Annotated in this window: 54 protein-coding genes (2 of these 54 only partly in view); 33 read left to right on the forward strand and 21 right to left on the reverse strand. The window is 63.7% G+C overall.

Translation table 11 applies throughout. The features are described from left to right. The 5 genes from PQ627_RS07075 to PQ627_RS07095 all read left to right on the forward strand — a co-directional run. Positions 1–759, forward strand: partial view of an ABC transporter ATP-binding protein gene (locus PQ627_RS07075; RefSeq protein ID WP_274259530.1) — the 3' portion only. Its footprint begins 129 nt before the window's first position; the window shows 759 of its 888 coding nt (coding positions 130–888); its start codon lies beyond the left edge, outside the window; its stop codon occupies positions 757–759. Then, on the forward strand, positions 741–2312 hold the full coding sequence (locus PQ627_RS07080; protein WP_274259531.1) for a transporter: 1572 nt from the start codon (positions 741–743) through the stop codon (positions 2310–2312). Before PQ627_RS07075 ends, PQ627_RS07080 begins: the two co-directional genes overlap by 19 nt. A 93-nt stretch (positions 2313–2405) precedes the next feature. Then, positions 2406–3188 (forward strand): glucosamine-6-phosphate deaminase, encoded by a 783-nt coding sequence (gene nagB, locus PQ627_RS07085; protein WP_144660017.1) that lies wholly within the window; start codon positions 2406–2408, stop codon positions 3186–3188. An 8-nt stretch (positions 3189–3196) separates the two neighbouring features. Continuing rightward, entirely contained in the window at positions 3197–3535 is a 339-nt protein-coding gene (locus PQ627_RS07090) for a DUF3039 domain-containing protein (protein WP_144659886.1), read from the forward strand. Between the two features lie 112 nt (positions 3536–3647). Beyond that, on the forward strand, positions 3648–5423 hold the full coding sequence (locus PQ627_RS07095; RefSeq protein ID WP_144659887.1) for a DEAD/DEAH box helicase: 1776 nt from the start codon (positions 3648–3650) through the stop codon (positions 5421–5423). 74 nt (positions 5424–5497) lie between these two features. Here the strand turns inward: PQ627_RS07095 and PQ627_RS07100 are convergent, their stop codons facing one another. Next, a complete protein-coding gene (locus PQ627_RS07100) occupies positions 5498–6124 on the reverse strand; it encodes an isochorismatase family protein (protein WP_144659888.1) in 627 nt (208 codons plus the stop codon). Continuing rightward, entirely contained in the window at positions 6124–7452 is a 1329-nt protein-coding gene (locus PQ627_RS07105) for a nicotinate phosphoribosyltransferase (protein ID WP_274259535.1), read from the reverse strand. Before PQ627_RS07105 ends, PQ627_RS07100 begins: the two co-directional genes overlap by 1 nt. Positions 7453–7489: 37 nt before the next feature. Between PQ627_RS07105 and clpS the strand changes: the two genes are divergently transcribed. From clpS to PQ627_RS07140, 7 genes are all read left to right on the forward strand, one after another. Then, a complete protein-coding gene (gene clpS, locus PQ627_RS07110) occupies positions 7490–7852 on the forward strand; it encodes an ATP-dependent Clp protease adapter ClpS (protein ID WP_018776321.1) in 363 nt (120 codons plus the stop codon). Beyond that, positions 7845–8411, forward strand: a complete 567-nt coding sequence (locus PQ627_RS07115) for a DUF2017 domain-containing protein (protein ID WP_274259537.1) — start codon at positions 7845–7847, stop codon at positions 8409–8411. Before clpS ends, PQ627_RS07115 begins: the two co-directional genes overlap by 8 nt. Positions 8412–8514: 103 nt before the next feature. Further along, the gene (murI, locus tag PQ627_RS07120; protein ID WP_373458760.1) at positions 8515–9525 is read left to right on the forward strand and encodes a glutamate racemase; all 1011 of its coding nucleotides are present in this window, start codon (positions 8515–8517) and stop codon (positions 9523–9525) included. Then, the gene (locus PQ627_RS07125) at positions 9522–10319 is read left to right on the forward strand and encodes an MBL fold metallo-hydrolase (RefSeq protein WP_144659892.1); all 798 of its coding nucleotides are present in this window, start codon (positions 9522–9524) and stop codon (positions 10317–10319) included. Before murI ends, PQ627_RS07125 begins: the two co-directional genes overlap by 4 nt. 46 nt (positions 10320–10365) lie before the next feature. Continuing rightward, the gene (gene rph, locus PQ627_RS07130; protein ID WP_144659893.1) at positions 10366–11124 is read left to right on the forward strand and encodes a ribonuclease PH; all 759 of its coding nucleotides are present in this window, start codon (positions 10366–10368) and stop codon (positions 11122–11124) included. Continuing rightward, positions 11121–11789, forward strand: a complete 669-nt coding sequence (rdgB, locus tag PQ627_RS07135) for an RdgB/HAM1 family non-canonical purine NTP pyrophosphatase (protein WP_274259542.1) — start codon at positions 11121–11123, stop codon at positions 11787–11789. The genes rph and rdgB overlap by 4 nt, the downstream gene beginning before the upstream one ends. A 127-nt stretch (positions 11790–11916) precedes the next feature. Further along, positions 11917–12909 (forward strand): IS481 family transposase, encoded by a 993-nt coding sequence (locus PQ627_RS07140; RefSeq protein ID WP_274259544.1) that lies wholly within the window; start codon positions 11917–11919, stop codon positions 12907–12909. 68 nt (positions 12910–12977) lie between these two features. On the opposite strand, the gene PQ627_RS07145 is transcribed toward PQ627_RS07140, so the two are convergent. Beyond that, positions 12978–13739: a DedA family protein gene (locus PQ627_RS07145; protein ID WP_186313538.1), complete on the reverse strand. Its 762-nt coding sequence runs from the start codon at positions 13737–13739 to the stop codon at positions 12978–12980. Positions 13740–13906: 167 nt separating this feature from the next. On the opposite strand from PQ627_RS07145, the gene PQ627_RS07150 reads away from it, so the two are divergent. Together PQ627_RS07150 and PQ627_RS07155 are read left to right on the forward strand one after the other, a co-directional pair. Then, on the forward strand, positions 13907–14914 hold the full coding sequence (locus PQ627_RS07150; protein ID WP_144659895.1) for an exonuclease domain-containing protein: 1008 nt from the start codon (positions 13907–13909) through the stop codon (positions 14912–14914). Between the two features lie 264 nt (positions 14915–15178). Further along, positions 15179–15727 carry a DUF4395 domain-containing protein gene (locus PQ627_RS07155; protein ID WP_274259547.1) on the forward strand — a complete coding sequence of 183 codons (549 nt, stop codon included), beginning with the start codon at positions 15179–15181 and terminating at the stop codon, positions 15725–15727. Positions 15728–15732: 5 nt separating this feature from the next. On the opposite strand, the gene PQ627_RS07160 is transcribed toward PQ627_RS07155, so the two are convergent. Beyond that, positions 15733–16803 (reverse strand): ADP-ribosylglycohydrolase family protein, encoded by a 1071-nt coding sequence (locus PQ627_RS07160; RefSeq protein ID WP_274259549.1) that lies wholly within the window; start codon positions 16801–16803, stop codon positions 15733–15735. A gap of 81 nt (positions 16804–16884) precedes the next feature. Between PQ627_RS07160 and PQ627_RS07165 the strand changes: the two genes are divergently transcribed. The 6 genes from PQ627_RS07165 (at position 16885) to PQ627_RS07190 (ending at position 24426) form a co-directional block, all read left to right on the forward strand. Further along, a complete protein-coding gene (locus tag PQ627_RS07165; RefSeq protein WP_186313527.1) occupies positions 16885–17241 on the forward strand; it encodes a YidH family protein in 357 nt (118 codons plus the stop codon). A 30-nt stretch (positions 17242–17271) separates the two neighbouring features. Then, positions 17272–17634, forward strand: coding sequence for a DUF202 domain-containing protein (locus PQ627_RS07170; protein ID WP_274259551.1), 363 nt, complete (start codon positions 17272–17274; stop codon positions 17632–17634). Between the two features lie 183 nt (positions 17635–17817). Further along, positions 17818–18723, forward strand: a complete 906-nt coding sequence (locus tag PQ627_RS07175) for an MIP/aquaporin family protein (protein ID WP_274259553.1) — start codon at positions 17818–17820, stop codon at positions 18721–18723. Between the two features lie 71 nt (positions 18724–18794). Then, complete coding sequence (locus PQ627_RS07180; protein ID WP_274259554.1) at positions 18795–19970, forward strand: exonuclease SbcCD subunit D; 1176 nt, start codon at positions 18795–18797, stop codon at positions 19968–19970. Beyond that, the gene (locus tag PQ627_RS07185; protein ID WP_274259556.1) at positions 19967–22987 is read left to right on the forward strand and encodes an AAA family ATPase; all 3021 of its coding nucleotides are present in this window, start codon (positions 19967–19969) and stop codon (positions 22985–22987) included. Before PQ627_RS07180 ends, PQ627_RS07185 begins: the two co-directional genes overlap by 4 nt. 86 nt (positions 22988–23073) lie before the next feature. After that, entirely contained in the window at positions 23074–24426 is a 1353-nt protein-coding gene (locus PQ627_RS07190) for an MFS transporter (protein ID WP_274259558.1), read from the forward strand. Between the two features lie 40 nt (positions 24427–24466). Here PQ627_RS07190 and PQ627_RS07195 read toward each other — a convergent pair whose 3' ends face one another. Then, a complete protein-coding gene (locus tag PQ627_RS07195) occupies positions 24467–25426 on the reverse strand; it encodes a helix-turn-helix domain-containing protein (RefSeq protein ID WP_274259560.1) in 960 nt (319 codons plus the stop codon). 186 nt (positions 25427–25612) lie between these two features. Between PQ627_RS07195 and PQ627_RS07200 the strand changes: the two genes are divergently transcribed. Beyond that, positions 25613–27088 carry an APC family permease gene (locus PQ627_RS07200; RefSeq protein WP_274259562.1) on the forward strand — a complete coding sequence of 492 codons (1476 nt, stop codon included), beginning with the start codon at positions 25613–25615 and terminating at the stop codon, positions 27086–27088. A 63-nt stretch (positions 27089–27151) separates the two neighbouring features. On the opposite strand, the gene PQ627_RS07205 is transcribed toward PQ627_RS07200, so the two are convergent. Further along, positions 27152–27946: a MoaF C-terminal domain-containing protein gene (locus PQ627_RS07205; RefSeq protein ID WP_274259564.1), complete on the reverse strand. Its 795-nt coding sequence runs from the start codon at positions 27944–27946 to the stop codon at positions 27152–27154. Between the two features lie 124 nt (positions 27947–28070). Then, positions 28071–28817, reverse strand: a complete 747-nt coding sequence (locus PQ627_RS07210) for an IclR family transcriptional regulator (RefSeq protein WP_373458767.1) — start codon at positions 28815–28817, stop codon at positions 28071–28073. Between the two features lie 123 nt (positions 28818–28940). Here PQ627_RS07210 and PQ627_RS07215 point away from each other — a divergent pair, with 123 nt between their 5' ends. Together PQ627_RS07215 and PQ627_RS07220 are read left to right on the forward strand one after the other, a co-directional pair. Next, positions 28941–30275 (forward strand): MFS transporter, encoded by a 1335-nt coding sequence (locus tag PQ627_RS07215; protein ID WP_274259568.1) that lies wholly within the window; start codon positions 28941–28943, stop codon positions 30273–30275. A 166-nt stretch (positions 30276–30441) separates the two neighbouring features. Beyond that, positions 30442–30672: a hypothetical protein gene (locus PQ627_RS07220; protein ID WP_144659908.1), complete on the forward strand. Its 231-nt coding sequence runs from the start codon at positions 30442–30444 to the stop codon at positions 30670–30672. 58 nt (positions 30673–30730) lie between these two features. On the opposite strand, the gene PQ627_RS07225 is transcribed toward PQ627_RS07220, so the two are convergent. Then, entirely contained in the window at positions 30731–31402 is a 672-nt protein-coding gene (locus PQ627_RS07225; protein ID WP_274259762.1) for a phosphoribosyltransferase, read from the reverse strand. 86 nt (positions 31403–31488) lie between these two features. Here PQ627_RS07225 and PQ627_RS07230 point away from each other — a divergent pair, with 86 nt between their 5' ends. Further along, positions 31489–31902, forward strand: a complete 414-nt coding sequence (locus PQ627_RS07230) for a MarR family transcriptional regulator (RefSeq protein ID WP_274259570.1) — start codon at positions 31489–31491, stop codon at positions 31900–31902. A gap of 43 nt (positions 31903–31945) precedes the next feature. Here PQ627_RS07230 and PQ627_RS07235 read toward each other — a convergent pair whose 3' ends face one another. The 5 genes from PQ627_RS07235 to PQ627_RS07255 form a co-directional block, all read right to left on the reverse strand. After that, positions 31946–32776: an alpha/beta fold hydrolase gene (locus PQ627_RS07235; RefSeq protein WP_274259571.1), complete on the reverse strand. Its 831-nt coding sequence runs from the start codon at positions 32774–32776 to the stop codon at positions 31946–31948. A 1-nt stretch (position 32777) separates the two neighbouring features. Beyond that, on the reverse strand, positions 32778–33107 hold the full coding sequence (locus tag PQ627_RS07240) for a biotin/lipoyl-containing protein (protein WP_064721759.1): 330 nt from the start codon (positions 33105–33107) through the stop codon (positions 32778–32780). Next, on the reverse strand, positions 33100–34134 hold the full coding sequence (locus PQ627_RS07245; RefSeq protein ID WP_274259572.1) for an alpha-ketoacid dehydrogenase subunit beta: 1035 nt from the start codon (positions 34132–34134) through the stop codon (positions 33100–33102). Before PQ627_RS07245 ends, PQ627_RS07240 begins: the two co-directional genes overlap by 8 nt. After that, positions 34127–35176: a thiamine pyrophosphate-dependent enzyme gene (locus tag PQ627_RS07250; protein ID WP_274259574.1), complete on the reverse strand. Its 1050-nt coding sequence runs from the start codon at positions 35174–35176 to the stop codon at positions 34127–34129. The genes PQ627_RS07245 and PQ627_RS07250 overlap by 8 nt, the downstream gene beginning before the upstream one ends. A 138-nt stretch (positions 35177–35314) precedes the next feature. Beyond that, positions 35315–36700, reverse strand: coding sequence for an amino acid permease (locus tag PQ627_RS07255; RefSeq protein ID WP_274259576.1), 1386 nt, complete (start codon positions 36698–36700; stop codon positions 35315–35317). 173 nt (positions 36701–36873) lie between these two features. Between PQ627_RS07255 and PQ627_RS07260 the strand changes: the two genes are divergently transcribed. The 6 genes from PQ627_RS07260 (at position 36874) to PQ627_RS07285 (ending at position 43367) form a co-directional block, all read left to right on the forward strand. Then, entirely contained in the window at positions 36874–37347 is a 474-nt protein-coding gene (locus PQ627_RS07260) for an Lrp/AsnC family transcriptional regulator (protein ID WP_141282652.1), read from the forward strand. Between the two features lie 112 nt (positions 37348–37459). Beyond that, positions 37460–38179 (forward strand): NUDIX hydrolase, encoded by a 720-nt coding sequence (locus PQ627_RS07265; RefSeq protein ID WP_144659915.1) that lies wholly within the window; start codon positions 37460–37462, stop codon positions 38177–38179. Beyond that, positions 38176–39483: a quinolinate synthase NadA gene (nadA, locus tag PQ627_RS07270; RefSeq protein WP_274259578.1), complete on the forward strand. Its 1308-nt coding sequence runs from the start codon at positions 38176–38178 to the stop codon at positions 39481–39483. The genes PQ627_RS07265 and nadA overlap by 4 nt, the downstream gene beginning before the upstream one ends. A 38-nt stretch (positions 39484–39521) precedes the next feature. Further along, positions 39522–41315 (forward strand): L-aspartate oxidase, encoded by a 1794-nt coding sequence (gene nadB / locus PQ627_RS07275; protein WP_274259580.1) that lies wholly within the window; start codon positions 39522–39524, stop codon positions 41313–41315. Beyond that, positions 41308–42186, forward strand: a complete 879-nt coding sequence (gene nadC, locus PQ627_RS07280) for a carboxylating nicotinate-nucleotide diphosphorylase (protein ID WP_274259583.1) — start codon at positions 41308–41310, stop codon at positions 42184–42186. Before nadB ends, nadC begins: the two co-directional genes overlap by 8 nt. A gap of 14 nt (positions 42187–42200) precedes the next feature. Further along, the gene (locus PQ627_RS07285) at positions 42201–43367 is read left to right on the forward strand and encodes a cysteine desulfurase family protein (RefSeq protein WP_274259585.1); all 1167 of its coding nucleotides are present in this window, start codon (positions 42201–42203) and stop codon (positions 43365–43367) included. A gap of 9 nt (positions 43368–43376) precedes the next feature. Here PQ627_RS07285 and PQ627_RS07290 read toward each other — a convergent pair whose 3' ends face one another. After that, entirely contained in the window at positions 43377–43862 is a 486-nt protein-coding gene (locus PQ627_RS07290; protein ID WP_144659920.1) for a GtrA family protein, read from the reverse strand. 18 nt (positions 43863–43880) lie between these two features. Then, complete coding sequence (locus PQ627_RS07295) at positions 43881–44729, reverse strand: fumarylacetoacetate hydrolase family protein (protein ID WP_274259586.1); 849 nt, start codon at positions 44727–44729, stop codon at positions 43881–43883. A gap of 171 nt (positions 44730–44900) precedes the next feature. Here PQ627_RS07295 and PQ627_RS07300 point away from each other — a divergent pair, with 171 nt between their 5' ends. Then, a complete protein-coding gene (locus PQ627_RS07300; RefSeq protein ID WP_274259587.1) occupies positions 44901–46094 on the forward strand; it encodes an SLC13 family permease in 1194 nt (397 codons plus the stop codon). Here the strand turns inward: PQ627_RS07300 and PQ627_RS07305 are convergent. Further along, entirely contained in the window at positions 46091–46759 is a 669-nt protein-coding gene (locus PQ627_RS07305; RefSeq protein WP_274259589.1) for a DUF1684 domain-containing protein, read from the reverse strand. The genes PQ627_RS07300 and PQ627_RS07305 overlap by 4 nt on opposite strands. A gap of 54 nt (positions 46760–46813) precedes the next feature. On the opposite strand from PQ627_RS07305, the gene PQ627_RS07310 reads away from it, so the two are divergent. Beyond that, the gene (locus tag PQ627_RS07310; protein ID WP_274259591.1) at positions 46814–47680 is read left to right on the forward strand and encodes a hypothetical protein; all 867 of its coding nucleotides are present in this window, start codon (positions 46814–46816) and stop codon (positions 47678–47680) included. A 72-nt stretch (positions 47681–47752) separates the two neighbouring features. Next, positions 47753–48559, forward strand: coding sequence for a transglutaminase-like domain-containing protein (locus PQ627_RS07315; RefSeq protein ID WP_274259593.1), 807 nt, complete (start codon positions 47753–47755; stop codon positions 48557–48559). Here PQ627_RS07315 and PQ627_RS07320 read toward each other — a convergent pair. From PQ627_RS07320 to PQ627_RS07340, 5 genes are all read right to left on the reverse strand, one after another. Then, entirely contained in the window at positions 48556–49017 is a 462-nt protein-coding gene (locus PQ627_RS07320) for a MarR family winged helix-turn-helix transcriptional regulator (protein WP_144659927.1), read from the reverse strand. The two genes, PQ627_RS07315 and PQ627_RS07320, sit on opposite strands and share 4 nt — an antisense overlap. Next, on the reverse strand, positions 49017–50141 hold the full coding sequence (locus PQ627_RS07325) for an LLM class flavin-dependent oxidoreductase (RefSeq protein ID WP_144659928.1): 1125 nt from the start codon (positions 50139–50141) through the stop codon (positions 49017–49019). Before PQ627_RS07325 ends, PQ627_RS07320 begins: the two co-directional genes overlap by 1 nt. Positions 50142–50280: 139 nt before the next feature. Continuing rightward, complete coding sequence (locus PQ627_RS07330; protein ID WP_274259597.1) at positions 50281–53499, reverse strand: efflux RND transporter permease subunit; 3219 nt, start codon at positions 53497–53499, stop codon at positions 50281–50283. Between the two features lie 67 nt (positions 53500–53566). Continuing rightward, positions 53567–55072 (reverse strand): malate:quinone oxidoreductase, encoded by a 1506-nt coding sequence (locus tag PQ627_RS07335; RefSeq protein ID WP_144659930.1) that lies wholly within the window; start codon positions 55070–55072, stop codon positions 53567–53569. Between the two features lie 79 nt (positions 55073–55151). Then, a protein-coding gene (locus PQ627_RS07340) for an ABC transporter substrate-binding protein (RefSeq protein ID WP_274259764.1) crosses the window boundary here: on the reverse strand, positions 55152–56740 show its 3' portion. It continues 73 nt past the right edge of the window; the window shows 1589 of its 1662 coding nt (coding positions 74–1662); the start codon falls outside the window, past its right edge; its stop codon occupies positions 55152–55154.

The raw sequence follows: 56740 nt of genomic DNA on the forward strand, positions 1-56740 counted from the left end.
GCCCCCTTGTCTGCGCTGTCCATCCGGGGCCTGGCCAAGCGTTTTGGCGACAAGATCGCTGTCGACGGAATCAACCTGGAAGTACCCGCCGGCTCCTTTTACGGGATGGTGGGACCCAACGGTGCCGGCAAGACTACAACGCTCTCCATGGCGACCGGCCTGCTGCGTCCTGATTTCGGAACCGCTGTGGTCCATGGAGTCGACGTCTGGGCACAGCCGCTGGCGGCCAAGAAACTCATGGGCGTGCTGCCCGACGGCGTCCGCCTGTTCGACCGGCTGACGGGCGAGCAACTGGTCACCTACTCCGGCCTGCTGCGCGGCATGGACAGGGACGTTGTCGGTACGCGGGTGTCGGAGCTGCTGGCTGCCCTTGACCTCGAAGGTGATGCCGGATCCCTGGTGGTCGACTATTCGGCCGGCATGACCAAGAAAATAGCCTTGGCATCTGCCCTGATCCATGCGCCCAGGCTCCTTGTCCTGGATGAGCCTTTTGAGTCGGTGGACCCGGTATCGGCAGCAAATATCCGGGGCATCCTGGAGAGCTATGTAGCATCCGGAGGAACGGTTATTGTTTCCAGCCACGTCATGGACCTCGTACAGCGCATGTGCAGCCACGTAGCTGTCGTTGCCGGCGGCCGGGTCCTGGCAGCGGGCTCTGTGGACGAGGTACGCAACGGTTCCACCCTCGAAGAGCGCTTCGTGCAGTTGGTGGGCGGCGGACACCGGACGGAGGGGCTGGAATGGTTGCGCACCTTCTAGGCCTGAAGTGGCAGCTGCTTCTTAACGGCTTCAAGCGCAGTCCGTGGCAATTGGTTGGCATGGCGTTGGGATTGCTCTACGCCCTGGGAATGCTGGTCCTCCTTGTTGGAGGCCTCATAGCACTGCGGTGGGCTGATCCCGGGATCGCCCACACCGTGGTGGTATTGGGTGGAGTGGCCACTGTTCTGGGGTGGGCGGTCATCCCCTTGGTAGCGTCGGCGGCGGACATGACGCTGGATCCTGCGCGTTTCACCACGTTCGCGATCCCGCCGAAGCAACTCCTCGCGGGTCTGGCGCTTGCCGGGCTGATCGGAATTCCCGGCCTTGCGACGCTGATTGCGGCTTTGGGAACCGTAGGCACTTGGTGGCGGAGTGTTCCGTCGGCCCTTGGCGCATTGCTCGGTGCCGTCCTGGGGACGCTGACCTGCGTCGTGTTGTCCAAGGTTGTCACGACGGCGACTGCCGGACTCGCCGCCTCGAGGCGGTTCAAGGACATCAGCAGCATCGTTGTCTTCATCCCGCTGGTCCTGCTGGGGCCCATCATGATGGGCATCGTGGAGGGGGTCCGCAACAGCGCCGACTACCTTCCCGGGCTGGCACGTACTTTGTCCTGGACGCCCCTCGGAGCAGCGTGGTCGCTGGGTGGGGACCTCGAATCAGGCCAGGCAGCCGCCGCCGGTCTGAAGTTCCTGATTGCCGCAGCTACGATTGGCGCGCTGCTGTTGTGCTGGCACCTGCTCCTGCGGCGCGCCTTGGTGACGCCCACGTATTCCGGCGCCTCGGCGAGGAAGGGCGGAAAGCTTGGCCTTTTTGGCCGCCTTCCCGGGACGCCGGCCGGAGCCGTCATGGCTCGGGCGCTGGTCTACTGGATGAAGGATCCGCGCTACGCGGCGTCCTTGGTCATCGTCCCGCTGTTCCCTGTGCTCTTCTTCTTCGGCAGTTCACAAAGTGGCAGCTACGGGCTCTTCATGATCCTGGGGCCGCTCACCGCATTCGTTATGGCGTGGTCCATCTGTGCCGATGTTTCCTACGACAACACAGCCTTTGCGCTCCACCTGGCCGCCGGTGTCCGGGGTGTGGATGACCGCTTGGGGCGCGCCTTGGCCTGCCTGGCGATATCGCTTCCCGTGGTTCTGGTCTTCACTGTTGCGCCGTTGTTCCTCACCGGGGAATGGCAGTGGCTTCCCAATCTTTTGGGCTTGTCTCTCGGAACTCTCTTCACCGGACTGGGCCTGTCCTCGGTGATCTCGGCCCGGTATAACATTGCCGTACCGCTGCCCGGCGACAGCCCGTTCAAGAAGCCACCGGGAAACGTAGCCCAAACGCTCGCCGTGCAGGGAATCGGAATGGTGGTGCTGGCTCTGCTGTTGGTTCCGGAACTTGCCTTGATGGTTGTCCAGGCCGTCAGCGGCGGTCCGGAAGCAGGATGGATCAACCTGGTTGTTGGCCCGGTCCTGGGTGGGATCCTCTTTATCGTCGGCGTTCGACTCGGGGGTAAGTGGCTGGACGCGCGTGGCCCCGAGATGTTCGCCCAGCTCAGTGTCAACCGCTGACTCCGTAACAAGTGTGATTATCGTGGCCCTATAGGTGGGACATGGGATAACCTCTGTGACAGTAGATGATCCTCAGAAAGAAAGGCCGTGACGATGGAAGTTGTCATTCTCCCTGGCACCAAGCAGATTGGTGCGCTGGCTGCCGATGCCATCGAGGCATTGGTGCGGCGCAAGCCGAATGCTGTGCTGGGCCTCGCCACGGGCTCTTCACCCCTGCCCATCTACGATGAATTGGCGAGCCGTTACGAAGCCGGGGGCCTGGACTTCAGCCAGGCCCACGGCTTCGCCCTGGATGAGTACGTTGGCTTGGAGGCCGGGCACCCGGAGTCCTACCGCGAAGTCATCCGACGGGAATTCACCAACCGGGTCAACATCAAGCCCGAAAATGTCCATGGTCCCGATGGCGCTGCCGACGACCTCGAAGCAGCGTGCCAGGCCTACGAGGACGCCATCAAGGCCGTGGGCGGCGTGGACCTCCAGATCCTGGGCGTGGGAACGGATGGACACATCGGCTTCAATGAGCCGGGCTCCTCCCTGGCTTCCCGGACCCGGATCAAAACCCTGATTGAGCAGACACGCAAGGACAACGCCCGCTTCTTTGACAGCATCGACGACGTTCCGCACCACGTAGTGACCCAGGGGCTGGGCACCATCATGGATGCAAAGCATGTGGTGCTTGTGGCCACGGGCGCGCAGAAGGCCCAGGCGGTCCGGGATTTCGTGGAAGGGCCAGTGGCCGCCATCTGTGCCGCATCCATCCTCCAGATGCACCCCCACGCCACCATCCTGGTGGACGAAGCTGCCGCGTCATCACTGAAGCTGGCCGACTACTACCGGCACACCTACGACAACAAGCCGAAGTGGCAGGGCCTGTAGACGGTAAGATGTTTGGCATGACTACGCTTCCTCCGGATCCATTCGAAAACGACCCCATGCGCGAACTTTCCGGAGCCGGAACGTCCACCTCCACCATCGAGCGTGAAGAAACACGCCAGGAAGTGGAACCCGGCGACCGTGAGCGGTTTGCGCACTACGTCCGCAAGGAAAAGATCATGGAATCGGCAATGACAGGCGAGCCCGTCATTGCTTTGTGTGGAAAAGTCTGGACCCCGGGCCGGGATCCCCAGAAGTTCCCGGTTTGCCCGGAGTGCAAGGAGATCTATGAGGGTCTCCGCCCAGGCAATGACGGTGGAAACGGCGACGGTCCGGGCAACTCCAAGTAGTGGGTGGGAAGAGAACACAGGCCCCTTCTGAACGACACCGCTGTGCGGTCCGCTTCGGCGTGCCCGCAGAAAGTGCCGTAACTGCAACTGCCGTCAGGCCGGGGGAGTCAGCATGACAGAAACACTTTTCGGTGGTCCCTCCCTGCCTCCCGCATACCCGGAACGCGCTGCCTGGGGCACGGCCCCCAAGCTGCGTGCCTGGCAGCAGGAGGCACTTGACCTCTACATGACCCGCAACCCGAAGGACTTCCTCGCTGTGGCAACGCCCGGCGCCGGTAAGACCACCTTCGCCCTGCGTATTGCCACCACGCTGCTGGACAGCGGGGTGGTCAACCGCGTCACGATCGTGGCACCAACCGACCACCTCAAAAGGCAGTGGGCTGACGCCGCGGCCAGGGTAGGCATCGCCATCGATCCCAACTTCAAGAACTCCGACGGCCAGCACGGCAGGGGCTTCGTCGGCGTCGCTGTCACCTACGCCCAGGTGGCCAGCAAGCCGATGCTGCACCGGGCCAAGACCGAAGCGGCCCGGACCCTGGTGATCCTTGACGAGATCCACCACGGCGGTGAAGCGCTGTCCTGGGGTGATGGGCTCCGCGAGGCTTTTGATCCTGCTGCGCGCCGCCTTTCCCTGACGGGAACGCCGTTCCGCTCGGACACTTCGCCCATCCCGTTTGTTGAATACGCTGAGGACCGGGACGGGATCCGCAGGTCCAAAGCCGACTACACCTACGGCTACGGCAACGCGCTGCGGGACCACGTAGTCCGGCCCGTGCTGTTCATGGCGTACTCCGGCCAGATGCGGTGGCGCACCAGTGCAGGGGATGAAATGGCAGCGTCCCTGGGCGAGGCCGCCGTGACCAAGGACATCACGTCCCAGGCATGGCGGACGGCGCTCAATCCCACCGGCGAGTGGATCCCGGCGGTTCTGGCAGCTGCGGACAAGCGCCTCAGCGAGGTGCGTCGGACGGTTCCCGATGCCGGTGGCCTGGTGATCGCTACGGACCATGAGGACGCCCGTGCCTATGCCGGCCAATTGAAGAAAATCACGGGCCAGTCGCCCACGGTGATTCTCTCCGACGACTCAAAGGCCTCCAGCAAAATCGAGGAGTTCTCCGCAGGGGACAAGCGCTGGATGGTGGCCGTGCGCATGGTGTCCGAAGGTGTCGACGTGCCCCGCTTGTCGGTGGGTGTCTATGCCACGTCGACCTCGACCCCCCTGTTCTTCGCGCAGGCCGTTGGCCGTTTTGTGCGTGCGCGCAAAAGGGGAGAAACGGCGTCGGTCTTCCTGCCGTCGGTCCCGCCGTTGATGATCCTCGCCAACACCATGGAAGCCGAGCGCGACCACGCGCTGGACCGCCCGGAAAAGGACGACGACGGGCTGTTCAGCCCGGAGGAAAACCTGATGGCCGAGGCCAACCGGGAAGACAAGGCCTCAGAGGAACTCACCAAGGGCAAGTTCGAGGCACTGGACTCCCAAGCTTCCTTCGACCGTGTCCTGTTCGACGGCGGTGAGTTCGGTACCGGGGCGGACATCGGCTCTGACGAGGAACTGGACTTCCTCGGCATTCCGGGACTTCTGGATGCCGAGCAGGTGGGCACACTGCTCCGGCAGCGGCAACACGAGCAGCAGTCACGCAAGAAGCGCCAATCGCCCTTGGCCGCCGCGGCGTCGCCTGCGGTTCCGGACCACCGCATGCTCATGGACCTGCGCAACGAGCTCGCCAAGAACGTTGCCGCGTGGGCGGCCCGTACAGGAACTCCGCACGGGGTGGTCCACACCAAGCTCCGCGAGGTCTGCGGCGGTCCCGCCGTAGCCCAGGCCAATGAGGAGCAACTGCAGGCACGCCTCCGGAAGCTCCAGGATTGGTTCATCGGCCGGAAGTAGCCGGCCCGGATGTCAGCTCATACGCCACAGGGCGCCGCAGATGCGGCGCCCTGTGGCGTTGTGTGCCTTGTGGCTCAGCCGTGGTCGACCTCGACGCCGGCGGCTTCCAGGTCGTCGAAGACGTCGCTGAGGTCCTCCGAGATTCCGGCCGTGAGGTCGGCAATCACGGTGGTGTTGTAGCCGGCCTGGACGGCATCCAATGCGGTGGCCTTGACGCAGTAGTCGGTGGCAATGCCTACGATCACCACATCTTCGACATCGTGGCTCTGGAGCCAGTCGTCGAGTCCAATAGCGTCCTCATCGATCACTTCGGCTACCGTTGCGCCGGCCTTCAGGTCTCCTGAAGGGACATCGTCTTCCGGTGCGAGGACGCCTTCGAAACCCGAGTAGGCTGCCGTGTACTGTCCCTTGCGGAAGTAGGCCTGGATGTACTCGGGGTCAAGGTCCTCATGAAGCTCGGCACCTTTGGTGCGGGCCCGGCAGTGCGGCGGCCATGAATCCACCATGTCCGGGTTGTCGGAGAAATGGTCGCCAGGCTCAATGTGCCAATCCTGTGTTGCCACGATGTGATCGAAGTGCTGTTGGTTGGCATCAACGTATTCGGTGATGGCGCCGGCAACATCGGCACCTCCCTGGACCGCCAAGGTGCCGCCCTCGCAGAAATCGTTCTGGACATCAACGATGATCAAGGCCCTGGACATCAGTTCTCCTCGTAGACGGTGGGGATGGCGGCCTCGCCGCGCTGCAGGCGGTTCACAACAGGGGGCAGCTCGGCCATGGTTGCCGCGTGGCGCTCTTTAGCCCGGACAACACCTTCAGGGCCGGTCCACCCCGGTAGGACCTCGCCGTTCTTGACGAACTGGTGGAGCAGGGGACGGTCGTTGCCGTCGTCTTCGGGGCGGTGTCCGATGCCGACCACTTCGTGGGTGGCCCGGCCGCGCTCATTGAGCTTGCGCAGGGCGTACTTGCGGCCACCAACGCTTGCCTTGTTCTTGGCCGCCTTGGCGACGGAAATGAATTCGCCGGCGTCGTTGGTGCGGCTGACGAGCTTGTAGACCATGCTCGCCGTCGGAGCGCCCGAGCCTGTGACCAGCGACGTCCCCACGCCGTAGGAGTCCACGGGCGCGGACTGCAGGGCTGCGATGGCGAACTCGTCAAGGTCGGAGGTCACCACGATGCGGGTGTTGACGTTCCCGAGGTCATCGAGCAGCTGGCGGACCCATTGGGCCTGCGCCACGAGGTCGCCGGAGTCCAGGCGCACGGCGCCGAGTTTGTCTCCGGCGAGTTCGACGGCGGTCCGCACCGCCGTTTCGACGTCGTAGGTGTCCACCAACAGGGAAGTCCCGGGGCCAAAGGCCGCAATCTGGGCTTCGAAGGCTTCACGTTCGGTGTCATGCAGAAGGGTGAAGGAGTGTGCCGCCGTGCCGACGGTCTTGATCCCGTAGCGCCGGCCGGCCTCGAGGTTGGAGGTGCTGGCGAAGCCGGCGATAACAGCGGCGCGGGCTGCCGCCGTCGCCGATTCCTCCTGGGTGCGCCGGGAGCCCATCTCGATGCAAGGACGGCTTCCGGCCGCCGACGTCATGCGGGACGCGGCCGAAGCTATGGCGCTGTCGTGGTTGAGGACCGAGAGGATGAATGTCTCAAGGATGCAGGCCTCAGCGAACGTCGACTCAACAATCAGGATGGGGGAGTTGGGGAAGTAGGCATCGCCTTCGGCGTAGCCCCAGATGTCGCCGCTGAACTTGTAATCGGCCAGGTAGTCCAGGGTTTCCGTGTTGACCACCTTGTTCTGTTCCAGGAAGGCGAGTTCGGCATCGCCGAACCTGAAGTCCGCGATGCCTTCGAGCAGGCGTCCCGTCCCGCCCACCACTCCGTACCGGCGGCCGTCCGGAAGCCTGCGGGCGAAGGCCTCAAACACTGAACGCCGGTGCGCGGCACCCGAGTGCAGGGCGGCCTGCAGCATGGTCAGCTCGTAGTGGTCTGTGTACAAGGAAGTTGCGGGATGGTCCCACGACGCGGCTCTACTCACGAATTCACTCTAGTGCGAGCCGCCATAGAATGGACAGATGAGCCCTAGCGTTGCGTTTGGCACGGACATCGACGAGCGGACCGAAGCTGCAGAGCAAACGTCCACCGATGTCCTGACAGCCCCCGATGTCCCTTGGAACCTGGTGATCTGGAACGATCCCGTCAACTTGATGAGCTATGTGAGCTACGTTTTCCAGAGCTACTTCGGCTACTCGGAGTCCAAGGCGCACAAGTTGATGATGGAGGTCCACAAGAAGGGCCGTTCCATCGTGGCGTTCGGAAGCAAGGAACAGGTAGAGCAGCACGCTGTCGCCATGCACGGTTTCGGCCTGTGGGCCACTGTGGAGAAGGCCGCAAGCGGCAACGAAACACCCGGAAAGGGCGGCCGCCAGCGTGGCTAAGGCATTCAAATACGGACTCAAAGGCATCACGGGGTACCTTGAGCCAGCTGAGCGCGACCTCCTGCGGGGGTTGCTGGACGACGTCATCTCGATGCTGGACCCCGAAGTCCGGGAAAACGAAGATCCCCTGGCGGCCCTCATCGGTTTGGATATGGACGTCAAGCAGCCAAGCGACCGCGCCCTGCTGCGGTTGTTGCCGAACGTCCTAAAGGACGACGACGCCGGCTCGCTGGAGTTCCGGCAGCTCACCGAACGCTCCGTCCGGGAGAACAAGATCGGCGCGCTGCGGGCCACTGCATTGGGCTTGGACCGGCAGGACCTGGTCCTGACGCCCGAAGAAGCAGCCCGCTGGTCCATGGCGCTCAATGACGTCAGATTGGTTCTCGCCGAACGCCTGGACATCCGGGATGAAGCGGATGCCGAGCACATTCACAGCATGCAGGACTGGAGCCAGGCCGAAGACGTGGAGAGCTACCTGGCGTTGGTCTACAACTTCACCACCTGGCTCCAGGAGTCACTGGTTCAGGCAATGATCTCCGCCCGGCAGGCGAAATCCTGATCGTGGGGGCCCTGTGCCGCCCCGCCCGTGTGACACATAAGACACGAGGCGGAGGACACACCTGATGGCCGCACCCCACGGGAAGCCTTATTCTCGAATAATCATGACATCAGCATCGGGTTCACCAAGCGCCGCTCCGGGCAGTGGCGCCCCCATCAGCACGGGGGAGATCGTGGGAACGCGTCCGATCGGTATCTTCGACTCCGGCGTGGGCGGACTGACAGTGGCGCGGGCCATCATCGACCAACTGCCCAACGAGTCAATCCTCTATGTAGGCGACACCGCCAACGGACCCTACGGCCCACTTCCCATCGCCGAGGTGCGCGCCAATGCCCTCGGCGTCATGGACGAACTGGTGGACTCCGGAGTCAAGCTCCTGACCATAGCCTGCAACTCGGCGTCGGCCGCTGTGCTCCGGGACGCCCGGGAAAGGTACACAGCCCGGTACGGGATACCGGTGATCGAGGTCATTCAACCGGCTGTCCGCCGTGCCGTTTCCGCGACACGGACAGGCAGGATCGGGGTCATTGGAACCTCTGCCACGGTGGGTTCGCGGGCCTACGAAGACACTTTTGCCGCAGCCCCGGACCTCACCATCACGTCCGTGGCCTGCCCTGCGTTCGTCAGTTTCGTCGAAGCAGGCGTTACCACCGGCCCTGAACTTTTGGCAGCCGCCAACGAGTACTTGGCCCCGCTGAAAGAGGCCGGTGTGGACACCGTGGTCCTCGGATGCACGCACTATCCACTGCTGACCGGCGTCATCTCCTTCGTCATGGGTGAAGATGTCACCCTGGTCTCCAGCGCCGAAGAAACAGCCAAGGACGTCTACCGGGCGCTGGCCACCCACGGCATCCAGCGGACCGGCTCAGCTGCTCCCAGTCACGAGTTCATCGCCACAGGTGACGCCGCCCAGTTCGAAACGCTCGCGCGCCGGTTCCTGGGACCTGAAGTGCTGTCCGTGAAGCACGTGGACCATGTGGCAGCGCAGTATCCGACCGGAAGCCTCGCACGGATCACGCCCGAAATGCTCGAAGCAGCAAAATCAGGGGCAGGCCTGGCGCGTCGCTCCTACTTCGTCAACCCCGCCGACGCCGCCTTGGGGCGTGGCTTGTGAAGCTGACCATCGTGGGGTGTACGGGTTCATTCCCGGGGCCGGGTTCGCCGGCGTCGTGCTATCTGGTCACGGCACATGACGGCGAACGCGAGTGGAAGATCGTCATGGACCTCGGAAGCGGTGCCCTGGGCGCTATCCAGCGGTATACGGATCTTGAGGACATCGATGCGATTTTCCTCACCCACCTGCATCCGGACCACTGCATGGATCTCTGCGGCCTCCATGTAGCTGTGCGGTGGAAGCCCGGCGGCTGGGGACGCGACCGCATTCCGGTGTGGGGTCCGGCAGCTACTGCGGACCGCATGGCCACCGCCTACGGGCTGGATCTGGACCCAGGGATGCATGAGGAGTTCGACTTCACCAACTGGGCGGAACAGAAGCCCGTGACAGTGGGACCGTTCACCGTGACCCCCTACGGCGTCAACCATCCGGTGGAGGAGTGCTACGCCTTGCGCGTCACCGCAACAGAGCCGGGCAAGGACGGCACGCCGGTGACCCGGGTCCTGACATACTCCGGGGACACCGACTCCTGCCAGGGCCTGGAAGATGCTGCAGAGGGCGCAGACCTTTTCCTCTGCGAAGCGGCCTTCGAGGAAGGCCGCGATGACGCCATCAAGGACGTCCACCTCACCGGCAAGCGCGCCGCGGAGGCAGCAGTGAACGCCGGCGCCAAGCGGCTGCTGCTGACCCACATCCCCGTCTGGACTTCCCAGACGAAAGTGATGTCCGAGGCGAAACCCGTTTTCGCCGGGGACGTAGCTGTTGCCGTAGCCGGGGTTCACTACACCATCTAACGGACTCCGGCGCGGGCTTGGTGGCCATCGTCGCTAAGCTTGGAGCATGACTTCTGAAGCTACAGCAACACCCGTCATCCGCGCCGACGGCCGGACCCCCGAGCAACTGCGACCCATCAGCATCACCCGTGGCTGGTCCAAGCAGGCAGAGGGCTCGGCTTTGATCGAGTTCGGAAACACCCGGGTTCTGTGCACCGCTTCCCTGACCGAGGGTGTGCCCCGCTGGCTCAAGGGCGAGGGCCGCGGCTGGGTAACTGCCGAGTACGCCATGCTTCCCCGCGCGACGAACACCCGCTCGGACCGCGAGTCCGTGAAGGGCAAGATCGGCGGACGCACCCACGAAATTTCGCGCCTCATCGGCCGTTCCCTGCGTTCGATCATCGACACCAAGGCGCTCGGCGAGAACACTATCGTCCTGGACTGTGACGTCCTCCAGGCCGACGGCGGCACGCGCACCGCTGCCATTACCGGCGCCTACGTGGCCCTGGCCGAGGCCATTCGCTTTGCCCGCGAGAACAAGCTCATTGCCCGCAACGCCGAGCCGCTGGTGGATACCATTGCGGCGGTCTCCGTGGGCATCATCGACGGCGTTCCCATGCTTGACCTGCCCTATGTCGAGGACGTTCGGGCGGAGACGGACATGAACGTGGTGGTGACGGGCTCGGGCAAGTTCGTGGAGGTGCAGGGCACAGCTGAAGGCGCACCCTTCGACCGTGATGAACTGAACGCCCTGCTGGACCTGGCCCTCCTGGGCACCACCCAGCTCGCTGCCATCCAGCGCGAGACGCTGGCGGAAGCCCCGTGAGCGCCGAAGCCGTAGCTGGCGCGCCACTGCTGGTTCTCGCTACCCACAACAAGGGCAAATTGAAGGAACTCCGCGAACTGCTGCGGGGGCAGGTGCCAGGCCTCGACGTCGATACCCAGGTGGTTGACGCCGCTGCGGCGGGTGCGCCGGACGTGGCGGAAACCGGGGTCACGTTTGCGGAGAACTCACTGCTCAAAGCCCGCGCAGTAGCAGAGGCGACCGGCTTGGTGGCCATCGCCGATGATTCCGGGCTGGCGGTGGATGTTCTGGGCGGTGCGCCCGGAATCTTCTCAGCCCGCTGGTCGGGCCGGCATGGTGACGACGAAGCAAACCTGAACCTGTTGTTGGCCCAGCTTTCCGATGTACCGGATGAATTCCGCGGAGCAGCCTTCGTGTGTGCCGCGGCCTTGGCTGTGCCAGGGCCTGATGGCGTTGCCCACGAGACCGTGGAGTACGGCCAACTTGAAGGAACGCTTCTGCGTCAGCCCAAGGGCGAAGGCGGCTTCGGTTACGACCCCGTGCTGCAGCCGGCCGGGATGGACCGCAGCTGTGCGGAGTTGAGTTCCGAGGAGAAGAACGCCATCAGCCACCGCGGGCAGGCGTTCCGTGCATTGCTTCCAGCCATAGTCTCAGCGCTCTCCGGTAACGGTTCAGAGCGGTCCTAGTTGTACTGCCCAGGGACGTTGGTTCGGTGAATGTGATGACTCGCTGGAGTCGTTGACGCAAAGGTGAGGACCTCCGGTTGCACAGTGGAGTTGCTTAGACAACCGCTGCAGCGACCAGGAGGTCCTCATGTCCCACGCTAATGCCGCTTTGACTCCTCGCCAACGTCTACGCGTCGCGCGTCTGGTCGTGGACCACGGCTGGCCGGTGTCCCGGGCTGCCGAACAGTTCAACTGTTCCTGGCCGACAGCCAAACGGTGGGCGGCCCGCTACGCCGCGATGGGTGAGGTTGGTATGACCGACAGATCTTCCCGCCCGCACCGGGTGGCGAACCGCACCCCGCAGCAGTTGGTGCGCAAGGTCGTGCATCTTCGCTGGAAGCAACGGCTGGGGCCGGTCGCGATCGGCGCGAAGCTGGCAATGCCGGCCTCGACCGTGCACGCGGTTCTGGTGCGGTGCCGGCTGAACCGCCTGCATCACGTGGACAAGCGCACCGGGGAAGTGATCCGTCGCTACGAGCATGAGGCTCCCGGGGCGATGATCCACGTCGACGTGAAGAAACTCGGCAATATCCCCGACGGCGGCGGCTGGCGCTACGTCGGCCGACAGCAAGGCAAACAGAACCGTGCTGCTACTCCGTCAAAACCGCGGAGCAGCCATCGTAATCCGCTGATCGGCACCGCTTACATCCACACGGTCATCGACGACCACTCCCGGGTCGCCTACGCCGAAATCCACAGCGACGAAACCGCAGCCACCGCAGTTGGAGTGCTCAAGCGAGCCGTGTCCTGGTTCGCCGCCCACGGCGTCACCGTCGAGCGGGTCCTCTCCGATAACGGGTCCGCCTACAAATCCCACCTCTGGCGGGACACCTGCCGGGAACTGGACATCAAGGCAAAGAAGACCCGCCCCTACCGGCCACAGACAAACGGCAAAATCGAACGGTTCCACCGCACCCTCGCCGACGGATGGGCATTCAAACGCTTCTACGCCACGGAATCAGCCCGCAGAAACGCCCTCCCGGCATGGCTGCACCATTACAATCACCACAGGCCCCACACCGCAATCGGAGGCCACCCGCCCATCAGCCGCTTAACCAACCTGCCTGGGCAGTACACCTAGTCCGGCAGGCAACGACAAAGGAAAAGGCACCCCCGCACAGCGGGGGTGCCTTTTGGCTTCGGTAATTCCTAGCGTTCTCCGTGCTTTCCTGTTTCGTGTTCGTCGATGAATTCCTCCACAGGGTCGGTGCCTTCGGCTGCAGCCTTCCGTTTGGCCACAAAACCACGGCCGACCTCGACCAGGATCGGAATGACGGAGATCAGGACGATCACGATGAAGATGATGTCGATGTTCTTGCCAACCCACTCGAACTGGCCAAGCCACGCGCCAAGGAGCGTGACGCCGCCGCCCCACAGGACAGCGCCGATGACGTTGTAGAGGAAGAACTTGCGCTTGTCCATCTGTGCAACGCCGACAATCACCGGTACGAACGTACGGATGATGGGAACAAACCGTGCAAGGATCAGTGCCTTGCCGCCGTGCTTCTCAAAGAACGCGTGGGCGCTTTCAACGTTCTCCCGCTTGAAGAGGCGGGAGTCGGGCTTGTTGAAGATCGCCGGCCCGGCCTTGGAACCGATGAGATAGCCGGTCTGGTTACCCAGGATGGCCGAGACGATGATCAGGCCGCACATGGCCCACAAGTTGAACTCAATGGCCCCCGTGGAGACCAGCAGCCCGGCCGTGAAGAGCATCGAGTCGCCAGGCAGGAAGAAGCCCACCAGCAACCCGGTCTCTGCGAAGACGATGGCGCACACCAGGAGAACCACCCACGGTCCCAGCGGTGAGTCGCGGAGGAAGACATCGGGGTTCAGCCAGTCCGGCAGGAACGACGCCATTGCCGGGTGCACGGGGCCTGCGCCCCCGAAAGTGGATACGGCAAGGTCGCTCATCGCAGAAAAGATCACCCAACAAGCCTACTGGACCGCCGCCGTCGTTAATTATCTGCGGCCGGGCCGAAGCCAACGCGCGTGTAGCGTTGCCCACAATAGGGGCCGGACCGGCCGCCCCGCCGTCGAAATCGGCCAGGAGGGGCACCTTACGCCTGTAATCTTGTCCAGTGGCATTGGACTTTACGGCGATCGACTTCGAAACAGCCAACGGTTTCAGGGGGTCCCCGTGTTCGGTGGGACTGAGCAAGGTCCGTGGGGGCGTCGTGGTGGAGGAAGCCTCGTGGCTCATGCGCCCGCCGGAGAACCACGATCACTTCGAGTTCCACAACACCCGCATTCACGGGATCCGGGCTGAGGACGTCGCAGGACAGCCCAGGTTCGGGGAGCTTTTCCCGGAAATCGGCGCCTTCATTGGCGGTGACATCCTCGCAGCACACAACGCCGCCTTCGACCTCGGCGTGATCAGATCCGGCCTGGAAGTTTCAGGGCTTCCCGGTCCCGCCTACGACTACGTCTGTACCGTGATGCTTTCCCGGCGTTGCTACTCACTGGTGTCCAACTCGCTGCCCTATGCGGCCGAGGAAGCCGGTGTCCCGCTGGTGAACCATCACGACGCCGCGGAGGACGCCCGTGCCTGCGCCGGAATCCTGGTCGATATTGCCCGGCGTAACAACGCCAACAGCATCGCCGAGCTCTACCTTTCCCTGGGCCTGAACCTGCCTCAACAGCCGGCATTTGATCCCGCCCACGGGTTGTCGAAGGCCACCATGTCCGCCCTCGCTGCCCGGACTGGCGCCACCTTGCCAGGGGCCCCGGCACGGACGGCGGCAGCTCCCGCTTGGTCGGCCTGGCCCGAAGAGGGCCCGAATCCCTTGCCGAACCCTGCAGCCGAGCCCGGACATCCGCTCTTTGGACAGACGGTGGTATTCACGGGCGATCTCGCCATCACCCGGCCCGAAGCGAAGTCGCGGGCCGCTGACGTGGGAGCCCGGCCCGAGAGCCGCGTTACCGCGCGGACCACGGTTTTGATTGTTGGCGACGGGTTCGTGGCAGGCGACCTTCGCGCCGGACGGCTCACAGGCAAGGCAAAACGTGTTCTGGAGCTGCACGCCAAGGGCCAGCAGATCGAAGTGGTCTCCGAGGGCGAGTTCCTGCAAATGGTGGGCGGCGCGTAGGGCCGACACGCTCTCTCACATCCCACGGGTTTCCTGTGGACGCTCTCTCACATCCCACGGGTTTCGGCGGGCCGTCAGGAGGCAGCGCGATAGCGGATCGGAGTACTGGCAGATCTGCCACCGGCGGTCTGAGCGAGGGCTTGGATCAAGTGGGTGGCATGTGATTGAGGGTTGGGGGAATGGTGGTGGGATGTGAGAGAGGGTTGGGGTCATAGTCCGCAACAATGCTTTCTGCAGCCGGGCCGGCGCTCCTAGCCTAGGGTCATGACAAAGCCAACCCTTCCTGTAACGCCAGTGCGCCAGACCGGGGCCCGCGTGAACCGTGGGGTTGATTGGCGGGCTGTCTTTGCGTTCCCCAATCCCGTCAACGAGTACGCCGCCAGAATCACCGCCGGATTGGTGGTGCTGCTGGCTGTCGTGACACTTTTGACGGCGTGGGGCTGGGGCCTGGTGGTCCTGGCAGTTGGATTCTGGCTCCGCGTGCTGTTTGGTCCGCGCATTTCGCCGCTTGCCCTGCTGTCGGTCAAGGTCCTGGCGCCCCGCATTGGACACGCCAAGCTCGTTGCCGGTCCTCCCAAGCGTTTCGCCCAAGGGATGGGGGCCGCCATGACGAGCGCCGCCGTCGTGCTGTATTTCACCGGCTTCCAGCCGGCTGCCTGGGTCGTCCTCGGCTTGCTGATCGTTGCCGCGTCGCTGGAATCGTTCGTTGGCTACTGCCTTGGCTGCGCGATTTTTGGCCTGCTGCAACGACGCGGACTGATTCCCGACGATATCTGCGAAGCCTGCAACAACATCACGCTGCGCAGCTCGTAGGGACCTCAGCCAGTAGTGACGGCAATCAGCCGGTCCGCCATGCCGCGGATCACGTCGGGTGCTTCCAGCGCGGCGAGCCAGTCCGTGGGAAGGCACTGTTCGCCGTAGTAGGCTCCCAGGATGTTTCCGGCGATGGATCCTGTCGAGTCGCTGTCGCCGCTGTGGTTGATGGCCACTGCAATCGCCTTGCGGAAATGCTCTGCAGGGTCACCGTCCGTGGTGGACAGGACCGCGTAAAGGGCGACGGCGAGGGCCTCCTCGGCTACCCACCCTTCACCCAGCGTCGTGATGAGTTCCCCGGGGTCCAGCCGGGCGGGCTGAAGTGACAACTGCAAAGCTGCCTGCAACCGCTGACGAAGTTCGGGCGCCTGCGTGGAGGCATCTTCGATGTAGCCCAGCGCCTCCTGCGCTGCCTCGCGGATGCTCCTTCCCGCGACGATGTTGTGGATCAGCAGGCTGAACGCCGCGGCGCTCAGCCGGGCCGAGGGATGACCGTGCGTCAGTGAAGCGGCATCCGAGCTGAGCTTGTAGACCGCCTCCGGTGAAATGTGGGGGATCAGTCCGAACGGCGCCGAGCGCATGACCGTGCCGCACCCTTTGGAGTCGGGGTTGACCGGACGCGCCACTGTTCCCATCTCGCCCGAAGCGAGCCCGCTCAAGCAGGCATTGCCCGGCGCCCGCCGGTGCCGGAGCACGTCCTGGGCATCGATCCACCGGGGCTGCGGGACGGGCGCAGAGGAGGAAACTTCCACGTCCTGCGTAGCAAGCCACCGCAGATAGGCGAGCCAGAGGCAGGCGGTTTCATCGGCGGCGACTCCGTCGTTTGCCCATTCAAGTGCCTCTACCAGGCCATCCACCGTATAAAGCGTCATCTGGGTATCGTCCGAAAAGTGGCTGTCGCCGTCGAGCTGTCCAAAGGAGGTCAGGCCCTCTGGTCCGTAGTGCGCGCGGATTGCGGCAATGGAGTCGAACTCCACGGCATAACCCAGGGAATCGCCCAGGGCCCCACCCAGAAGGGAGCCGTAGACGCGGGAGGTGAAGGAAGGCGCGGCAGGGGAGGTAGCTTCAGCACTCATGCCAGTAACTTACCGTGCCAAGGACGCCCCCGCTGATATGGTGGGGAAGCTGTCCGCCGCTGAGAAACCTGGAGAGACATCGTGCGTGAACCTGCTTGGCGACAAACGGGCAAGACTCCCGACTACCGGTTTTCGCTGGCCAACGAACGCACCTTCCTGGCCTGGATCCGCACCTCGCTTGCATTGCTGGCCGGCGCAGTCGCCGTCGATCAGCTGGCGCCTAACATCGCTCCGACGCCGGTCCGCTTGGTTTTGTGCGTGTTGCTCGCCCTGGTTGGGGCCGGCCTTGCGGCCCTGTCCTACCGCAGATGGGGCCGGATGGAAGCAGCCATGCGCAACGACGAGGCCCTGCCGTTCTCCCGCGTGATGTTGTTCATGACCATCGTTGTGGCTGTGGCGGCTTTCGCGTTCGCGGTGTTGATCTTGGTGGCCCGTTGAGCGGCTCGCAGCAGTGAGCGGAGCGGGGCGGTGAGCGGCGCCATTCCGGAAGCCACCCGGGATCCCGGGCTGCAGCCGGAACGAACCACTCTGGCGTGGCGCAGGACCTTGATCTCACTGGTGGTGGTGGATCTGTTCATTTGGCGCAGCTGGCTGACATCCGAGCCGTCGTCGATCAGTATCATCAACGGCCTGCCGGGGCTGGACTATCAAGGAATCTGCGCCCTGGCGGCTGCAGCAGCCACGGTTGTTCTCGCTTCCGTTGTCTGGGTCCGGTCGAGGCAGCTGCAGGCCGGGATCGCAGCGTCCTCGGCGGGGCTGATTCTGGCAAGCACGCTGGCCGTCCTGGGACTGGGTGCCGCAGCGATCGCGGCCATTGCGTTGGGCGGATAAGCTCGAGGGTAGGTTCGCGTCCTTAGCCCTGTCCCAGCACCTTCAGCTTTAACCCAGCAACTGTCCAGATTCGGCTGGCAAAATGCTCAAGGATCCCTGTCGCTTGCAAGAGCGCCCCCGGGCCATCCCCATGTGCGTGGGCACCTGTACATCTACCACCCCGATCGTAAGGACCCGTTCCCCATGACCTCTTCTGTTCAGGCCGCAACCGATCCCCAGCCAGGACTGCTGGCCAGGTTGTCGGCCGAAGCCCTGGGATCGCTGTTCGTTGTGCTTGTGGCGGTGGGCGTTTCGATTTTCTCGAACCCTTCCGGTGCGCCGCTGCCTGCAGCTTTGGCGACCGGTCTGGCAGTTACCGCGTCCATGGTGGCCTTTGGCTACATCTCCGGTGGCCACTTCAACCCGGTGATCACTTTGGGCAACCTCATTGCCGGTCGCATCCGGGCTGTGGCCGCGGTAGCGTACATCGCAGCACAGATCATTGGCAGCGTCATTGGCGCCGCCCTGGTGTACATCGTGGTCACCATGGTGCCCGTACTCACGGATGCGCGGGCCGCCTTCGGATCCACCGCGGCGGGATACGGTGAGCACGCAGCAGCACAAACCCAGTTGGCCGGCGTGTTGCTGGTGGAAGTTGTTGGTTCTGCGCTTCTTGTGGCCGTGTTCCTCGGTGCCACGGCCGGACGCCGGGCTCTGCCGACCTTGGCCCCGTTCGCCGTAGGACTAACCGTGGCCGTTCTGCTGCAGCTTGGCCAGGTTCTTGGCAACCTCCCGTTCAACCCGGCACGCGCAACCGCCCAGGCATTCTTCAGCCCCTCGTGGGCCCTGGACGGACTGTGGCTGTTCTGGGTGGCTCCGCTCATGGGCGCGGCTTTGGCGGGGCTGGCTTTCCGTGGATTCCAGGGCTTGTCCGCTGGCCCTGACGCGGCTGCCGAACCCCAGTCCGGTTCCGACGCCATCAATGACGACTTCGACGCCGGCACCGCTGAGAAGGCGTCGGACTCCGAAACGGACGCCGCTCCGCAGCCGCTTCCGGGCAAGCCGGCACACGATGACGCCCGCGACTTTTTCGACGGCAAGAAGGGCTAGCGAACCGTAAGGGACGACGGCGGACGGCTTGTCTGCGCTTTTTTGTCGGTGCCCGCGGTTAGCTTGGAAATATGCGGTTACTCCATACATCGGATTGGCATTTAGGCCGGTCATTCCACGGCGTGGGCATGCTGGAAGCCCAGCGCGGCTTCGTGGACCAGCTCGTGGCTTTTGTCCAGGCCCAATCGGTGGACGTGGTGTTGATTGCCGGAGACGTCTACGACCGCGCGCTGCCCGGCCTGGATGTGGTGAAGCTGCTCGATGACGCCTTGGTCCGTCTGACCCAGGCTGGCGCGGCCGTTGTGGTGACCAGCGGCAATCACGATTCCGCCATCAGGTTGGGCTTTGCGTCCCGGCTCCTGGAACGCGGCGGAGTCCATGTCCGGACACGCGTGGAGGAATTGGACCTCCCGGTCCTGATGCCGCTGGAACCGGGAGGGGATACATCCGCAGAGGTCGCCATATACGGAATTCCCTACCTTGAGCCCCGACTGGTGGCCGAACGCCTGGGCGTCGATAACGCCAACCACTTCGATGTCACCAAGGAGGCGACGGACCGGATCCGGCGCGACGTTGAGCGCCGCCGCGAATCCGGCCCCGTCCACCCGGTTGTCCTGGCGCATACGTTCGCCAGCGGAGGCATCACCTCCGAAAGCGAGCGGGATATCAGCATTGGCGGACTGGGGGCAGTTCCGCTGGACCTGTTTGAAGGCTTCACGTATACGGCACTGGGCCACCTTCATGGGCGCCAGGAGCTGGCACCCAACGTCCGATACTCAGGTTCTCCGTTGGCCTACTCCTTCTCCGAGGCCAAGCACCACAAGGGCGCATGGTTGCTGGACATTGGAACCGACGGGGCAGCCAGTGTTCAGGAAGTCCACTGGGAGCCTCCCAAAGCGCTCGCAGTCCTGCGGGGCAAGCTGGATGATTTGCTGGCCTCCCAGGAGTACGCCTGGGCAGAGAGCGCCTACGTCCAGGTCACCCTGACGGATGCGGAACGTCCGCCACAGGCCATGGAGAAGCTGCGCACGCGCTTTCCCGAAACACTGGTTCTTGCCTTTGACCCGGAAGGCTCCGAATCCAAGCCGCAGACGACTTACAGCAACCGGCTCTCAGAGGCCGAAAACGATCTTGATGTTTGTTGCGGTTTCCTCGAACATGTCCGTGGCCGGGGCGCCGCTGAGTCCGAGGTAGTTGCCCTTCGCGAAGCCCTGGAGGCTGTCCGTCTGGAGGACGCGGAACTATGAGGATCCATCGGCTGGACATTGAAGCGTTCGGGCCCTTTGCCACGCCACAACACATCGATTTTGACCTGTTGAGTGCCCAGGGGCTGTTCCTTCTCAACGGCGCGACCGGTGCAGGCAAAACGAGCATCCTGGACGCGATCTGCTTCGCCCTGTATGGCTCGGTGCCCGGGGCCAGGCAGGAAGGCAAACGGCTGCGCAGCGATCATGCCCTTCCTGGCGCCGAACCTCGCGTGGTCTGCGAATTTTCCGCGCGCGGCAGGCGTTTTGAGGTGACTCGGTCCCCGGCGTGGGATCGCCCCAGCGCACGTGGCCGCAAGGGCTTCACCACGCAGCAAGCCAAGACGCTCTTGCGGGAGAAAGTGGCTGGGCATTGGGAAGAAAAGTCGTCCAGGAACGATGAAGTCGGCGCTGAGCTTTCCGACGTCCTTGGCATGGACAGGGACCAATTCACCCGGGTAGTCATGCTGCCGCAGGGCGATTTCGCCGCTTTCCTCAGATCCAAGGCGGGTGACCGCTTGGACCTCCTTCAGAAACTCTTCGGCACCCAGCGCTTCGAGGCGATCGAACAGGAACTCGCCCGTCAGGCCGCAGACGCTGCCAAGGCCGTGGAGGAGAATGCCTCTGAGCTCAAAATGCTCCTGGACAAGGCAGCTTCCGAGCGCGATCAGCTTGGGTTGGAGCAAGCCGGGGTTGACGGCGAAGACACTCCCGCGAGTGCCGCTCCCGATCCCGGCCTGTGGCTCGCTGAGGTCCAGGCGCAGGTGGACGACGAAGTGAAACGGCGGCAGGACGAAGCCACAGTGGCTGAATCCCTGTGGACCCGTTTGAGTGGCGAACTCCGCGAGGAGCAGGAGAAAACGCAGCGGCACGAACGGCTGCGCTCAGCGACCCAAAGAAAAGTTCTCCTTGAACTGGCCGCCCCACGTGCCCTGGAGAACAAGGAACTACTCGGAAAGCACCGCCGCGCTGCTGTCCTGAACGGACAACTGGACGCCGTCGATGCTGCCGAACGCAAATTCACGTCTGCGGAGACCCGGATGCAACAGCTCCGGGAGAAGTTGTCAGCATCGGGCCTGGATTCGGAGAACCCTGCTGCCGCACTGGAGAGTGTCAAGGCCTCCATGGCCGTCATCGAGGCGAGGCTCCCTGACGAGCAACGCCTCGAGGACGTTGCCCTGCGGCTCGACGCAGAGCGCAAGGAAGTCGCCCGTCAGCAGGCTGCGGCCGGGTCCGTCGCTGCTACCCTGACGCAACTGCGCGAGGAAGCCGCACAGCTTGAAAACCGCATGGAACCCTTGGTGTCCGTTGCCGCCGACGTAGCTGCGGCGGAACGCGAGGCGACGGCAGCGGCCGAACTGGTGGGCGTCGTCTCCCGCCACACAGTGGCCGCGGCTGAGCTGGAGGACCTCACTGAAAAGCACCTCCAGGCCCGGGTCGCCGCCCAGGATTTCAAAGAGCAGTGGCTTGACGTGCGGGAACAGCGGCTTGCCAATGCGGCCGGCGAACTGGCCGCAGCGTTGGAAAGCGGAGAACCGTGCGCCGTCTGCGGAAGCACCGAGCACCCGAATCCTGCGTCAGCTGTCCGCACTGCTCTTTCCCTTGCCCAGGAAGAGGAAGAAGCAAAGGCCCGGTTTGAAGCCAGCGAGGAAACGTTGGGGAAGCTCAGAGAAAAGCTCTCTGCGGCTGCCCAAATGGTTGCCGGGCTTCAAGCACAAGGCGGAGCAACGGATCCGGCCGAAGCGGACGATCGTTTGTCCAAGGCTGAGGCGGCTGCCACTTCCGCGCAGCGGGCCGCCACTTTGCTGGAGGAACTGAAGGCCCGCCAAGATCACATCACTGAGCGGCTTCTCACTGCGCAACAGGAACAAGCAGAGTGCCTGCAGGCCGAAGGGCAGGCATCATCGACCGTCCTGCTGCTCCAGGAACAACATGAAGTCCTTGAGGCTGGGCTTTCGACGCTGCGGTCCGGTTTCTCCAGCTTGCGCGCTCGCTTGGACGCTGTGTCGGCGGATTGCGCGCTGCTTCAGGAAGCCACGGATGCCGGATCCGAACTAAGCCGTGCCTCAGAAGCCCGGCTCGACGCACTGGAGTCGTTGAAGAAGGCGTTCTTGGCAGCGGGATTCTCTTCTGCCAACGAAGCCCGTCACGACATCCTCCCAGCCGCCGACGTGGTGGGCCTCGAGAAGGACATTTCAGATTTCGACGCCGAAACGGCCCGGCTGGATGAGCTGTTTGCCAACGAGGACATCGTCCTGGCAGCCAAAGAAATGAGTATCGGCGAGCTTCCCCTGCCCGAAGCTGAACTCGCCGGGGCGCAACGTAGGGCCTCAACCGCGGCCGGGGATGCCCAGGCTGCGGCGTTGGCAGCCGGCCTTGCTGCCAAGTCGGCCGAAACCATCCGCCGATTGCGTACCAGCTATGAGGCACTCGCCGAAGCCGGGAACGAACCCCGCATGCGCGCGTTGATGTTGGCCGGCCTCGCCGACACTGCCCGGGGCTCGGGAGATAACGGTTACCGGATGAGCTTGCACACCTACGTCCTGGCTGCACGACTCGAGCAAGTCGCCCTCGCGGCCTCCGAACGTCTGGTATCCATGAGCGATGGCCGCTACACGCTGCAGCACACAGATGCCAAGGCTGCCCGGGGTGCGAAGTCAGGCCTGGGGCTGGAAGTCGTGGATGAATGGACCGGTCAGCGTCGTGACACGTCAACCCTCTCCGGAGGGGAGTCCTTCATGGCCTCGTTGGCGTTGGCGCTGGGATTGGCGGACGTGGTGCAGCAGGAGGCCGGTGGCGTGGACATCGAGACCCTGTTCGTGGACGAAGGTTTCGGTAGCCTCGACGAGCAGGCGCTGGAACAGGTGATGGACGCCTTGGAGGGACTGCGCGACGGCGGCAGGGTAGTTGGCCTGGTCAGCCACGTTGCGGAGATGAAGCAACGCATCACGAGCCAGCTTCAGGTGGTCAAGGGGCGCAACGGCTCCAGCATACGGTTCGCGGAAGCTGTTCCGGTCTGAGGCTCTTCCGATAGACTTATTCCGTTACACCGGGTCTCGCGCATCGGGAGGAGGGACGATGCGCACACTTTAGCGAACCCGGATTAATGGAAAAATCTACAGTGGCCACCCAGCCCGATTCACACGTGGCGCCCCGTCCCTCCCGCTTGCCAGGCCGTTTTGCCCGGCTCCCCGAACTGGCCGGACCTGGATTCCTGCCGTTGGGGCTGTTTGCCCGCCTGCCACTTGCCATGCTGACCGTGGGCGCCCTGACCCTCGTCACGGCAGTCAGTCACTCCTATGCCATCGGTGGCATGGCCGCCGGTGCTGTCGGCATCGGATCGGCACTTGGAGCGCCGGTCCTTGGTTCCCTGGCTGACCGCGCAGGGCAGCGGATTGTGCTTCTTGTCGCAGCAGTGGTCAACACCCTCGCCGTCGCCGCTCTCTTGACCACCGCCTATCTCACCCCGGCCTACGGCTCGGCCTCTGATGCCGTGGGAGTTCTCATCGCTGCCTTCCTGGCCGGCGCAAGCTGCCCGCAGGTGGGCCCCATGGCCCGAGTCCGGTGGATGGCATTGACTACCAGAAACCTCTCGCATGCCACGAGCGGCAGCAAGAGCGTGGCCTCCAACAGGGCCGATCTGGACACAGCACTGTCCTATGAGGGGACCGCCGATGAAATCACCTTTGTCCTGGGTCCGGCTTTGGTGGGTTTGCTCGCAAGCCTCGTGGCGCCGTGGTTGCCGCTCGCCTTGGCGGCCGTCATGACCATTACGCTGGTTCCGGCCTTTGCGGTGCACCCCAGCCAGCTGGCCGTGGTGCCGGCACCGCGGGTGCCGGGTGCCGGCGTCGTACATTCCGGAGAACAGGCAACCACCTCGCCGCGCCGCAACCGATGGTCCGCGGCGGTGGTAGCGGTCCCCGTGGTGGCGATGGTGTGCATGGGCACCTTTTTTGGTGCAACCCAAAATGCCCTCAGCGCCTATTCCGCCCAGTACGCGACGGCTGAGATCGCTGGACTCCTCTATGCAGTGATGGGACTCAGCTCAGCTGTCGCGGCCCTCTCCGTGGCCTTCTGGCCGCAACGCTTCGGCCTGGCGTCGCGATGGGTTGCTGCCGCGCTGGCCATGACGGGCCTGTCGGTGCTGCTGTTCCTTCCGTCCGGCATCTGGCCGATGGTCTTCGTCCTGTTGCTCCTCGGTATCCCTGTGGGGCCGGTGATGGTCACGGTCTTCAGCATCGGTGGTGTCGTGGCACCTGCCGGTCGAATGGCGACGGTCATGACGGCCCTGGCCAGCGGGATCGTGGCGGGCACCGCACTGGGGTCCTACCTGGCGGGCCAACTTGCTCAGACCCAAGGGGCAGGAGCGGCCTTCGCGGTATCCATGGGCGCAGCCGGTGGTCTTCTGCTGCTGGGCGCCATCACCTGGCTGGTCATGAAGCGGCGCCCACAGTCCTAGCCGCCCTCCAGCCGGCACCCCAAAGACAACCGCACTGGTGCTAAGCGCTGTTGCGGTAGCCGGTGGGGGAATTGCCGAACGCTGCGCGGAAAATTCTGCTGAAATGGGCGGCATCGGTAAAGCCCCAGCGTGCGGCGATGGCGGTGACAGGGCGGTCCGCCAGCACCGGGTCCCTCAAATCGCGCCGGCACCGTTCCAGGCGCCGCTGCCGGATGGACGATGCCACAGTCGTGCCGATTTCCTGGAAGAGGTCGTGCAGATGCCGCGTGGAGATGTAGTGCGCGGCGGCGATGCTCCCGGGGGAGAGTCCGGGATCGCCAAGGTTGGCTTCGATGTAGTCGTGGATACGGCCCAGGAGCAGCAGATGCGGGTCCCGGCCGGTTTCGATGAGTTGGTCGAGCTCTCCGTTGAACAGCGTCGTGACCAGGTCCAGTGCGTTATGGACCAGCCGCAGGCCATTGGCGCCAGAGAGCGCCTCAAGGTTGTCGGCAAGCTTCACCAGGAACGGACTGATGAGTTCCCCCAGCCCCTGGTCGCCCGGTATCCGAAGCGCAGTCACGTGCCCCATGGCCTCTGCCGGCAAGTCGAGCAGCACGTGCGGGAACATCAGCACCAAGGTGCGGAAGTCGTCGTCGAAGGTTAGCCGGTAGGGACGGGAGGTGTCGTAGATGGACAGATCGCCGGGACGAAGCAAGGCCTCCCGTTCGTCCTGGACCAGCCGGCCCGATCCCGCCAACTGGATGCTGAGCTTGAAGAAGCGGCCCGTGGATCCGGCAATCAACTCCGGAGTACGCAGGACCGTATGGGGTCCGGCCGTCACTTCCACGACGGAGATCTGGCCCAGCACGCGAGCCCGCATGATCCCGCGGAAAGACGCGTCCCTGGGGCCCGTTGCCGCCAAGGGTACAAAGGACGCAGAGATGGCCCGGCTCCACTCCTGGAACGACTCCGCGACGATGGTTTGAACGGTTGCGGGGTCCGTGTGAGCTGTGACGGTCATCGGACTCCCTTCGTGAGCTTGCCCACGATTCTACACCGGTAACCTCGGCCGGAAGTGGCGTGCGTGTTCCGACAACTACCCTGCCGTGTGAGACAAGTCACGCAGTGTTCCGGCGGTGGAAGATTGCGGAAACACTACGTGCCGCGCCGATCTCCCGCGGCACCGAGGCAGGAGCAGGAGCACACTATGAGCGTGGACAACCCCGTCAAAGGCAGGACCGCAGGGACCGTCGGCACCAAACGCCGGCTGGGCGTACCGGCTGTGACCTTCATGATTATCGCGGCCTCTGCGCCGCTGACCGTTCTGGCTGGGGGAGTCACTACAACGTTCGGCGTAACCGGAGTGACCGGCGTGCCGTTGTCCTTCCTGGTGTTGGGTGCAATCCTGGCGCTGTTCGCCGTCGGTTATGCGGCAATGAGCCGGTACGTCACCAACGCGGGCGCCTTCTACGCCTACATCGCGCAGGGCATTTCCCGGCCTGCCGGTGTCGGGGCTTCCTTGATAGCCCTGATGGCGTACAACCTCATGCAGGTAGGCATCTACGGCTTGTTTGGCTTCACCGTCTCGTCCCTTCTGTCGGCGCGGCTTGGCATCAGCGTGCCGTGGTGGATCCCGGTGTTGTTGTGCATCGCGATCGTGGGATGGCTTGGGGTGAACAGGGTGGATCTGTCGGCCAAGGTGCTTGGGGTCCTGGTGGCCCTGGAGTTCCTGGTGGTCATCATTTACGACGTCATGAGCCTGGCGGTGGCTCCCGAAGGTGTCAGCGCAGCGGGCTTCAGCCCGGAGAGCCTGTTCGTCCCAGGCGTGGGTGCGGTCCTGTCCTTCGGTATTGCCGCCTTCATGGGTTTTGAATCCGCCGCCATTTACGGCGAAGAGTCCAAAGACCCGCAGCGCACCGTCGCCCGGGCCACCTTTGCCGCGGTGGGCATCATCGCTGTTTTCTATGCTGTTTCAGCCTGGGCCATGACTGTGGGAGCGGGCCCCTCCGCGGTGGTCGAGACCGCTGCCACCAGTGGCCCGGACATGATTTTCGCCTTCCTCGGCGAACACGGGGGTGTGCTCCTCAGCGACATAGCGCAGCTCCTTTTTGTCACCAGTCTTTTCGCCGCCCTGGTGAGCTTCCATAACGCCGTGGCCCGCTACTTCTTCTCCCTTGGCCGCGAACGCGTCCTTCCGGCGGCACTTGCCAAGGTTCGTGCTGGCAGCGGGGCGCCGTTCGCCGGTTCGCTGGCGCAGACGGTGATCGCCGTCGTCGTGACCATCGGTTTTGCCGTTGCGGGATCCGGTTCCGAACTCGGGGAACTGTACCCCGTCCTGACCATGTTCACGTGGCTGACCAACAGCGGCGCCCTCGGGCTGGTGTTGCTGATGACTGTTGTGTCCGTGGCCGTGATCGGCTTCTTCCGAAAGAACGGGCACGGCGCAAGCCTGTGGGTGCGGGTGGTGGCGCCGGGCTTGGGCTTCGCCCTGCTGGCCCTCGTCCTGGTGCTGATTGTGTCCAACTTCAACGTGTTGCTGGGCCAGTCGGAGTCCACGGCCGCCAGCTTTGTCCTGCCCCTGTTGGTCCTGCTGCCGGGCGTGGCGGGCATCATCTGGGGCTTGCGTCTGCGGCGCTCGCAACCGGCGTTGTATGCACGGATTGGCCACGGCGCGGAAGACTGAACCGTTCCGCAACGAATGCGTCCCCGGCAGGTTCTGCCGGGGACGCTTCCGCGTTGTGGGTGCTTAGATTGCGGGGTTCAATTCGGCGCTGTGGTGGCTGACGCTGATCAAGCGGCCATGCGCTCCGAACGTGAAGTGGACGGGATTGACGCCGGCTTCGTCCCAACCGAACAGGCTGCCGTGGGAACGGATGGCGTTGACGTCGCGGTGATCGGCAACGGTCACCGATCCGCACGGAATCACCTTCTCGCGCCACGTGAACACGAAAATGCCCGGCCTGACCTGGAAAACGGTGTTGGAATCGGTGTCCGCCAAGCCACGCTCCGGACCGGCCAGGCATTGCCACGTGTACCAGGTGGGGCTGAGGTAGACGTGCTCGTAGGCGTGGACCGGGCTGTAAATCCATTCGACGCGGCGGCCGATCAAGGCTGTGCTTTCGCCGATGGCGTCACCTCTGGCTGTGAGGCCCTCCAGCGTGCCGACCCGGAAATCATGCTGCACGGCGGTGGCCGCCGCGGTTGCCCGGCCCAGATGCGCACCGATGTACAGGGCGCGGCCGTTGGCCAGGTCCGCAATGAGCGAGACCGCGAGTCCAGCATGAACACTGCTGTGCCACTGCGCATAGTAAAGGTCCTCGGCAACCTTGAAGACCTCGTGGGTCGAGGTGCCCGTGTAGCCTGCGGCTGTCCACGTGACTTCTTCGTCGTCGAAGCTGAAAGTCATGGGGCCGCCGTCGCCGACCACCGTCAGTTCCTTGCCCGCCAAATCCTGGACGATCGGCGCCTTGTTGGCATCGAAGCCGGGCGCCAGGCCGTCCAGGGGCAGCCAGTTGGAGGTGTCAAGAAGATTCAGGCTCATGGGTTCCTTCCGAAACTCGAACAAGGCCAGGCCAAGGCGGTCCTGTCCTTCGTCGAGTATTCGAGATCCGCCGGCCCTCAGTCTTGTGTGCCGGGGCACACTCCTTGGCGTGGAACGAATGACCTCAGGCCAGTTGGCTTTCGATACGTGCTGCACTGGCAGCCAAGGCCTGGCCCACCTCGTCGGCGTCCTGGTCAAGCCGGATATAGACGACGGCGATCGCGGCCGGCCGTCCGCCCGGAACCTTGATGGGGGCGGCGATGGAGGACAAGCCGGCCACTACTTCATCATGGCTGGTGGCGTAGCCGAGTCGGCGGGCCTCATGGGCTTCAGGCCGGTACGGGTTGCCCGCGCCCACCTGCTGCCACCGTTCTTCGGTCATGCTTGATTGAATGGCAATGCCGGGAGCGCCGGTGCTGACGGGGTGCCGGCTCCCTGGATGTTGGGCGAGGGCCGCGCCGGTGTGGCGTGGTTCAACCGTGACCAGCGTGACGCATTCCTGGTGGTCCCACACGGCGATGAATGCTGTCATGTGCAGGGTGTTGGCCAGTTGAGTCAGCTCCGGCAGGGCGGCGGTTTGCAGGTTCCGGGAAACCCCGCTGGCCAGAACGGAAAGACCGGGACCCGGTTGGACCCGCCCGGAATCGTCGCGGACCACCAAGGAGTGGTCTTCCAACGTCCTGAGTATCCGGTAGGCAACGGAGCGGTGCACACCCAGGGCTTCGGTAAGTTCCCCGATGCTGAGGGGACGATCGGCTGCGGCGAGGATCTCCAGCGCGCGGATTCCGCGGGAGAGTGTTTGCGACGGCGGGACTTGGGTCCCCGCTTGCTGTTGGCCGTTGACGCCGCTGCGTGGATTCATGCGAACCATCCTATGTTGGCGGCGTGTTGACAAGGCTGTGCTTTGAGTCACAGCTTGTAGTATGGTTTCCTAACTGACCGTTCTGTCGGTTATGCACGTCTCGCATCGCACTTTCACCCCAATGGAGTTCCAATGACCGCAACTTCCACTGTCGACTCGCCGTCGGGCCCAAGCAGCAAGCGCGAAGAGCGCCGGGTTCTGGCGGGAACCCTGGTGGGCACCACCATCGAGTGGTACGACTTCTTCATCTTTGCCCAGCTCACCGCCACCCTGTTGGCACCGTTGTTCCTTTCTCCCCTGGAAAAGTCCAACCCGGGAGTCGCCCAACTCCTTTCCTTCGCTACGATCGGCATCAGTTTCCTGTTCCGTCCCCTCGGTGCGTTTGTGGCAGGCCACCTTGGCGACAAGATGGGACGCAAGGCCGTACTGGTCATGACGCTGGTCATGATGGGAGCGGCTACAGCGCTGATCGGTGTGCTCCCCACCTACGAGACGATCGGTCTCTGGGCGCCGGTATTGCTGATTTTCCTCCGCGTGGTCCAAGGATTCTCAGCGGGCGGCGAATGGGGTGGAGCAGCCCTCATGGCAGTGGAGCACGCCCCCATCAAGAAGCGCGGGCTCTTTGGCGCCTACCCCCAGATTGGTGTCCCCATCGGCATGATCCTGGCCACCGGACTGTTGTTCTTCCTGCAGTCCGGCATGTCGAAGGAGACCTTCACAGCCTGGGGCTGGCGGGTACCGTTCCTGCTCTCTGTCGTCTTGATCGTTGTGGGGTACGCAATCCGCCGGGCCGTCGGTGAGAGCCCGGTCTTCAAGGAACTCGCCCAGCGCAAGGCTGAGAGCAAGGCACCTCTGGGTGAGCTCTTCCGTCGGAACAAGAAAGAAGTTGTTCTCGCTGCCTTGATCTTCATCGCCAACAACGCCGCGGGCTACCTTCTCATAGCCTTCTTCATCTCCTACGCCACCAAGGCGCTGAAGATGCCGGCGCCACAGGTTTTGCTGGCCACTACCATCGCATCCTTCGGTTGGCTGATCTTCACCATGGTCGGTGGCTGGCTCTCTGACAAGATCGGCCGCGTGAAGACCTTCCTGATTGGTTATGGTTTGGTGTTTGCCTGGATGATCCCGATGTTCGTCCTGATCGACACCAAGGACATCCTGCTCTATGGAATGGCCCTGTTCATCCTGACCATCGGCCTCGGCCTTTCCTATGGTCCGATGTCCGCCATGTACGCAGAGATGTTCCCGGCCCAGGTGCGCTACTCGGGCATCTCGATCGGTTACGCACTCGGTGCCATTCTGGGTGGTGCATTTGCGCCCTTGATTGCCCAGGCCTTGTTGGACTCCACCAAGTGGTCCGGGTCGGTGGGCCTCTACATCATGGGGCTGTGCATCATCTCGGCAGTCGGCGTGATCCTCGCCAAGGAAACCCGAGGCCGCCCGCTTGGTTACAGCGTGCACCACTAGCAGCCAAGGCAAAAGAGGGGCGCAGCCGTGACGGCTGCGCCCCTCTTGCTTCGCGCTGGAAAGGGAAGCTCCATGGTGCAACGGCAGAGTCGATCAAGCAATGTTCGAAAGATCTCAGTCGAGCGGCGTCATTTTTGCATGTAGGCAGGCACTCCAAGATGGTGCTGTGAGGAATGAACTCATCAAATCTTTGGGGGACTTAATGAAGAAAATAAGCTATGCCGGCCTGAGTATCGGGCTGTTGATGATCCTGGTCGGTTGGATACTCGACATGTATGCCTTGCTGGGCAGCCTTGGGCCTTTGGTGATGAAAGCCGGTGTTGGCATCCTCGTAGCAGCTTTGGCGCTTTTGATGTGGAGAGCCCTCAGGGTTTACAACGAACGTCTGGACACATGAACTCGACGCGGTTCCTTCAACTACCGCCGCCCGACGTTGGCGCTACGGGGGGACGAAGCTACTGACGCTGCCCTTTGGCCGCAGCACCCTTCAACAAGTCCATGACGTCCTCGTCCGTCAATTGCTCGAAGTGCTGGTAGAAAGCGCCTACCGCATGAAACTTGCCCGGAGTGTGGAGGGCCATGACGACATCGCAAACCCGCGCCAGTGATGATGAGGCCTCTAAAGACGCCACTGGAACAGCGGCAATCACGGTCTTCGCTCCGCCTGCCCTGACGGCTTCCACAGCGGCGCGCATGGTGGCCCCGGTTGCAAGGCCGTCGTCTGCCAGGACGACGGTCTTCCCGCGGAGATCGTGGCTGGTCCCGGGATACTCCTTGGCCCGGCGCAACAGTTCCGGGCGTTCGTGGGCTTCCACAGTGTCCAAGGCCGACTGCGGGATACCGCGGGCGAGAATGAGTTCCCGGAGCGGCCTGTTGATGATCCGGAGCACATCGCCACCTGACCACGCCAATGCGCCGAAAGCAGTTTCATCCCTGCCCGGGATACCGAGTTTGCGCACCAGTACGGCGCCGAAGGGCAGATACAGTTCCGAGGCGGCTGCGGCGGCCACCGGCACACCGCCCCGGGCGAGCCCCAGGACGACGGTATCGGGACGCTCCCTTAGTTGCGGGAGTGCTTCAGCCAGGCGCCGACCGGCTTCCGACCGGTCCTTGAAACGCATGCCCATTCGCTCCACTTCCACGTTATTTATTGCTTTCCCAAGCCTACCTTCCGGACCTTGCCCGCCGCCGCCTCCACTGAAAGCATGGCCTTGTGAACAAGCCCATCGGATATTGGATCAAGAGGCTGGACGCCGCGCTGGAGGTCCAGTTGGATCGCACCTTGGCCCGGATCAAGCTGACCCGCCGTCAATGGCAGACTCTGGCTACGTTGGCCGATGGTGCCATGCTTCCGGACCAGCTTGAAGACGTGCTGAAGCCGCTGTGGGGTGGTGATGACCGCTTGCGCGAGCGTGAACTCGCTGCTTTGGTGGGGCACGGAATGATCACCATGATCGATGACCGTCTGGCCCTGAGCGAGCGCGGGCGGGAAAGATATCACCAGGCCCAGCTGCTGGTGGAAGATGCACGGCAGGACCTCTCGATGGGGATCGGCATCGACGAGTACGCGATGGCCTTGAGCGTCCTGGAACGCATGAGCCTTAACGCAGAACGGCTGGCCCGTTAGAGGGCCAGCCGTTGAGGGGAGCAGTCGCCTTCTCAGCTGGGGGCTAGACTCCGAGGAACTCGATGGCGGCCTCCTTGAAGGCCCTGCTGGTGATTACGTTGGTATGCGTGCGCCCGGGGATAATCAGGGTTTCGACCAGCCCACCGCGTTTTGCTGCCATGGCGGCCAGCTCCGGCATGGTTGCCGCCCGTTCGTCCTTTTCCCCGGCGACCAGCAGCAGGGGCACGTGCGGGGCGGCCTCCGCGGGATCGAACGGCTCGCCCTTGATGGCCTCGATCAGGGACAACATGGCAAACAGGTTGTTGCTGGGAAGCAGCTGGGCCATCTTCAAGAGCCCGTTGGTGGATTCGTCCTCGATGGGAGTGCCGTCGGCCAGGTGCCGTTGGGCAGCAGCGAGGTCGAAGGCGGCCAAGGGGTCAGCTGAGCTTGGCCCGCCCAGGACGATCCTGTGGACGAGGTCCGGCTGCGTGGCCCCGAATTCCCAGGCCAGCCGCGAACCCAGCGAGTAGCCGATGACATCCAGTCCGGTGGAGGGGTCGCCGTCGCGCAGGGGCCGGGCTCCGGCGTCGGTCACTATCTGCAAAAGGTCGGCGCGGATCCGGCTCGGCGTGTAGGAATCCAGGTCCTCGGGGGAGTGGCTCCGGCCGTGTCCCGGAAGGTCCACGGTGATCACCCGGCGTCCGGCTTCCTGGAGGGTGGTGATCCAGCCGCTGTCTGCCCAGTTCAGTTTGCTGGAGGAGGAGAAGCCATGGATCAGCAGGACCGGGCGGAGTCCGGCGTCGGAGGCCGGCTCGTGAACTTCCACGAACAGTCCGGGGTCCGTTCCTTCGACTGTGTGCCTGTGCTGTTCCACGGTGTGCCTGCCGGTCATCATGTCAGTCCTCATCGAGTACGGCGCTCAGGCGGACCCGGCGCTTGGGTGCTTCGTCCTTCGGAACAGTGCCCACGATTCCGGCGGTATCGTCCGGAACTTCGAACACGATCAGCGGGGCGCCGACATTGATGATCTCTCCCGGCGCTCCGTGAATACGGACAACTTTACCCGCCTGGGGGCTCGGCAATTCGAGCGCGGACTTGCTTGTTTCCAGTTCAACGATGGGCTGGTTGCGTTCAACCTGCTGTCCCGGTTCCACCAGCCAGTCCAGCACGGTGGCCTCGATGAGGCCTTCGCCCAAATCGGGAAGAGGAAAGGAAATTTCAGCCACGGCGGTACTCCAGTACACGTTGGATCCCAAAGAGGATGCGGTCGATGTTGGGAATGTATTCGTCCTCCAGGTCACCGGAGGGGTAGGGCACGTCAAAGCCGGTGACGCGTTCCACCGGCGCCTTCAACGTGTCGAAGCACTGTTGGGTGATGAGCTGGGCGACTTCGGCGCCAAGGCCTGAGGTCAGGGGCGCTTCATGCACGACGACGGCGCGCCGCGTCTTTCCCACGGACCTCGCCAAGGCCTCGGCATCAATCGGCTTCAGCCAGCGCAGGTCGAGCACTTCGACGTCGATCCCGTCCTCTGCGGCGAGCTCAGCGACTTGGAGGCAGCGGGACACCATGGCGCCCCAGGCGACGAGCGTCAGGTGCCGGCCTTCCCGCGCCACGCGGGCTCCGGTGGGCCGGTCGTCGTCGGACGTCGTATCCACCGCTCCCTTCTGCCAGTAACGGGATTTCGGTTCCATAAAGATCACTGGATCCGGCCGCGTGGCCGCGTACTTGAGCAGATGGTAGGCATCGTGCGGGTTCGACGGCGAGACCACCTTGAGGCCAGGTACGTGGGCAAAGAGGGCTTCCAGGCTCTCGCCGTGGTGCTCGGGAGCGCGGATGCCGCCGAAGCTGGGCACGCGCAGGGTGATGGGCATGGGCAGGGTGCCGCGGCTTCGGTAGTTCATCCGGGCGATCTGGCAGATGATCTGGTTGATGGCCGGATAGGCGAAGCCGTCGAACTGGACTTCGGGAATGGGGTGGAAACCCGCCATTGCCAGTCCCACGGACATGCCCAGGATGCCCGATTCAGCAAGTGGGGTGTCGAAGACGCGGTCCTCGCCATGCTTGGCCTGAAGACCGTCGGTGATGCGGAAGACGCCGCCGAGGCGGCCGCAGTCCTCTCCGAAGATGAGGGACTTGGGGTTTTCTGCCAGCACCTCATCGAGCGCCAGGTTCAGCGCCTGCTGCATGGACAGTTGCTGGATGCCGGGGGCTCCGGTGTTCGCGGAGGGCAATGCTGTGATGGTCTCAGACATGTTCTGACTCCTCGCGCCACGCGGTGGCCTGGGACTGAAGGGATGGAGTTGGCTCCTGGAAAACCAGGCCGAACATTTCGGCTCCGGGGCGGGGGCCGAGATCCTGGATTCCCGTGCGGATGGTTTCCACTTCTTCCTCTGCCCGGCGTTGCGCCTCGGCGAAGAAGTCCTCGTCTGCAACGCCGTCGCTGAGCAGCCGCTGCTTGAACCGCGCCAGCGGGTCCTCGCCGGCGTCCAGGCATTCCTCCTCCAGGGTCCGGTAGCGGCCGGGGTCATCGGCTGTGGAGTGCGGTCCGCGCCGATACGTCATGGCCTCGATCACCACCGGACCGTTGCCGTTCCGGCAGCGGGCGAAGGCGGACCGGGTGGCCTCGTAGACGGCAACGACGTCGTTGCCGTCCACCTGCAGTGCGGGAATGCTGTATCCGGCAGCCCGGGCTGCCACGGATCCTCCTGCCACTTGGCGTTCGGTGGGGACGGAGATGGCCCAGCCGTTGTTCTGGATGAAGAACACCACGGGCGCCTTCATGACGGCTGCGAAGTTCATGGCTTCGTGGACGTCGCCCTGGGAGGACGCGCCGTCGCCGAAGTAGGTCATGGCTACGCCGGTCTGCCCGTCAGGGTGGGACAGCGTTTGGCCATGGGCCCAGCCGACAGCGTGCAGGACGGAGCCGGCCACAACTGCCTGGATGGGCGCGAACCTGGACTCCATGGGGTTGTACATCCCGCCGTGCCACGTGGCTTTGTGGGTGGACATGTAGCCCACCATGTCCAGCTCCATGGCCCGTGCCACACCCATCTCACGGTAGGTGGGGAACACGAAGTCCCGGCTCCTGTCCACGGCGTATCCGCTGCCCACCTGGGCTGCTTCCTGCCCGAGTTCGGGTGCGTAGCCGGGGATGATGCCTTGGCGTTGCCATGCCACAGCTGAGGTGTCCAGGTGCCGGACCACTGCCATCAGCGTGTACAGCTCGCGGAGTTGGTGGTGGGTGAGCGGGGCGGCGTCGTCGTCGACGATGGCCAGCGCGGGTTTGGTCGTCATGGCTGTGACCCTAGTCACCGACGATGCGTCTTCGCAATAAGCTCAGTATCCAGCAAAAACTTTGTACAAGTTGAACAAGCAAAGAAGCCCCGCACAGTACAAACTGTGCAGGGCTTCTAGGATGTTGCTGACAGAAGACTATCCGCCGTGGTGCGTTTCCTTGCCGGCTTTTGCCCTGGCGTTGAGGAAGCATCCGGCCGCAATCACCAGGATAAGGAGGAACGTACCGATGAGCTGGCCGGCGCTCTCCGGGTTGGCGAAGCCCACCACGAAAATGATGCCCAGCAGGACCAGTCCCACGATGGTGAGATAGGGGAAGCCCTTCATCCGCAAGGGCAGCTCAACGCCTTCGCGGTCTGCCCGGCGGCGCAGGATGAACTGTGAGACCAGTGCCGTTCCCCACACCACCAGGCAGGTGGACCCCACGAGGTTCAGCAGGGCGGGCAGGATCTTCTCCGGGAAGAGCAATTCGAGGACCGTGGCGACGAAGCCAAAGGCCACCGAGATTCCGACGGCGGCTACGGGAACCTTGGCGCCGCTCAGCTTCGACAGGAGCCGTGGTGCTTCGCCGCGCTCGGAGAGTGAGAAGATCATGCGGGATGCGCCATAGAGGTTGGCATTCAAGGCCGAAAGCAGCGCTACGACGGCCACCAAGGTGATGGCGGTTCCGGCACCGGGAATCCCTGCGATGTCGAGGACTCCGGCAAAAGGCGACTTCAGGCCATCCGAACCCACGGGGAGGATCGCCGCGATGACAAAGACGGACCCGATGTAGAAGACCAGGATGCGCCAGACCACGGTGCGGATCGCCTTGCCCACACTGTGCGCCGGGTTTTCGGTTTCTGCTGCCGCCACGCTGACGATTTCCGTGCCGCCGAAAGCGAAGATCACAACGAAGAGTGCAGCGGCCATGCCGCCGATGCCGTGGGGCGCGAAGTCGCCGAAGGCCGAGAGTCCGGGGGAGGGGACGTTCGGAAGCCAACCGAACAGCAGTGCGGCTCCGATAAGCAGGAAGATGACGATTGCTGCGACCTTGAGGATGGCGAACCAGAATTCGAATTCGCCGAAGTTCCTCACTCCTACCAGGTTGATTCCGGTGAAGACCACCATGAAGACCAGTGCCAGGATCCACACGGGGATGACCGGCCACACGGAGAAGAGCAGTCCTGCGGCTCCCAGGGCCTCAGCGGCAATGACCACCACCAATTGCAACCACCACAGCCAGCCGATGGTCCCGCCTGCGGTTTTGCCCATCGCTTTCTCGGCGTAGACGGAGAAAGCGCCGCTGTTGGGGTTGGCTGCTGCCATTTCGCCCAGGGCCCACATCACCAGGATGATCAATGTTCCGGCAACGAGATAGGAGATAAGGACTGCCGGCCCTGCGGCTTGCACGCCCGCGCCGGAACCAAGGAACAGTCCTGCGCCAATGGCGCTGCCAAGCCCCATCATGGTCAGTTGCCGCGGTTTGAGCGAATGCCCGAGGCCGGAGGTTGGGGCAGGAGCCGCGATGGACTTCGTTGTCATACGTGTCTACCTTCTATGGATTGCAAACGGGTTTGGCGTGCCCGCCTCGTGGGCTGGGCAAGCGGGCGTCGACGACGCAGCAAGAGCGTGGAATAATTCTCGCAGTTTGTAAGATACATCACTTTTTGCTTAGGCGATGTGATGGGTAGGGATCCCCGGGGACAGGAACTTTGATGCTGGTCGATGCGCTTGATGCAAAAATTGTACGTTTTTTCACTGATTCGCCGCGATCTTCCGTGCTGGAAGCCTCACGGGTACTCAGGGTTGCGCGCGCCACGGTGCAGTCCCGGATCGACAGGATGATCGAAAACGGGGTCATCGGCTCTTGGGTGCCCCAGCCGGATCCGGCCAACTTCGGATTCCCGGTAGTGGCGTTCTGCTCGGTCACCATTACCCAGGAGATCGGCCATGACGCCATCATCGAGAGCCTGAGTGCCATCCCGGAGATCATTGAAGTGCATACCGTGACGGGCAATTCGGACCTGATGGTGCGCATCGCGGCCCGGTCCAATCCGGACATGCAGCGGGTCCTGGACGCCATGATCGCCACCAAATCCGTCGTCCGGTGTTCCTCGGTGATCGTGCTGAACAGCCATATCCAGGGCCGGACGCTGCCTTTGATGGAAGCCGCCGCCAAGTCAGTGTGACGCAAAGCATTTTGCTGGAGGGCTGCGGAGCCGTACCATTAGTTCTAGTCAATGTGACTTTAACTAGCGCAGTCCTCACCGCAAGGACTGCTCCAAGCGGCGATGAAGCGAGGTGAACGCCGTGAATCCAAGCTCCGCCAACGTCGCCGAAAGGCGACTCGCGCCGCCGTCGTTGGCTATTTCCACGGTGATTTTCGCCCTCCGACCCAGCGAAAAATCCGGCAGGCCCACCCTCTGGCTCCCCTTGGTCCGCCGAATCCGGGAACCCTATAAAGACATGTGGGCCCTCCCCGGAGGTCCCCTGGCCCACGATGAATCGCTGCAGGATGCCGCCTCCCGCAACCTACGCGAGACCACCGGCCTCACGCCGCACTACCTGGAACAGCTGTACGCCTTCGGCGGCCTGCACCGCTCGCCCAGCCAGCGCGTTGTCTCCATCGTCTATTGGGCCCTGGTGCAGCCGACAGAGGCAGCGCTCGCCGACGAGTCCGAGAATGTGCGGTGGTTCCGGGCGGACAAGGTCGGAGACCTCGCGTTCGACCACAAGGCAATCGTGGACTACGCCCTCTGGCGCCTGCGCAACAAGATGGCCTACGGATCCATCGCCTACCACCTGCTGGGGGAGTACTTCACCTTGGCACAGGTCCGTGAAGTCTATGAAGCGGTCCTGGACCGCCAGCTCGATCCCGCGAACTTCCGCCGCCACATCAAAGCCACGCCGGAAATAGAAGAAACCGGTGAATATCTCCAGGGCGGCAAACACCGTCCCCCACGCCTCTACCGCTTCACCGGAACACCCGGCCTCGGGCCAGACAACAGGAGTACACCATGAGCAGCGTCAACACCGCCGTCCAGCTGATCACCCGCGAGGAAGCAGAGAAGGGCCTCTCACGCGCAGGATCAACCTGCAGCCCGGCCTTGGCCAGGGGCCCATGGGAATACGACCTCGCCGAAGCCCTCTCCGGTGCACCCGCCTACGGTCCGGGTGCTTCCAGCGACGACGTCGCACCGCCGGCAACGCCGCGCCAAGGCCAACTGCCGGAAGAGTACAAAAAAGCCAGCGACGCCGAACTTGACGCCCGCATCCGGGCCGCCAAAGCGGCACTCGGGGACCGCGCCGTCATCCTGGGCCACTTCTACCAGCGTGACGAGGTCATCCAGTATGCGGATTTCGTGGGTGACTCGTTCCAGCTGGCCAACGCTGCGCTGACCAAGCCGGACGCCGAAGCGATCATCTTCTGCGGAGTGCACTTCATGGCCGAAACCGCCGACATCCTCTCCACCCCGGAGCAGGCGGTCATCCTGCCCAACCTCGCCGCCGGATGCTCCATGGCAGACATGGCCGATGAGGACTCGGTGGAAGAGTGCTGGGAGCAGCTTGAGGAAATCTTCGGCACCGAACCCGATGCCGCCGGGCGGGTTCCGGTCATTCCCGTGACCTACATGAACTCTTCCGCCGCCCTGAAAGCTTTCTGCGGACGCAACGGCGGAATCGTCTGCACCTCGTCCAACGCCAAAGTTGTGCTCGAATGGGCCTTCGAACGCGGCCAGCGTGTCCTGTTCTTCCCCGACCAGCACCTTGGCCGCAATACAGCCAAGGCTCTCGGCGTACCCCTGGAACAGATGCCCATGTGGAACCCGCGCAAGGAACTGGGCGGAAACGACGAACAGACGCTGCTGGACTCACGGGTCATCCTCTGGCACGGCTTCTGCTCGGTCCACAAACGCTTCAACGTAGCCCAGATCGAGAAGGCCCGCCAGGACTTCCCCGGCGTTAACGTGATCGTGCACCCGGAATGCCCCATGGAGGTCGTGGACGCAGCGGACTCGGCGGGCTCCACCGACTTCATCAAGAAGGCGATTGCCGCGGCCACAGAGCCCACCACCTTCGCCATCGGTACCGAGATCAACATGGTGAACAGGCTCGCAGCGGAAAACCCGCAGCACACCATCTTCTGCCTGGATCCGGTCATCTGCCCGTGCTCCACGATGTACCGCATCCACCCTGGCTACCTTGCCTGGGTGCTTGAGGAGCTCGTCGAGGGCCGCATCGTCAACCGCATCACTGTGGACGACACCGTCCAGGACAACGCCAAGATTGCCCTGGAGCGCATGCTGGCCGCCAAGCCGGCCTAGCCCAACAGGCACTCCACCTAGTTCGAATCGAGCCCCACATGACTACAGAGAACCCGGCCGCAAGGCCCGCGACCGGACGGTTGATCGTCGTCGGAAGCGGCATCGCCGGCCTGTATTCTGCCTTGCTCGCCGCGGAGTCCGGCGCGGAGGTGGTGCTGCTGACCAAAGGTGCGCTCGCAGAAAGCAACACCTACTACGCGCAGGGCGGTATTTCCGCCGTACTGGACGAACCCGCGCCCGGTGACACCGTGGCCGCCCACATCGCTGACACGCTGCGCGCAGGCGCCGGACACTGCAACGAAGAGGCGGTGCGGATACTGTGCACCGAAGCACGGTGGAACATCGCCGGGCTGGAGCGGTTCGGCGTCAGTTTCGACCTCGACGACGACGGCGGCCCGGCGCTGGGGCTCGAAGCCGCGCATTCAGCTCCGCGCATCCTCCACACCGGAGGGGACGCCACCGGGGCGGGGGTGGCAGCGGCGCTGATAGCGTCCGTGCTGGACTTCCAGGCACAGGGCAGGATCACGGTGTTCGGGAACGCCCAGGTAACTTCCCTGGCCCACGACGACGGCCGCGTGGTTGGCGTCGATTTCCTCCATGAAGGACTAGCCCAAAGCCTCCGGGGCGACGCCGTGCTCCTTGCCACCGGTGGGGCCGGTCAGCTGTTCGCCCAAACCACCAACCCCTCGGTGGCAACCGCAGACGGCCTGGCACTGGCCTGGCGGGCCGGAGCTGCCGTGGCCGACCTCGAATTCTTCCAATTCCACCCCACCTGCATGGTCTCCCACAGGCCAGCAGCCGCAGCCGGCGGCGATGCGCACCCCTTGCTCATTTCCGAGGCCGTCCGCGGTGAAGGCGCACTCCTTGTTGATGCCAATGGATATCGCTTCATGCCCGGGTACCACCCCGACGCCGAGCTCGCGCCACGGGACGTGGTCTCCCGCAGTATTGCCCTGCACCTGGCCTCGTTGGGTGAGACGAACGGCCATGTCTACCTCGATGCCACCGTCATTGAGGAACTGCGCGGTGCGGGTTTCCTGAACAAGCGCTTCCCAACGTTGAGCCGCCACACCCGGCAGGCGGGCTTGGACTGGACCAAGGAACTGGTCCCCGTCGCACCGGCGGCGCACTACTGGATGGGCGGCGTGGTGACCGACTTCCACGGCCGGACCACTGTTCCGGGCCTGTACGCGGCCGGCGAGGTCGCCTGTACCGGCGTGCAGGGCGCAAACCGGCTGGCCAGTAACTCGTTGCTTGAAGGTCTCGTGTTTGGGCGGCGGGCTGTTGAAGCGTTCCTGGGTGTGTCCGAGGTCCCGCCCAGCGGACTCCCTCTGCGTGCTAACTCGGCCGTGGGCGGCAGTTCCACAGCCCCCTTGGCGCCTGCGCTCGATCCTCGTGCCAGCGAACGCCTCGCACGCTCGGCGGCCGGCACGGGCTCTCACGCGACAACGGCGCTGTCGGGGACTCTGGAACTGCCGGTAGGTGCCCCGGCAGCACCTGTGAGCGGCTTCTCCAGGGCCGCGTTGCAGCGGCTAATGACCGCCAAGGCCGGGGTGCTTCGGAGTGGGGTGTTGCTGGCCGAGGCTGAGGCTGCGCTTGAGGCGTGGGCTGAGGAACTGTTGCCCTTGGATGTTCCTGGTTCCTTGGAGATGCGGGTGCATGAGGATGCGAATCTGCTGTTGGCGGCCCAATTGCTCGTGCGTGCGGCCCGGGAGCGGCCCGGGTCCTTGGGGGCGCACTACCGCAGCGACAACGTGACCCAAGCAGCCGCCGTCGTCGATTTTGACAAGAGTGACACCATGAGCCCGAAAGCGAGCCTCGTCCATGACTAACCTGACCCTCCCTTCCGCCCCCGTGCGGGACATCCTGGAGCGGGCCTTTGCTGAGGACGCTCCCAGCGGCGACATCACATCCCAGCTGCTCATCCCGGCCGAGGCGCGGGCGGTCGCCGTCCTCAACGCCCGGGTGCCGGGCGTCTTCAGCGGCGGCACCGTTTTCCGTGATGCCATGAAGATCGTGGACCCCGACACCGAGGTGGAATTGCTGCTCGCCGACGGTGAAGCCTTCGACGCCGGAACTCACCTGGCGCGCGTCAGCGGCAGTGCACGGTCGGTACTGATGGCCGAACGGGTGGGCCTGAACCTGGTGCAGCGCATGAGTGCCATTGCCACCAAGACGGCGGAATTCGTCCGCCTGGTGGAAGGAACGCGTGCCCGGATCACTGATACGCGCAAGACCACCCCGGGGCTGCGGGTGCTGGAACGGTACGCGGTCCGCTGCGGTGGGGGAGCGAACCACCGTTACAGCCTTTCCGACGCCGTACTGGCCAAGGACAACCACCTGGCCGTCATGACCGGTGGCGACACCACCAAACTGACAGAACTGCTGATCGCAGCCAAAGCCCAGCTTGGCCACACCACGCACTTCGAGGTCGAAGTGGACAGTGCCGAACAGATCGAACCCGTGTTGGCTGCAGGGGTGGACACCATCATGCTGGACAACTTCTCCCTGGAGGAGCTGCGCGCCGGAGTCAAGCAAGTGGACGGCAGGGCGATCGTGGAAGCCAGCGGCAACGTCAACCTCGATACGGTCACCGGCATCGCCGCAGCCGGAGTCGACGTGATCTCCATCGGCGGCCTGACCCACAGCGTGAACGCCCTGGACCTTGGCCTGGACATCGAACTGACTTCGGGCCGGAACTGAAAGCCGTTCCCGACATGATCTTCCTGGATGCTGCGGCCACCACCCCCGTCCGCCGTGAGGTACTTGAGGCCATGTGGCCCTATCTGAGCGGTGAATTCGGCAATCCCTCCAGCCATCACACCCTGGGGGAGGCAGCCGCAGTGGCGCTCGCAGAAGCGCGTTCCGGCGTTGCGAAAGTGTTCAATTGCCGTGCTGGTGAGGTGACGTTCACCTCGGGCGGCACGGAGTCCGACAACCTGGCCGTCAAGGGCATCGCCCTCGCCCGGCAGGCCGCCGATCCAGCGCTCAATCGTGTGGTGATCAGCGCCGTCGAGCATCCCGCCGTGGAAGAATCAGCCCGTTACCTCGAACGCGTCCACGGCTTCGCTGTGGACATCGTCCCGGTCGACGGCGACGGACGGGTCACCGTGGATGCGCTGCGCAGTGTCCTGCGACCGGAGACGGCCCTGGTGAGCATCATGTATGCCAACAACGAAATCGGGACCGTCCAACCCATTGCAGGGCTCGCTGCAGTGGCCCACGCCCAAGGGGTTCCTTTCCACACCGACGCGGTCCAGGCCGCCGGGTGGTGTCCGCTGGATGTCAAGGTTCTCGGTGTGGACGCCATGAGCATTTCGGCACACAAACTGGGGGCGCCTAAAGGATCCGGTGCCGTTTTCCTCAAAGGGCGACTGCGTGTCGAACCGCTCATCCATGGCGGTGGGCAGGAACGCGGGAAGCGCTCCGGGACCGAAAATGTGGCCGGAGCCGTAGCCTTGTCCACGGCGTTGGCACTCGCCCATGCTGAACAGCCGGCTCAGGCCCAACGCGTCGCGCAGTTGCGTGACAGCTTCATTGACCGGGTCCTTGACACGGTGCCGGACGCTTGGCTCACCGGCCATCGCAGCGAACGCCTGCCGTCGGTCGCGTCCTTCTGCTTTCCGGGAACCAGCGGCGAATCCGTCTTGCTCGAGCTTGAGCGGCTGGGCGTTGTGTGCTCCAGCGGATCGGCATGCGCCGCAGGCTCCGATGCGCCGTCTCCAGTGTTGCTGGCCTTGGGTATCGCACCGGAAACGGCCCAGACGGCTGTCAGGTTCAGTTTCACCTCCACCATTTCCGACGCCGACCTGGAGGCAGCCGCCGTCGCCGTGGAAACCGCCGTCGGGCGTGTCAGGAGCCTTGCCGCACCACAGGCGGGCTGACCGGCCGGGCTAAACGTGACGCGCGCGGCGGAAAATCCAGTGGCGCAGCAACGTGAAGCGGACAGCGGTGGCTACGAAACCGGACAACGTTGTTGTCCAGAGCTCCTCAGCGACGCTGGCGTCCGGCTTGAACAGATGCAGCACACCCAAGCTCCCGCCCGTGATGAGCAATGCGATACCGATCACGATGACTCCGCTGAGGTGGTCCCGGGCCCGTTTCCTGCTGCCGGTAATTTTGAACGTCAGGCGCCGATTCAGTGCCGTGTTCATCAACGAGGTCAAAATCAAGGCCACGGCGTTTGCCAACTGGGGGTCGATCAAGGGACGCAGCAGCGCGTAGATGGCCAGCGAGCTTCCCGTGCAGATGACTCCGACACCGCTGAAGCGGATCAATTGCCGCACTACGGGGTACTTCAGGATGCCGCGATGCCGTTTGCGGGGTGGTTTTTGAGGGGGAGATGGCAACAGGCCTGTGGCGTCCGCAGCTATCTCCATGGTCTTAAGCCTGACACACTATGCAGGCAGCTCCTCCCACGAAGCGCCGCGCACGGGGTTGGTGAGTTCGCCGATTCCCTCCACACGGCACGTCACGGTGTCACCGGGCTGGATGCGGGCGGTCCCGGCCGGGAATCCAGTGAGGACAAGATCACCGGGCTGAAGGGTCATGAACGATGTGAGGTAGACCAGGATCTCGTCCACTTTCCAGCCGAGGTCCGCCGAACCCGCAGACTCCAGCTCGCGGCCGTTGTGGACGATGCCGATCTTCAGATCCGTGGGGTCCAGCTGCGTGACGATCCAAGGTCCTGCGGGGGTGAAGGTGTCCTGGCTCTTGGCGCTGATCCAGAGTTCGTCGGACTTCTGGAGATCGCGTGCCGAAACATCATTGCCGATCGTGTAACCGAGAATCGCCGAGGCTGCCGTTTCCAGGGTCAACGCGCGCGCCGCCTGGCCTATGACGATCGTCAGTTCCGCCTCGGGGTCCACATGGCCCACGTTCGCCTGGAGTTCGATCGCCTCGCCCGGACCCACCACGCTGGATGCCGCTTTGTGGAACGCTTGCGGCGGCAGCTCGCGGCCTGGCTGTCCAGTGTTGTGCGCCATGCCAAGGACATTGACCGGCACGGAGGGCGCCAGGAACGTGAAGGCGTCTTCGGTCACTGTTGAGCCCCGCTCCCACCCCGCGCGCCCAGGGCTGGCGGCGTTGGCCCGGGAAGAGGGGAAAGGGGATTCGATGACCATCCACGACTTTCCTTCGTCCGAGGCGAAGTTTGTTGCGTCATTCGCGACGAAGAAGTGCTCGTCCGGGGAGGCTGGATTCAGGGGGCGTACGCGGGCGACACGACGGGGAAACGGGGAAGTCATGATGACATCCTACGTCCTCCCACGCGTTGCGAGGCCCGCTTTACGTCCCATGGTTCGTCCATGACGCGCAGAGCGGGCCACGCAAGGCATTAGGCGAGCGGGGCCGATCCACATGCCACGCTGAAGCGATGCGTGGGAATCCCGTCAGGTGCGGGGCTTAGAATCCTGCTCATGCGTCTGGCGATAATTGGACTGGTTCTCCTTGTGGCGGGTGGGGTGACCGTAGCTACGGGTGTGCTGCCGTGGCACGAAGTCATGGTTCTCGTAGATCGCGTCGCACCAATTTTGGCGTTCGTCGTCGCGATGACCGTGGTGACCGAGCTCGTCAGTGAAGCCGGCACGTTTCAGTGGATCGCGCGGCGCCTGCGCCGCTGGGGCCGCGGGCGGAGCGTCCTGCTGTGGTTGCTGCTGGCATTGTTTGCGACACTGAGCACGATCTTCCTGTCCCTGGACACGACAGCGGTCCTCCTCACCCCGGTGGTTGTCACAGTGGCCCGCCAGGCGGGGCTCCCGGTCCTGCCCTTTGCGCTGACAACGGTTTGGCTGGCCAACACGGCCAGTCTGCTGCTCCCGATCTCCAATCTCACCAACCTCCTTGCCCAGCACAATCTGGGTGGCATCACCCCAGCCCAATTTGCGCAATTGATGTGGGCACCGTCGCTGGCGGCCATCCTGGTGCCCTTGGCGTTCATTGCCGTGGTGTTCCGCCGCGAGCTGCGAAAGAGCTACGGCCTGGACGCTTCCCGTCCCGCGGCAATATCCGAAGCAAAGGCTCCCGACCGGCTGCTGCTGACAGGCAGCGCAGCAGTCCTGGTGCTGCTGCTGCCGGCACTGGTGTCGGGAATCGCCATCTGGATTCCGGCAGCCGTCGCCGCTGTGGTCCTGGCCGTCCTGTTCATCATCCGCCGCCCGGCCGTCCTGAAGATCACGCTGATTCCATGGTCCCTTCTGCTGTTCACCTGTGGGCTTTTCCTGGTGGTCGAGGCCACCCAATATCTCGGCGCGTCGGCGTTGCTCGGCCAAGTGGCAGGCCAAGGCGATGGCTTCTTCGAACTCCTGAGGCTGGCGCTGACCGGGGCTCTGGGGTCCAACGTCGTCAATAATCTGCCGGCCTATCTCCTGGCTGAACCCCTGGCGGGAACGCCGGAAAGAATGGCGGCCTTGTTGGTAGGGGTCAACGCCGGTCCCTTGATTGCGCCGTGGGCCTCATTGGCTACTTTGCTCTGGCACGACCGGCTGATGCGCATGAACGTGCTGGTGAAATGGCAAGGATACGCCGTGATGGGGCTGCTGGTGGCACCCCTGACCATCATCGCCGCCATTGCGGCGCTCGCAGTCTTCGGGCCGGGCGGGTTGTTCGGCTAGCCTGCGTACAGCTCGCCGACAGGAACGTCTGCGGCCAGCCGGTTGGCTGGCCCGGCAAGGGGGCATGCCCAGGCTTCGTTGTACGCGCAGGATGGGTTGTAGGCGAAATTGAAGTCCAGGATGAACTCCTGTCCGGTAGCCGTTTCCCTGGTGCCATGGAACGAGCCTTTAACGGTATCGAGCAAGTACCTGCCCGCCCCGTAGCTGCCGCCGGGCTTCCCGGCTGTCGCATCACGGAAAGGTACGAAGATGCCACCGCCGTAGCTCCTCAGCCGCCACACAGCCAGGGAACCCAGCCCGGGCAGTTCAAAGGTGCCGATCCGCGTGAAGGGAACCACGCCGTCGGTGCCGGTCTGGACATTCATCTCCTGGCCCACGCCCTCGGGGAGAAGCCCGGCGTGGAAGCGGTAGGCGGGGTCGTATCCGGCGGTCCGCAGGCCGGAAAAAGAAGCCTTCATGTCCGGCGTCAAGGCTGAGGCAGGATGTGAAGCAAACATAAGATCCCGCTCCTGGCGCCAGTAGTCGTGGGCCTGCCGTGGACTCGTCTCTGCGAGTTGACGCACTTTGTCGTAGAGGGCGAAGGTCTTCAAGCGCCAGGCAGCGATATCTACCGCTGACATCGTAGGGAGGGTGTCCTCGAATTCGTCGTGCTCGGTGGGGGCCATACAGCAAGCCTAGTCCTGTGCGTGTCGTGGCCTCCCCACCGCTAGGCTGTGCTCATGACCGGCACGAGGAACCTCGAAGGTATACCGCTGAAACTTGCTGCGGCGGCTCTTGCAGGTTGCCTGGTGGCCGGCGCGGCGGGCTGCTCGTCGGAAAACAAGGGGCCGCAAGTGACCTCCACGGCGTCGTCCAGTCCCAACAGTTCCGAATCGGGGACAGGCACCCCGGAAAGCACGACGACGAGTCCCGGCAGTGACGCTGGTCAGCCCTCGTCTTCGGCTGCTTCGAGCGGAACGGACGCCCCTTCGGGATCTTCAAGTGCGGGCCCGCAACCGGTACCCACCGCCCTTTCCTGGAAAACCTATACTGATCCGGCCAAGAGCGTCAGCTTCGAGCTTCCCAAGGATTGGATTGCCCAGTCTGCCTCCCCGGACGCCGGTTCTTTGGCTGGAGCAGTGAAAGTGGAGGTCAAGGACGGGGCAGGGAAGTACATCGCCACGCTACAGACGGGATTGGCCCCGGCCACTGCGGCGCCTTGCCCGGCCGGACAAGGAAAGCCCTACGTGGTGATCAGCAGCACGCCCTTGGATGTACCGCACTCGGACGGACCCGACACCATCGATCCGCGCGTTGTCTTCCGTGTCATCCAGGGCTATAAGTTCTTCGGCTCCTACGGCATCACCAACAAGGTGGCCGGTGCCGACGGCCAGTCGTGTGAACTGGCAAACCGCGTGCAGGGGCCGGCAGGCAAGGGCGATTATTCGTTCGGGGACGTCCCTGCCCTGCATGCCTTCGCCGCAGATGAGAAAGTCGCTCCGGCAAAATCCTTTGACACTTTGGACCTCGCTGCAAAGTACGTGGCCCACGATTCTGAATTCGCCAACGTCCAGCGGATGCTACTGTCTCTGAAGGTCAATCTGTAGTCCTCGGATTGGCTCACTCACACATTTGGCGGCGATGGGGGCTGACCGCCGCAGACCCAGTGTCGGAGATCAATGGAACGCAACGTTGCTGCCTCGCTCGTTTTCAAGACCGCAGCCAACACCAAGGTGGCCATGGCCATTGCCGTGGCCAACAACCCCGGCTATGACTCGGTCACCGAGAACCTGTCGGTTACGGTGGCGGGGGAGGAGCTTCCCGTAGCTGAACTCAGTGACCATCACGGGGGTCGGTTCCACTATCTTGAGTTTGCCGAGCCCAGCGAGGTGACTGTGGAGTACGCGGCAACCATCCACGGCCACGCGTTGCCCGATACATCTACCCCGATGGAACTAATCCGGTACGTCAGGCCCAGCCGCTATGCCGAATCCGATCGGCTGTTGCCCACCTCCTACGCCGAGTTCGGCACCCTTAACGGGGAAGAGTTGCTCCACGCCGTCCGTGACTGGGTCCACGGTGAACTCCGTTACGTCAGCGGTTCCTCACGGGGAACGGACGGAGCCGTGGAAACGCTGCTCCACCGCAGGGGAGTATGCAGGGACTTTGCCCACCTCGCCATTGCGCTGCTGAGGTCAAAGGATGTCCCTGCACGCCTGGCGGCCGTTTATGCGCCGGGACTGACCCCCATGGACTTCCATGCCGTCGCCGAGGCGTACGTTGACGGTTCATGGCGGATCATCGACCCCACGGGCCTGGCGCCCCGCGAATCCATGGTCCGGATCACCGCCGGGCGGGATTCTTCCGATACGGCGTTTCTCTCCACAGTGGGCGGAAGCCTCTCGCTGAAGTCCCTCAAGGTCAGTGCTTCAGTCAATGGAGAGCTCCCGGCGGAGAACCACCGGGAGCTCGTGACCTTGCGCTAGTGTCCGGCCACGGAGGCGCGCAGCTTCTCCGTCAGTCGCAGCAGCTCCCGCTGCTCGTCGGCCGTGAGGGCGGGTGCCACCAGCGTGGCGATGTCGCGAACGTGTTCGCGCCCGATGGTTTTTTGCAGTTCGCGCCCGGCGTCGGTGAGGGCCAGCAGGACCCCGCGACCGTCGTCGGGGGCGGTTGTGCGCTCCACCAGTCCCCGCTTTTCCAGGCGGTCAACCAAACGGCTCAGGCTGGACTGGCTCAGCAGTACCTTGTCGTTGATTTCGTTCAGGCGAAGCTGTCCGGAAGGGCACCGGGACAAGGTGAACAGGACGTCATACTCCTTGACGGGCAGTGCCTTGAAGGCCGGCCCGGACTGAAGCTTCCGCATCACCGCCACCTGGGAGCGGAACAAAGACTCCCAGGTTTCGGCGGCGAGGCGAACGGCAGATGAGGCCGATGGCGTGGACATCAGGCGTCCTGGCCCGCAGCACCTGCCGCTGCTGATTCGCTGACCTTGGCCTCCAGTGCCGCTGCCACGCGGGAAGCGTGGGTGGGGGCGTCCGGCACGTGGGCGGGCTTCATGGCGGCGTACTCCTTGCGCAGGACGGGCAGGACCTCCTCGCCGAAGAGGTCCAGCTGCTCCAGGACGGTCTTCAGGGGAAGGCCGGCGTGGTCGATCAGGAACAGCTGGCGCTGGTAGTCGCCGAAGAACTCGCGGAAGGTGAGGGTCTTCTCGATGACCTCCTGCGGGCTCCCCACGGTCAGTGGCGTCTGGGACGTGAAGTCCTCGAGCGACGGGCCGTGGCCGTACACCGGGGCGTTGTCGAAGTAGGGGCGGAATTCCTTCACGGCGTCCTGTGAATTCTTCCTCATGAAGAACTGACCACCGAGGCCCACGATCGCCTGGTCGGCCTTGCCGTGTCCGTAGTGCTCGTAGCGCTCACGGTAGAGGCCGATCAGCTGCTGGTAGTGCTCCTTCGGCCAGAAGATGTTGTTGGCGAAGAAGCCGTCACCGTAGTACGCAGCCACTTCGGCGATCTGCGGAGTACGGATGGAACCGTGCCAGACAAAAGGCGCGACGTCGTCGAGCGGCCTCGGCGTGGACGTGAAGTTCTGCAGCGGCGTGCGGAACTTGCCCGACCAGTTGACCGTGTCCTCGTCCCACAGCTTGCGGAGCAGGCTGTAATTTTCGATCGCCAGTTCGATGCCGTCCTGGATGTTCTTGCCGAACCAGGGGTAGACGGGGGCCGTGTTGCCGCGTCCGAGGACCAGGTCAACGCGGCCGTCCGACAGGTGCTGAAGCATGGCGAAATCTTCGGCGATCTTCACGGGGTCGTTGGTGGTGATGAGCGTGGTGGCAGTGGAGAGCGTGATGCGCTCGGTCTGCGCCGCGATGTAGGCAAGCGTGGTGGTGGGGGAGGAAGAGAAGAACGGCCGGTTGTGGTGCTCGCCCAAAGCGTAGACATCCATGCCGATCTCTTCGACCTTCTTGGCGATGGCAACGGACGCCTTGATGCGTTCGTTCTCGGTGGGCGTGCGGCCCGTTGTGGGGTCAGTCGTGATATCGCTGACGCTGAATACGCCGATCTGCATGATGTGCCTTTCTCCCTGCCCGTGGTGCCGGGCTCTGTAAACAGTGTACCTCAAACTAGATGCATTTGCATGTATCAGTGCCTGTAACAGAGCAGGGCCGGGAAATGTTCCCGGCCCTGCTTCGAGGTTTGCTGTGTGCCTACTCGCCCGGATTGTGGGCGGCGCGGCGGCCCTTGACCCGAGGAATCATGCCTGTGGTCCAGTCCTGGAACTCCTCAGCGCCACTGGATCCCTGGCCATTGCTTCCCGGGTCCGGTGTTGGCTTTTCCTGCAAGTCCTTCAGCAGCTGCTTCTTCTCCCGGCGCCCTTCCACGAGTTTGTAGAGCACGGGAACCAGCACCAACGTCAGGGCGGTGGAAGAGACCAGCCCGCCGATCACCACGATCGCCAGCGGCTGCGAAATGAAGCCACCACCACCGGTCAGTCCCAACGCCATGGGCGTCAGGGCAAATACCGTGGCGAGGGCGGTCATCAGGATGGGACGCAGACGCTGCCGGGCGCCGTGGGTGATGGCATCGGAGACGCTCATGCCCGGGCGGCCCTCGTGCGGCTTCCTGTACTGGTTGATGAGGTCGATCAGGACGATCGCGTTGGTGACGACGATACCCACCAACATCAGCATGCCGATCAGCGACGGCAGGCCCAGCGGAACGCCGGTCAGCAGCAGGAGGCCGACGGCGCCGGTTGCCGCAAAGGGCACCGAGACCAACAGGATCAGGGGCTGGATGAGGGACTTGAAAGCAGCCACCATGATCACGTAAACGATGGCGATCGCCGCCAGGAGGGCCAGGCCCAGTTGGCGGAACGACTCCGCCTGCTGGGTGGTTGCCCCGCCAATGGTTGCGGTGACTCCGGCAGGCAACTGTACAGACTTCAGCCGCTCCTGCACCGCGCTGCTGACACTGCCGAGGTTGGAGCCCGACGGCGTGACGGTCACCCGCGCTGTGCGCTGGCCGTTGCTGCTGGTGATGGAAACAGGAACGTCCACTTGTTCGACGGCGGCAATCGTCTCGAGCGCGACCCCGCCTCTGGCCGTGGGAAGCTGGAGCGCTTTGACGGCCGCGATGCTGGTGAAACGCGTTCCTTCGCCGATCTGGACAGGATAGTCGTCGGTGTCGATCCGGACGGTACCGGCTGGGATCGGGCTGACGGTGGAGGCCAGGAACGCACCCACTTGATCTTCCGTCAAGCCCGCGGCTACAGCTTTGGCGCGGTCGACGCGCACCTGGACCACGGACTGCGTGGACGCCAGGTTCGTCGCGACCTCCGTGCTGCCGGGAACGCCGTCCATGGCCTTGACCATGGCATCGCTGGCAGTTTTGAGGTCGGACGAGTTGGCGGCCTTGATGGTGATATCCACTGTTGAGGACGTGCCGAAGCCACCTTGCTGGGAGCCAACCGTAATCTTGCCGGCAGCCCCTGACAGCTTGCTGCGGACTTCATCCTGGAGCTTGCCTTGGTTGACCTTCTCGTCAGTGACGATCGTGAAGGTCGAGTTTGATGCACCTGTGGAGGTGAGGGCCGCAAAGCCGGTCTGCGCGTTGCCGGAGGTGACCTGGACATCCTTGATGCCCTGGATTCCCTTCAGGGAGTCCTCCACCTTTGCTGCCTCGTCGCTGGTGGCCTGCAGGCTGGTGCCGGCAGGAAGGACCTGCCGGACAGTCATGCTGTTCTCACCCGAGCGGCCAAGGAGGTCCGTGTTCAGGAGCGGGGAAACGGCGACGGTGGCCACCAGGATCACCGCTGCTGCGGACAACGTGATGACCGGATGCTTTTGGGTTTTTGTAAGGATGGGAAGGTAGCCGCGCTGGAGTCGGCTCCGTTGCTCCGCCTCACGGGCCTTTTCCCCGGCTTCCTTGGCGGAAGCAGCCGAAACAGCACCCTTGGCGGGGGACGACAGGAACCAATAGGCCAGGACCGGGACGATGGTCAGGGAAACCAGGAGCGAGGACAACAGCGCTATGGTCACCGTCAACGCGAAGGGACGGAAGAGTTCACCTGCGAGGTCGCCTACGAAAGCGATGGGTAGGAACACGGCCACCGTTGTAAGCGTCGAGGCAGTGATGGCTCCTGCGACCTCACGGATGGACGTCAGGATGGCCGTCAGCTTGGCTTCGCCGTAACTGAGGTGCCGCTTGATGTTCTCGATGACCACGATCGAATCGTCCACCACGCGGCCGATGGCTATGGTGAGGGCTCCCAGGGTCAGGATATTCAACGAATACCCTGTAGCCGAGATGCCGATGAACGTTATCAGCAGGGACAACGGGATGGACACGGCCGTGACCAAGGTGGAGCGGACGGACATGAGGAAAACCAGGATGACGGCGACTGCGAAACCCAAACCGAGGAGTCCTTCAGTGGTGAGGTCCTTGATGGATTTTTCAATGAAGGGGGCCTGGTCGAAAACGGGTGTGAAAGTCGCGTTGTTGCCCAGTTCCTCCTGCATCGGTCCGATGGCATCACGGACAGCATGGGAGATCGCGACAGTGTCGCCGTCGGGCTTCTTGGTGACGGACAGCGCCAGCGTCGGTTTTCCGTTGGTGCGCGTGATGGAGGTGGCGGCATCGTCCTGGATGCTGACCTCGGCCACGGCTCCGATGGTGGCGGCTTTGCTGGTTCCCGCCAGGGGCAGTCCCTTGATGACGTCCAGGGAGTCCACGGGACTGCCGAGCTGCAGGGACAACGTCTTGCCCTGGTCCTCGATGGTGCCGACCGGAACCAGGGTCCCGTTGTTCTTCAGTGCGGAGCTGATGGATTGGACCGAGGCGCCCGTGGCTGCGAGATCAGCCTGGCGCGGTTTGATGAGGATGTGCTGGCTGGCGCCGCCGGTCACATCGGCGCCGCGAACGCCGTCGATCTTCTGCAGCCGGGGCACGCTGAGCCGCAGGAGGTCGGCGTTGAGTTCACTCAGGGGCTTGTCCGACGACACGGCCAGGTAGACGATCGGGAAGTCACTGATGTTTCCCGCGATCGACTGGGGCTCGACGTTGGCGGGCAACAGGCGTTTGGCGTTGGAAATGGCCCGGTCGATCTGGTTGCGTGCCCGGTCGAGGTTGGACCCATAAGTGAACACCATGGTGATCTGCGAGACGCCGTTGCGTGAAGTGGACGAGGTTGATTCAAGTCCTTCAACGCTGTTCAGCGCGGTCTCAAGGGGCCGGCTCAATTGCTTGTCCACTACCTCGGGGGAGGCGCCTGGCATGGAGGTGACAACGGTGATCTGGGGGAACTCGATCGATGGGATGAGTTCCTGCTTAAGCGAGCCCATGGTGATCACGCCGAACACCGCCGCAAAGACGGTGATCAGCGCGATCAGGGCCCGGTTACCCAGGGACAGCTTGGCCAGGCGGAACATTGCATCGACTCCTGTGGTCTACGAAACGATTCGTCTGACGGGAACCGGCCGCAGCCCCGGGTGTGGCCTAGCTCTGGATGGCGCTGGCCACTTCCAGCTGAAGCGACCTGGCTGTGCTGGCTTCCAGCTCAGCGGCGAGGTCCGGGTTCTCGTTGAGCTTGACGCCGTAGCCGGGCATCATGTCCTTGAGCTTGGACTGCCAGCCCTTGAAGTTCTTCGGGAAGGACTTCTGCAGGAGTTCGATCATGATCGGCACAGCCGTGGATGCTCCGGGCGAAGCACCGAGCAGGGCGCCGATGGAGCCGTCCCGGGAGGCGATGACTTCGGTGCCGAACTGCAGGACGCCGCCCTTTTGCGGGTGCTTCTTGATGATCTGCACGCGCTGGCCGGCAGTGATGAGTTCCCAGTTGCTGCCCACAGCCTCGGGGTAGTACTCGCGCAGGGACTCCACCTTGGCCTCGTGCCGCTTGGCAACCTCCTTGATGAGGTAGGCCGTCAGGTCCATGTTGTCCTTGGCCACTGCCAGCATGGGGATGATGTTGCCGGGGCGGATGGACAGCGGAAGGTCCAGGTAGCTGGAGGTCTTCAGGAAGTTGGTGGAGAATCCGGCGTACGGGCCGAACAAGAGCGAACGCTTGCCGTCAACAAACCTGGTGTCCAGGTGGGGGACCGACATGGGAGGGGCGCCCACGGAGGCCTGGCCGTAGACCTTGGCGCTGTGCTGGGAGGTGATGGCCTCATCGGTGCAGCGGAAGAACTGACCCGAAACCGGGAAGCCGCCGTAGCCCTTGCTTTCCGGGATTCCTGAGGCCTGCAGGAGGTGGAGCGCGCCGCCGCCGGCGCCAACGAAGACGAACTTGGCGTGGATACGGCCATGCTCGCCGGACTTGGCGTGCTTGATGGACAGATCCCAGCCGCCACCGGCCGCACGGTTGATGTTGGTGACATCGTGGCCGTAGTTGACCTCGGCGCCGCTGCTTTGCAGGTAGCCGGTCAGCTCACGGGTCAGGGCGCCGAAGTCGACGTCGGTGCCTTCTGCCGCGCGGGTGGCGGCAACACGCTGCTTACGGTCGCGGCCCTTGACGATCAGGGGCGCCCACTTGGCGATCTGGTCCTGGTCCTCGGTGTACTCCATGCTGCGGAAGAGCGTGTTGGGCTTGAGGGCCTCGTACCGGGTCTTGAGGAATTTCGCGTGGTCATCGCCAATGACGAAGCTCATGTGCGGAACAGTGTTGATAAAGCCCTTGGGGGAGCCGATCACGTTGGTGTCCACCAAGTGGGACCAGAACTGGCGCGAGAGCTGGAACTGCTCGTTGATGTGGAGCGCCTTGGAAGGGTCCACCGAGCCGTCCTTGGCTGCGGGGGAGTAGTTAAGCTCACACAGGGCAGCGTGTCCGGTGCCGGCGTTGTTCCACGGTCCAGAGCTCTCGAGCCCTGCTTCGTCGAGTCGTTCGAACAGGGAGATGGTCCAGGTGGGTTCAAGTTGCTTGATGAACGCACCAAGGGTGGCACTCATGATTCCGCCGCCAATAAGGACGACGTCGGCATGTTGAGTCTTGGAAATGAAGGTCACGATCAATCTCCGATAGCGGCGGCACTGGCTGTCACAGAATATCCCCGCGCAGACCCAATACTGAAATTGTGGGGGTTCGTCAAGACTTTAGGCGGACGTTCGTGAAAACTTCGTTGAGGACCGGTGAAGCCGGGTAGCTTTCCACCTTGTTGGACAACGCCAGGGCCGAGATGGGGAAGGCGATGGGGACGGCCGGTACGGAGGCTGCGATCTCGGCATTGATGGCCTGGTATTGGGCGTTGCGCTCATCGCCATCAGGCATGGCGCGGGCACGTTCGATTTTGTGGAAAACTTCCGAATCGGTGTAGCCGAACTCGGCCCGGGTCTCGCCGAACAGCGGCCCCAGGAAGTTGTCGGCATCGGCGTACGAGCCGTTCCATCCGAGCAGGTGCAAGCCGCGGTCACCGGCTGACTGGACCTTCTGGAGGTAGCCGTTCTCCCAGTCGATGGGCACTGGTTTGATGTTGAAGCCCACTGCCACGAGCTGGCGGCTGATTTCGGCGTAGATCTTCTCGGGGGTGGGCATGTACGCCCGGGTCGCGTTCAGCGGGTAGTAGAACTTCAGTTCCTCGCCCTTGTACCCGGCCTTCTCCAGCAGCTGCTTGGCTTTATCGGGGTTGTAGCCCAGTGAAGGAGCGTTGTTGTTGAAGCCACTGAGTTTTGGTGGCACGAACTGTGAAGCCTGGGCCGTGTTGTCGATGAAGAACTTCCGGATCAAGGATTCCTTGTCCACGGCCATCTCAATGGCCTGGCGGACCTCAAGCTTGTCCAAGGGGGCTACAGCCTGGTTGATTCCCAAGTACATGACCGAGAACGGGTCCCGCTGGATGATTTGGACACCCTTCTTGACCAGCTGGTCGAAAGTGGCAGGCGTCACCAGGTCATAAGCATCGATTTTTCCGTCGAGGAGGGCCTGTTGCCGTGTTTCGGCGTGATCAAAAGGAATGAAGTTGATGGTGGCTATCTGGCCCCTGTTGCCCCAGTAGCCTTTGTAGCTTTGAAGGGTGATCTTGTTCTCGTCCCAGGTTCCAAACTGGTACGGGCCGGTCCCCACCGGGTGGCTGGCATAGGCCGAAACGGCCAACCCGTTCCGGGTCTGGTCAAGGACGTTGGCACGCTGGGATTCGAGGGCGGCAGGCGAGGACATGGCGAAGGCCGGGAGCGTCAGGGCTTGCAGGAAACCCGTGAACGGCCTCGTCAGATTGATCTGCACATCCGTGGGCGAAACCACTTTGCAGTCCTTGAAGATGGAAAATACGGGCTCATCGGAGTAGGCCTTGAAGACGCCTTGGAACGAGATTCCCGGCGCCTGCTTGCGGAGGTCGGCAGGGAAAGTGAACCAGCGGTTGAAGTTTGCGCAAACTGCGGCGGAATCGAACGGTGTTCCGTCGTGGAAGGTGACTTTGGGCCGGAGCGTGAAGTCATAGGTCAGCCCGTTGTTGCTGTCCTTCCACTCGGTGGCCAGCAGGGGAGTTGTTTCACCGGTTGATCCGTCAACGCCCACCAGCCCTTCGAGGACCTGGCGGGTGACGCGGTAGGACTCGGAGTCGGCCGTCATGGCCGGGTCAAGGCCCAAGGGCATCGAGCCGGTGCCGAAGTTGAACATGGCAGTGGGCTCGGCGGCAGGAGTGCTGCTGGCCGACGACGACGGAGCCGGACCAGGCGTTC

This window comes from Paenarthrobacter sp. AB444, from assembly GCF_028736865.1.
Taxonomy (GTDB): Bacteria; Actinomycetota; Actinomycetes; order Actinomycetales; family Micrococcaceae; genus Arthrobacter; species Arthrobacter nicotinovorans_B.

Bases quoted from the DNA above. Each gene is read 5' to 3' on its own strand.
- PQ627_RS07080 (WP_274259531.1), top strand. From the start codon at position 741: ATGGTTGCGCACCTTCTAGGCCTGAAGTGGCAGCTGCTTCTTAACGGC.
- nagB (WP_144660017.1), top strand. From the start codon at position 2,406: ATGGAAGTTGTCATTCTCCCTGGCACCAAGCAGATTGGTGCGCTGGCT.
- PQ627_RS07090 (WP_144659886.1), top strand. From the start codon at position 3,197: ATGTTTGGCATGACTACGCTTCCTCCGGATCCATTCGAAAACGACCCC.
- PQ627_RS07095 (WP_144659887.1), top strand. From the start codon at position 3,648: ATGACAGAAACACTTTTCGGTGGTCCCTCCCTGCCTCCCGCATACCCG.
- PQ627_RS07100 (WP_144659888.1), bottom strand. From the start codon at position 6,124: ATGTCCAGGGCCTTGATCATCGTTGATGTCCAGAACGATTTCTGCGAG.
- clpS (WP_018776321.1), top strand. From the start codon at position 7,490: ATGAGCCCTAGCGTTGCGTTTGGCACGGACATCGACGAGCGGACCGAA.
- murI (WP_373458760.1), top strand. From the start codon at position 8,515: ATGACATCAGCATCGGGTTCACCAAGCGCCGCTCCGGGCAGTGGCGCC.
- rph (WP_144659893.1), top strand. From the start codon at position 10,366: ATGACTTCTGAAGCTACAGCAACACCCGTCATCCGCGCCGACGGCCGG.
- PQ627_RS07140 (WP_274259544.1), top strand. From the start codon at position 11,917: ATGTCCCACGCTAATGCCGCTTTGACTCCTCGCCAACGTCTACGCGTC.
- PQ627_RS07145 (WP_186313538.1), bottom strand. From the start codon at position 13,739: ATGAGCGACCTTGCCGTATCCACTTTCGGGGGCGCAGGCCCCGTGCAC.
- PQ627_RS07155 (WP_274259547.1), top strand. From the start codon at position 15,179: ATGACAAAGCCAACCCTTCCTGTAACGCCAGTGCGCCAGACCGGGGCC.
- PQ627_RS07160 (WP_274259549.1), bottom strand. From the start codon at position 16,803: ATGAGTGCTGAAGCTACCTCCCCTGCCGCGCCTTCCTTCACCTCCCGC.
- PQ627_RS07175 (WP_274259553.1), top strand. From the start codon at position 17,818: ATGACCTCTTCTGTTCAGGCCGCAACCGATCCCCAGCCAGGACTGCTG.
- PQ627_RS07180 (WP_274259554.1), top strand. From the start codon at position 18,795: ATGCGGTTACTCCATACATCGGATTGGCATTTAGGCCGGTCATTCCAC.
- PQ627_RS07185 (WP_274259556.1), top strand. From the start codon at position 19,967: ATGAGGATCCATCGGCTGGACATTGAAGCGTTCGGGCCCTTTGCCACG.
- PQ627_RS07190 (WP_274259558.1), top strand. From the start codon at position 23,074: ATGGAAAAATCTACAGTGGCCACCCAGCCCGATTCACACGTGGCGCCC.
- PQ627_RS07195 (WP_274259560.1), bottom strand. From the start codon at position 25,426: ATGACCGTCACAGCTCACACGGACCCCGCAACCGTTCAAACCATCGTC.
- PQ627_RS07200 (WP_274259562.1), top strand. From the start codon at position 25,613: ATGAGCGTGGACAACCCCGTCAAAGGCAGGACCGCAGGGACCGTCGGC.
- PQ627_RS07205 (WP_274259564.1), bottom strand. From the start codon at position 27,946: ATGAGCCTGAATCTTCTTGACACCTCCAACTGGCTGCCCCTGGACGGC.
- PQ627_RS07210 (WP_373458767.1), bottom strand. From the start codon at position 28,817: ATGGTTCGCATGAATCCACGCAGCGGCGTCAACGGCCAACAGCAAGCG.
- PQ627_RS07215 (WP_274259568.1), top strand. From the start codon at position 28,941: ATGACCGCAACTTCCACTGTCGACTCGCCGTCGGGCCCAAGCAGCAAG.
- PQ627_RS07225 (WP_274259762.1), bottom strand. From the start codon at position 31,402: ATGGGCATGCGTTTCAAGGACCGGTCGGAAGCCGGTCGGCGCCTGGCT.
- PQ627_RS07235 (WP_274259571.1), bottom strand. From the start codon at position 32,776: ATGATGACCGGCAGGCACACCGTGGAACAGCACAGGCACACAGTCGAA.
- PQ627_RS07245 (WP_274259572.1), bottom strand. From the start codon at position 34,134: ATGTCTGAGACCATCACAGCATTGCCCTCCGCGAACACCGGAGCCCCC.
- PQ627_RS07250 (WP_274259574.1), bottom strand. From the start codon at position 35,176: ATGACGACCAAACCCGCGCTGGCCATCGTCGACGACGACGCCGCCCCG.
- PQ627_RS07255 (WP_274259576.1), bottom strand. From the start codon at position 36,700: ATGACAACGAAGTCCATCGCGGCTCCTGCCCCAACCTCCGGCCTCGGG.
- PQ627_RS07260 (WP_141282652.1), top strand. From the start codon at position 36,874: ATGCTGGTCGATGCGCTTGATGCAAAAATTGTACGTTTTTTCACTGAT.
- nadA (WP_274259578.1), top strand. From the start codon at position 38,176: ATGAGCAGCGTCAACACCGCCGTCCAGCTGATCACCCGCGAGGAAGCA.
- nadB (WP_274259580.1), top strand. From the start codon at position 39,522: ATGACTACAGAGAACCCGGCCGCAAGGCCCGCGACCGGACGGTTGATC.
- nadC (WP_274259583.1), top strand. From the start codon at position 41,308: ATGACTAACCTGACCCTCCCTTCCGCCCCCGTGCGGGACATCCTGGAG.
- PQ627_RS07285 (WP_274259585.1), top strand. From the start codon at position 42,201: ATGATCTTCCTGGATGCTGCGGCCACCACCCCCGTCCGCCGTGAGGTA.
- PQ627_RS07290 (WP_144659920.1), bottom strand. From the start codon at position 43,862: ATGGAGATAGCTGCGGACGCCACAGGCCTGTTGCCATCTCCCCCTCAA.
- PQ627_RS07295 (WP_274259586.1), bottom strand. From the start codon at position 44,729: ATGACTTCCCCGTTTCCCCGTCGTGTCGCCCGCGTACGCCCCCTGAAT.
- PQ627_RS07300 (WP_274259587.1), top strand. From the start codon at position 44,901: ATGCGTCTGGCGATAATTGGACTGGTTCTCCTTGTGGCGGGTGGGGTG.
- PQ627_RS07305 (WP_274259589.1), bottom strand. From the start codon at position 46,759: ATGGCCCCCACCGAGCACGACGAATTCGAGGACACCCTCCCTACGATG.
- PQ627_RS07310 (WP_274259591.1), top strand. From the start codon at position 46,814: ATGACCGGCACGAGGAACCTCGAAGGTATACCGCTGAAACTTGCTGCG.
- PQ627_RS07315 (WP_274259593.1), top strand. From the start codon at position 47,753: ATGGAACGCAACGTTGCTGCCTCGCTCGTTTTCAAGACCGCAGCCAAC.
- PQ627_RS07320 (WP_144659927.1), bottom strand. From the start codon at position 49,017: ATGTCCACGCCATCGGCCTCATCTGCCGTTCGCCTCGCCGCCGAAACC.
- PQ627_RS07325 (WP_144659928.1), bottom strand. From the start codon at position 50,141: ATGCAGATCGGCGTATTCAGCGTCAGCGATATCACGACTGACCCCACA.
- PQ627_RS07330 (WP_274259597.1), bottom strand. From the start codon at position 53,499: ATGTTCCGCCTGGCCAAGCTGTCCCTGGGTAACCGGGCCCTGATCGCG.